The organism is Diaphorobacter sp. JS3051 (assembly GCF_015832135.1).
Taxonomy (GTDB): domain Bacteria; phylum Pseudomonadota; class Gammaproteobacteria; order Burkholderiales; family Burkholderiaceae_C; genus Diaphorobacter; species Diaphorobacter nitroreducens.
Window position 1 is genome coordinate 3,067,501 of sequence record NZ_CP065406.1, and the last position, 56,861, is coordinate 3,124,361.

Annotated in this window: 44 protein-coding genes, 5 tRNA genes, 2 rRNA genes, 3 pseudogenes, 1 riboswitch and 1 other annotated feature (1 of these 56 running past the window's edge); of the genes and pseudogenes, 35 read left to right on the top strand and 19 right to left on the bottom strand. The window is 67.0% G+C overall.

Annotated elements, in window-relative coordinates; all coding sequences use genetic code 11:
* The 23 genes and pseudogenes from I3K84_RS14630 to I3K84_RS14740 form a co-directional block, all read left to right on the top strand.
* Positions 1–917: ribosomal RNA gene (locus I3K84_RS14630) — 23S ribosomal RNA — on the top strand (it extends 1,959 nt beyond the left edge of the window).
* A gap of 120 nt (positions 918–1,037) precedes the next feature.
* Positions 1,038–1,150: ribosomal RNA gene (gene rrf, locus I3K84_RS14635) — 5S ribosomal RNA — on the top strand.
* Positions 1,151–1,396: 246 nt separating this feature from the next.
* Positions 1,397–2,196, top strand: a pseudogene (locus I3K84_RS14640) (IS3 family transposase); the annotation flags it as partial.
* Positions 1,675–1,791: a sequence feature (AL1L pseudoknot), on the top strand. Its footprint overlaps the pseudogene before it by 117 nt.
* Before the next feature lie 142 nt (positions 2,197–2,338).
* A tRNA-Tyr gene (locus I3K84_RS14645) sits at positions 2,339–2,424 on the top strand.
* A gap of 48 nt (positions 2,425–2,472) precedes the next feature.
* A tRNA-Gly gene (locus I3K84_RS14650) sits at positions 2,473–2,546 on the top strand.
* Positions 2,547–2,587: 41 nt separating this feature from the next.
* Positions 2,588–2,662 (top strand) — tRNA-Thr (locus I3K84_RS14655).
* A gap of 75 nt (positions 2,663–2,737) precedes the next feature.
* The gene (gene tuf / locus I3K84_RS14660) at positions 2,738–3,928 is read left to right on the top strand and encodes an elongation factor Tu (RefSeq protein ID WP_047349905.1); all 1,191 of its coding nucleotides are present in this window, start codon (positions 2,738–2,740) and stop codon (positions 3,926–3,928) included.
* Between the two features lie 15 nt (positions 3,929–3,943).
* Positions 3,944–4,019, top strand: a tRNA-Trp gene (locus I3K84_RS14665).
* An 85-nt stretch (positions 4,020–4,104) separates the two neighbouring features.
* Positions 4,105–4,488: a preprotein translocase subunit SecE gene (secE, locus tag I3K84_RS14670; protein WP_015914495.1), complete on the top strand. Its 384-nt coding sequence runs from the start codon at positions 4,105–4,107 to the stop codon at positions 4,486–4,488.
* Complete coding sequence (gene nusG / locus I3K84_RS14675) at positions 4,488–5,078, top strand: transcription termination/antitermination protein NusG (protein WP_011806989.1); 591 nt, start codon at positions 4,488–4,490, stop codon at positions 5,076–5,078. Before secE ends, nusG begins: the two co-directional genes overlap by 1 nt.
* A gap of 109 nt (positions 5,079–5,187) precedes the next feature.
* A complete protein-coding gene (gene rplK / locus I3K84_RS14680) occupies positions 5,188–5,619 on the top strand; it encodes a 50S ribosomal protein L11 (RefSeq protein ID WP_011806988.1) in 432 nt (143 codons plus the stop codon).
* On the top strand, positions 5,620–6,315 hold the full coding sequence (rplA, locus tag I3K84_RS14685; RefSeq protein ID WP_011806987.1) for a 50S ribosomal protein L1: 696 nt from the start codon (positions 5,620–5,622) through the stop codon (positions 6,313–6,315). It begins immediately after the preceding gene.
* A gap of 243 nt (positions 6,316–6,558) precedes the next feature.
* Positions 6,559–7,065 (top strand): 50S ribosomal protein L10, encoded by a 507-nt coding sequence (gene rplJ / locus I3K84_RS14690; RefSeq protein WP_011806986.1) that lies wholly within the window; start codon positions 6,559–6,561, stop codon positions 7,063–7,065.
* A 49-nt stretch (positions 7,066–7,114) separates the two neighbouring features.
* Positions 7,115–7,495, top strand: coding sequence for a 50S ribosomal protein L7/L12 (gene rplL / locus I3K84_RS14695; RefSeq protein WP_015914493.1), 381 nt, complete (start codon positions 7,115–7,117; stop codon positions 7,493–7,495).
* A gap of 273 nt (positions 7,496–7,768) precedes the next feature.
* On the top strand, positions 7,769–11,893 hold the full coding sequence (gene rpoB / locus I3K84_RS14700; protein WP_011806984.1) for a DNA-directed RNA polymerase subunit beta: 4,125 nt from the start codon (positions 7,769–7,771) through the stop codon (positions 11,891–11,893).
* 130 nt (positions 11,894–12,023) lie between these two features.
* Entirely contained in the window at positions 12,024–16,253 is a 4,230-nt protein-coding gene (gene rpoC / locus I3K84_RS14705) for a DNA-directed RNA polymerase subunit beta' (protein WP_196994860.1), read from the top strand.
* Positions 16,254–16,399: 146 nt separating this feature from the next.
* Positions 16,400–16,972 (top strand): LemA family protein, encoded by a 573-nt coding sequence (locus I3K84_RS14710; protein ID WP_041836115.1) that lies wholly within the window; start codon positions 16,400–16,402, stop codon positions 16,970–16,972.
* The gene (gene rsmB, locus I3K84_RS14715; protein WP_196994861.1) at positions 16,969–18,342 is read left to right on the top strand and encodes a 16S rRNA (cytosine(967)-C(5))-methyltransferase RsmB; all 1,374 of its coding nucleotides are present in this window, start codon (positions 16,969–16,971) and stop codon (positions 18,340–18,342) included. Before I3K84_RS14710 ends, rsmB begins: the two co-directional genes overlap by 4 nt.
* Positions 18,293–18,964: a DUF4390 domain-containing protein gene (locus tag I3K84_RS14720; protein WP_231403338.1), complete on the top strand. Its 672-nt coding sequence runs from the start codon at positions 18,293–18,295 to the stop codon at positions 18,962–18,964. Before rsmB ends, I3K84_RS14720 begins: the two co-directional genes overlap by 50 nt.
* A 92-nt stretch (positions 18,965–19,056) precedes the next feature.
* Positions 19,057–21,249 carry an ATP-binding protein gene (locus tag I3K84_RS14725; RefSeq protein WP_370567832.1) on the top strand — a complete coding sequence of 731 codons (2,193 nt, stop codon included), beginning with the start codon at positions 19,057–19,059 and terminating at the stop codon, positions 21,247–21,249.
* Positions 21,250–21,285: 36 nt separating this feature from the next.
* Positions 21,286–21,984: a response regulator gene (locus I3K84_RS14730; protein ID WP_011806978.1), complete on the top strand. Its 699-nt coding sequence runs from the start codon at positions 21,286–21,288 to the stop codon at positions 21,982–21,984.
* 63 nt (positions 21,985–22,047) lie between these two features.
* Positions 22,048–22,123: transfer RNA gene (locus I3K84_RS14735), tRNA-Phe, on the top strand.
* A gap of 322 nt (positions 22,124–22,445) precedes the next feature.
* Positions 22,446–23,198 (top strand): tyrosine-protein phosphatase, encoded by a 753-nt coding sequence (locus I3K84_RS14740; protein ID WP_196994863.1) that lies wholly within the window; start codon positions 22,446–22,448, stop codon positions 23,196–23,198.
* A gap of 16 nt (positions 23,199–23,214) precedes the next feature.
* Here the strand turns inward: I3K84_RS14740 and I3K84_RS14745 are convergent, their stop codons facing one another.
* Both I3K84_RS14745 and I3K84_RS14750 read right to left on the bottom strand, forming a co-directional pair.
* On the bottom strand, positions 23,215–24,177 hold the full coding sequence (locus I3K84_RS14745; protein WP_011804582.1) for an IS110 family transposase: 963 nt from the start codon (positions 24,175–24,177) through the stop codon (positions 23,215–23,217).
* Positions 24,178–24,467: 290 nt separating this feature from the next.
* Positions 24,468–24,887 (bottom strand): HU family DNA-binding protein, encoded by a 420-nt coding sequence (locus I3K84_RS14750; RefSeq protein WP_011806976.1) that lies wholly within the window; start codon positions 24,885–24,887, stop codon positions 24,468–24,470.
* A gap of 220 nt (positions 24,888–25,107) precedes the next feature.
* Here I3K84_RS14750 and I3K84_RS14755 point away from each other — a divergent pair, with 220 nt between their 5' ends.
* Positions 25,108–26,031 (top strand): PhaM family polyhydroxyalkanoate granule multifunctional regulatory protein, encoded by a 924-nt coding sequence (locus I3K84_RS14755; RefSeq protein WP_196994864.1) that lies wholly within the window; start codon positions 25,108–25,110, stop codon positions 26,029–26,031.
* A gap of 40 nt (positions 26,032–26,071) precedes the next feature.
* Positions 26,072–27,337 (top strand): FIST N-terminal domain-containing protein, encoded by a 1,266-nt coding sequence (locus I3K84_RS14760; RefSeq protein WP_196994865.1) that lies wholly within the window; start codon positions 26,072–26,074, stop codon positions 27,335–27,337.
* Between the two features lie 71 nt (positions 27,338–27,408).
* Here I3K84_RS14760 and I3K84_RS14765 read toward each other — a convergent pair whose 3' ends face one another.
* From I3K84_RS14765 to I3K84_RS14785, 5 genes are all read right to left on the bottom strand, one after another.
* A complete protein-coding gene (locus I3K84_RS14765) occupies positions 27,409–28,719 on the bottom strand; it encodes a D-amino acid dehydrogenase (protein WP_196994866.1) in 1,311 nt (436 codons plus the stop codon).
* 93 nt (positions 28,720–28,812) lie between these two features.
* Positions 28,813–28,924, bottom strand: a riboswitch (glycine riboswitch).
* A 171-nt stretch (positions 28,925–29,095) separates the two neighbouring features.
* Positions 29,096–30,205, bottom strand: coding sequence for a peroxidase-related enzyme (locus tag I3K84_RS14770; protein ID WP_196994867.1), 1,110 nt, complete (start codon positions 30,203–30,205; stop codon positions 29,096–29,098).
* Positions 30,202–31,680, bottom strand: a complete 1,479-nt coding sequence (locus I3K84_RS14775) for an NAD(P)-binding domain-containing protein (protein ID WP_196994868.1) — start codon at positions 31,678–31,680, stop codon at positions 30,202–30,204. Before I3K84_RS14775 ends, I3K84_RS14770 begins: the two co-directional genes overlap by 4 nt.
* A 32-nt stretch (positions 31,681–31,712) precedes the next feature.
* Entirely contained in the window at positions 31,713–32,699 is a 987-nt protein-coding gene (locus I3K84_RS14780) for a tripartite tricarboxylate transporter substrate binding protein (protein ID WP_011806970.1), read from the bottom strand.
* 166 nt (positions 32,700–32,865) lie between these two features.
* On the bottom strand, positions 32,866–33,282 hold the full coding sequence (locus I3K84_RS14785; protein ID WP_103738087.1) for a YXWGXW repeat-containing protein: 417 nt from the start codon (positions 33,280–33,282) through the stop codon (positions 32,866–32,868).
* A gap of 361 nt (positions 33,283–33,643) precedes the next feature.
* On the opposite strand from I3K84_RS14785, the gene I3K84_RS14790 reads away from it, so the two are divergent.
* Positions 33,644–34,081, top strand: a complete 438-nt coding sequence (locus I3K84_RS14790; RefSeq protein WP_196994869.1) for a host attachment protein — start codon at positions 33,644–33,646, stop codon at positions 34,079–34,081.
* A 25-nt stretch (positions 34,082–34,106) separates the two neighbouring features.
* Positions 34,107–34,460: pseudogene (locus I3K84_RS14795) on the top strand (alcohol dehydrogenase catalytic domain-containing protein); the annotation flags it as partial.
* 105 nt (positions 34,461–34,565) lie between these two features.
* Here the strand turns inward: I3K84_RS14795 and I3K84_RS14800 are convergent.
* Complete coding sequence (locus tag I3K84_RS14800) at positions 34,566–35,309, bottom strand: helix-turn-helix transcriptional regulator (RefSeq protein ID WP_196994870.1); 744 nt, start codon at positions 35,307–35,309, stop codon at positions 34,566–34,568.
* 134 nt (positions 35,310–35,443) lie between these two features.
* Between I3K84_RS14800 and I3K84_RS14805 the strand changes: the two genes are divergently transcribed.
* A complete protein-coding gene (locus tag I3K84_RS14805) occupies positions 35,444–37,399 on the top strand; it encodes an MFS transporter (protein ID WP_196994871.1) in 1,956 nt (651 codons plus the stop codon).
* Positions 37,400–37,438: 39 nt separating this feature from the next.
* Here the strand turns inward: I3K84_RS14805 and I3K84_RS14810 are convergent, their stop codons facing one another.
* Positions 37,439–38,455 carry a 1-aminocyclopropane-1-carboxylate deaminase gene (locus I3K84_RS14810; protein ID WP_196994872.1) on the bottom strand — a complete coding sequence of 339 codons (1,017 nt, stop codon included), beginning with the start codon at positions 38,453–38,455 and terminating at the stop codon, positions 37,439–37,441.
* Between the two features lie 140 nt (positions 38,456–38,595).
* Here I3K84_RS14810 and I3K84_RS14815 point away from each other — a divergent pair, with 140 nt between their 5' ends.
* The 5 genes and pseudogenes from I3K84_RS14815 to I3K84_RS14835 all read left to right on the top strand — a co-directional run bounded on the left by I3K84_RS14815 (position 38,596) and on the right by I3K84_RS14835 (position 42,238).
* Positions 38,596–39,105: an Lrp/AsnC family transcriptional regulator gene (locus I3K84_RS14815; protein ID WP_015914407.1), complete on the top strand. Its 510-nt coding sequence runs from the start codon at positions 38,596–38,598 to the stop codon at positions 39,103–39,105.
* 128 nt (positions 39,106–39,233) lie between these two features.
* Positions 39,234–39,716 carry a YiaA/YiaB family inner membrane protein gene (locus I3K84_RS14820; protein ID WP_015914406.1) on the top strand — a complete coding sequence of 161 codons (483 nt, stop codon included), beginning with the start codon at positions 39,234–39,236 and terminating at the stop codon, positions 39,714–39,716.
* A gap of 23 nt (positions 39,717–39,739) precedes the next feature.
* A complete protein-coding gene (locus I3K84_RS14825) occupies positions 39,740–40,198 on the top strand; it encodes a hypothetical protein (protein ID WP_172208781.1) in 459 nt (152 codons plus the stop codon).
* Between the two features lie 2 nt (positions 40,199–40,200).
* A pseudogene (locus I3K84_RS14830) lies at positions 40,201–40,999 on the top strand (DUF2145 domain-containing protein).
* Positions 41,000–41,077: 78 nt separating this feature from the next.
* Positions 41,078–42,238 (top strand): serine endopeptidase, encoded by a 1,161-nt coding sequence (locus I3K84_RS14835; RefSeq protein WP_196994873.1) that lies wholly within the window; start codon positions 41,078–41,080, stop codon positions 42,236–42,238.
* Here the strand turns inward: I3K84_RS14835 and I3K84_RS14840 are convergent.
* Positions 42,235–42,984: a DUF72 domain-containing protein gene (locus I3K84_RS14840; protein WP_196994874.1), complete on the bottom strand. Its 750-nt coding sequence runs from the start codon at positions 42,982–42,984 to the stop codon at positions 42,235–42,237. The genes I3K84_RS14835 and I3K84_RS14840 overlap by 4 nt on opposite strands.
* A 79-nt stretch (positions 42,985–43,063) precedes the next feature.
* Positions 43,064–44,236, bottom strand: coding sequence for a tRNA guanosine(34) transglycosylase Tgt (gene tgt, locus I3K84_RS14845; RefSeq protein ID WP_196994875.1), 1,173 nt, complete (start codon positions 44,234–44,236; stop codon positions 43,064–43,066).
* Between the two features lie 102 nt (positions 44,237–44,338).
* Here tgt and I3K84_RS14850 point away from each other — a divergent pair, with 102 nt between their 5' ends.
* Entirely contained in the window at positions 44,339–44,827 is a 489-nt protein-coding gene (locus tag I3K84_RS14850; protein WP_088888240.1) for a universal stress protein, read from the top strand.
* Positions 44,828–44,902: 75 nt separating this feature from the next.
* Here the strand turns inward: I3K84_RS14850 and I3K84_RS14855 are convergent, their stop codons facing one another.
* The 4 genes from I3K84_RS14855 to I3K84_RS14870 all read right to left on the bottom strand — a co-directional run bounded on the left by I3K84_RS14855 (position 44,903) and on the right by I3K84_RS14870 (position 49,265).
* On the bottom strand, positions 44,903–45,289 hold the full coding sequence (locus tag I3K84_RS14855; RefSeq protein ID WP_011806955.1) for a hypothetical protein: 387 nt from the start codon (positions 45,287–45,289) through the stop codon (positions 44,903–44,905).
* 241 nt (positions 45,290–45,530) lie between these two features.
* Positions 45,531–46,715: a phospholipase A gene (locus I3K84_RS14860; protein WP_196994876.1), complete on the bottom strand. Its 1,185-nt coding sequence runs from the start codon at positions 46,713–46,715 to the stop codon at positions 45,531–45,533.
* Positions 46,716–46,756: 41 nt separating this feature from the next.
* Positions 46,757–47,191, bottom strand: a complete 435-nt coding sequence (locus I3K84_RS14865) for a hypothetical protein (RefSeq protein ID WP_196994877.1) — start codon at positions 47,189–47,191, stop codon at positions 46,757–46,759.
* A gap of 4 nt (positions 47,192–47,195) precedes the next feature.
* Complete coding sequence (locus I3K84_RS14870; protein WP_011806952.1) at positions 47,196–49,265, bottom strand: ATP-dependent helicase; 2,070 nt, start codon at positions 49,263–49,265, stop codon at positions 47,196–47,198.
* Positions 49,266–49,441: 176 nt separating this feature from the next.
* Between I3K84_RS14870 and I3K84_RS14875 the strand changes: the two genes are divergently transcribed.
* Positions 49,442–50,398: an AEC family transporter gene (locus tag I3K84_RS14875; RefSeq protein ID WP_172208771.1), complete on the top strand. Its 957-nt coding sequence runs from the start codon at positions 49,442–49,444 to the stop codon at positions 50,396–50,398.
* 207 nt (positions 50,399–50,605) lie between these two features.
* On the opposite strand, the gene I3K84_RS14880 is transcribed toward I3K84_RS14875, so the two are convergent.
* The 4 genes from I3K84_RS14880 to I3K84_RS14895 all read right to left on the bottom strand — a co-directional run bounded on the left by I3K84_RS14880 (position 50,606) and on the right by I3K84_RS14895 (position 56,807).
* Positions 50,606–51,727 (bottom strand): asparaginase, encoded by a 1,122-nt coding sequence (locus I3K84_RS14880; protein ID WP_172208769.1) that lies wholly within the window; start codon positions 51,725–51,727, stop codon positions 50,606–50,608.
* 115 nt (positions 51,728–51,842) lie between these two features.
* Complete coding sequence (priA, locus tag I3K84_RS14885) at positions 51,843–54,017, bottom strand: primosomal protein N' (RefSeq protein WP_196994878.1); 2,175 nt, start codon at positions 54,015–54,017, stop codon at positions 51,843–51,845.
* Positions 54,018–54,666: 649 nt separating this feature from the next.
* The gene (gene hemE, locus I3K84_RS14890) at positions 54,667–55,779 is read right to left on the bottom strand and encodes a uroporphyrinogen decarboxylase (RefSeq protein WP_011806948.1); all 1,113 of its coding nucleotides are present in this window, start codon (positions 55,777–55,779) and stop codon (positions 54,667–54,669) included.
* A 101-nt stretch (positions 55,780–55,880) separates the two neighbouring features.
* Complete coding sequence (locus I3K84_RS14895; RefSeq protein ID WP_172208763.1) at positions 55,881–56,807, bottom strand: LysR family transcriptional regulator; 927 nt, start codon at positions 56,805–56,807, stop codon at positions 55,881–55,883.
* Positions 56,808–56,861 lie beyond the last annotated feature (54 nt).

The window sequence follows — 56,861 nt, forward strand, 5'->3', positions numbered from 1 at the left end:
ACACTGTCTCCTCCTGAGACTCAGCGAAGTTGAAATGTTTGTGATGATGCAATCTCCCCGCGGAAAGACGGAAAGACCCCATGAACCTTTACTGTAGCTTTGTATTGGACTTTGAACGGATCTGTGTAGGATAGGTGGGAGGCTTTGAAGTGAGGTCGCTAGATCTCATGGAGCCAACGTTGAAATACCACCCTGGTGCGTTTGAGGTTCTAACCTAGGTCCATTAGCTGGATCGGGGACAGTGCATGGTAGGCAGTTTGACTGGGGCGGTCTCCTCCCAAAGCGTAACGGAGGAGTTCGAAGGTACGCTAGTTACGGTCGGACATCGTGACGATAGTGCAATGGCATAAGCGTGCTTAACTGCGAGACTGACAAGTCGAGCAGATGCGAAAGCAGGACATAGTGATCCGGTGGTTCTGTATGGAAGGGCCATCGCTCAACGGATAAAAGGTACTCTGGGGATAACAGGCTGATACCGCCCAAGAGTTCATATCGACGGCGGTGTTTGGCACCTCGATGTCGGCTCATCTCATCCTGGGGCTGTAGTCGGTCCCAAGGGTATGGCTGTTCGCCATTTAAAGAGGTACGTGAGCTGGGTTTAAAACGTCGTGAGACAGTTTGGTCCCTATCTTCCGTGGGCGCTGCAGATTTGAGGAAGCCTGCTCCTAGTACGAGAGGACCGGAGTGGACACACCTCTGGTGTATCGGTTGTCACGCCAGTGGCATTGCCGAGTAGCTAAGTGTGGAAGAGATAACCGCTGAAAGCATCTAAGCGGGAAACTCGTTTCAAGATGAGATCTGCCGGGGCCTTGAGCCCCCTGAAGGGTCGTTGTAGACCACGACGTTGATAGGCTGGGTGTGGAAGTGCAGCAATGCATTAAGCTAACCAGTACTAATTGCCCGTGCGGCTTGACCCTATAACTTTGACTGCCAATCGCAGTTCAAGACTGTTATGCCAAGTACGCAATCAAATCCACGCTGATTCACAGACTCTATGAATTCGCTGTGCAGTCCTCACTGCTCAGCAACCCTTTATGCCTGATGACCATAGCAAGTTGGTACCACTCCTTCCCATCCCGAACAGGACAGTGAAACGACTTCGCGCCGATGATAGTGCGGGTTCCCGTGTGAAAGTAGGTCATCGTCAGGCTCTTACAGCCCAAACCGCCCTCCCACTAACACAGTGGGAGGGCGTTTTGCTTTTGGGCTTGAGCGGTCAACATCGGCTGGCGCACAGCATTCAACAACTCCCAGTTGCCCTGTAGATCTGCAGCCAATTCAACCTGCCCCCTTTAGACGTGCTAGTTGAAGAGTTGACGGTTTGGGCTGCTGCCGGTTTCAAAGACTGAATCGCCCCGGGTTTTGAGGAGGCTCAACACTCTGAGAGGATTGAGCCATGAGCAAGTCGAACAAGTTCTCACCCGAGGTGCGTGAGCGGGCGGTGAGGATGGTGCAGGAACACCGGGGGGAGTACCCGTCGCTGTGGGCGGCCATCGAGTCCATCGCGCCGAAGATTGGATGCGTGCCGCAGACGCTGTACGAATGGGTCAAACGCGTCGAGGTCGACACTGGCGTGCGTGAAGGCATCACGACCAGTGAGGCCCAGCGGATGAAGGAGCTGGAGCGCGAGGTCAAGGAGCTGCGCCGGGCCAACGAGATATTGAAGCTGGCCAGCGCGTTTTTCGCCCAGGCGGAGATCGACCGCCGGCTCAAGTCCTGAAGGATTTCATCGACAAGCATCGCGATGCCTTCGGGGTCGAGCCGCTCTGCAAGGTCTTGCAGGTCGCCCCGTCGGCATATCGAAGGCATGCGGCGCTGCTGCGTGAGCCTCACAAACGCTGCATCCGGGCTCAGCGCGATGATGTGCTGGTCCCGGAGATTCAGCGCGTCTGGCAGGCCAACATGCAGGTCTACGGCGCCGACAAGGTGTGGCGGCAACTGACTCGCGAAGGCGTGACCATGGCCCGCTGCACGGTCGAGCGATTGATGCGCCGGCTGGGCCTGCGCGGCGTGATGCGCGGCAAGGTCGTGCGCACCACGATTGGCGATGCCAGGGCGCCATGTCCGCTGGACCGAGTGAATCGGCAGTTCCGTGCCGAGCGGCCGAACCAGTTGTGGGTCAGCGATTTCACGTACGTCTCGACCTGGCAAGGCTGGCTGTACGTGGCCTTCGTCATCGATGTATTTGCCAGCCGCCCATGAACAACCTCTTGGAACTCAACGGCTAGCTCGCCAAACTGACGCCAGTACCGACTACATAAAGATCCGCCACGCCTAAAACAAAAAAATAGGGATACCGGCGCAATGGTCAAAAAGGCTGTATACTTCCGAATTCTTCGGAGGGGTGCCCGAGTGGCTAAAGGGGGCAGACTGTAAATCTGTTGGCTTACGCCTACACTGGTTCGAATCCAGTCCCCTCCACCAAATTGTGAGTTGAAGGCGTTGGACCGTACTTGCGCGAAATTCGGTCTTGCGGGAGTAGTTCAATGGTAGAACCCTAGCCTTCCAAGCTAATGACGCGGGTTCGATTCCCGTCTCCCGCTCCACGGTTTGGATAGGTTGGTTAAGAGGAGTTTGACTCCTTGTTGCCCATGTGGCTCAGTGGTAGAGCACTCCCTTGGTAAGGGAGAGGTCGCGGGTCCGATTCCCGCCATGGGCACCACAGTTTCAGGTGCGTCTCCGTTTGGGGTGCATCAATATTTGTCGTGTTGGTGTAGATTTTTTCGGAGTCGAAAAGATGGCAAAAGGTAAGTTTGAACGTACCAAGCCCCACGTGAACGTGGGCACGATCGGTCACGTGGACCATGGCAAGACGACGCTGACGGCGGCCATCGCCACCGTGCTGTCCAAGAAGTTCGGCGGCGAAGCCAAGGGCTACGACCAGATCGACAACGCCCCTGAAGAAAAGGCGCGCGGCATCACGATCAACACCTCGCACGTGGAATACGAAACGGCCACCCGCCACTACGCCCACGTCGACTGCCCCGGCCACGCCGACTACGTCAAGAACATGATCACCGGCGCCGCTCAGATGGACGGCGCCATCCTGGTGTGCTCGGCCGCTGACGGCCCGATGCCCCAGACGCGCGAGCACATCCTGCTGGCCCGCCAAGTGGGCGTGCCCTACATCATCGTGTTCCTGAACAAGTGCGACATGGTCGACGACGAGGAACTGCTCGAGCTGGTCGAGATGGAAGTGCGCGAACTGCTGGACAAGTACGACTTCCCCGGCGACGACACCCCCATCATCCGCGGTTCCGCCAAGCTGGCCCTGGAAGGTGACCAGTCCGACAAGGGTGAGCCCGCCATCATGCGCCTGGCCGAAGCCCTGGACACCTACATCCCCACGCCTGAGCGCGCCGTGGACGGCGCCTTCCTGATGCCCGTGGAAGACGTGTTCTCCATCTCCGGCCGCGGCACCGTGGTGACCGGCCGCATCGAGCGCGGCATCATCAAGGTCGGCGAAGAAATCGAAATCGTCGGTATCCGCGACACGCAAAAGACCACCGTCACCGGCGTGGAAATGTTCCGCAAGCTGCTGGACCAGGGCCAGGCTGGCGACAACGTGGGCCTGCTGCTGCGCGGCACCAAGCGCGAAGACGTCGAGCGCGGCCAAGTGCTGTGCAAGCCCGGCTCCATCAAGCCCCACACCCACTTCACGGCTGAGGTGTACGTGCTGAGCAAGGACGAAGGCGGCCGTCACACGCCCTTCTTCAACAACTACCGTCCCCAGTTCTACTTCCGCACCACCGACGTGACCGGCTCCATCGAGCTGCCGGCCGACAAGGAAATGGTGATGCCCGGCGACAACGTGTCGATCACTGTGAAGCTGATCAACCCCATCGCCATGGAAGAAGGCCTGCGCTTCGCTATCCGCGAAGGCGGTCGTACCGTGGGCGCTGGCGTCGTTGCCAAGATCATTGCGTAATCTAGTGGGGATCGAAGGGGTATAGCTCAATTGGCAGAGCGTCGGTCTCCAAAACCGAAGGTTGTAGGTTCGATTCCTACTGCCCCTGCCACTTCAGGGTGGTAACAAATCAAGCCCGCCAGCCCCTGGCGGGCTTCGGCGTCTTGTAAGGCGCGATCAAATAGGCGAATTTATCTATGGCCACATCCCAGGTTGAGACGGTCACGACTGGTGCGGACAAGGCAAAGTTGTTCGCGGCAGTGGCGATTGTTCTCGCGTCCATTGCCGGTTTCTATTTGCTGGGTAAGCAAGGGCCCCTGATTCAATGGGGTGTGTTGCTGTTGGGGTTAGTGCTGGCTGTGGCGGTTTTTCTCGTTTCCGAGCATGGACGCCAGTTCGTCGGGTTTGCAAGCGATGCGTGGCGTGAGGTCAAGAAGGTTGTCTGGCCCACGCGCAAGGAAACGCTGCAAATGACGGGCTATGTGTTCGCTTTTGTGGTGGTGATGGCGCTATTCCTTTGGTTCACGGACAAGACCTTGGAATGGGTTCTGTACGACTTGATCTTGGGCTGGAGGAAGTGATGGTGGATGCCGTGGACACGAATGGTGTGCAGCCTCCGGTGGATGTTCCGGTGAATCCAGATCTGCGCTGGTACATCGTTCATGCCTATTCTGGTATGGAGAAGGCGGTAGAACGCAACATCCAGGAACGCATTGCGCGCGCCGGTATGCAGCAAAAGTTCGGCCGCATTCTGGTGCCCACTGAAGAAGTGGTGGAAATGAAGAATGGCCAGCGCAAGACTACCGAGCGTCGCCTTTTCCCTGGTTATGTGTTCGTCGAAATGGTGATGGACGATGACACCTGGCATTTGGTGAAGCACACCAGCAAAGTGACAGGATTCGTGGGCGGGGTGAAGAACCGCCCTGCGCCTATTTCCGAAGAAGAGGTGCAGAAGATTGTCAGTCAGATGCAGCAGGGAACGGACAAGCCGCGCCACAAGATCGAATTCATGGTGGGCGAGTTGGTGCGGGTCAAGGAAGGTCCGTTCACCGATTTCAACGGCTCCGTAGAAGAAGTGAATTACGAGAAGAATCGCTTGCGCGTTTCTGTGATGATCTTCGGCCGCTCCACCCCGGTGGAACTGGAATTTGCCCAGGTCGAAAAGACCTGAGCGTCATTGAAGTATTCGCGCTTTTCGACTCGGTGCGATGAGAGAAGAGAGTCGGTAACCCCGGGGAGCCTGGTGAACGATCAGGCGTTAATACCCGCAAGGAGCAAACATGGCGAAAAAAATCGTCGGCTTCATCAAGCTGCAAGTGCCAGCTGGTAAGGCCAATCCCTCCCCTCCGATTGGTCCCGCGCTGGGCCAACGCGGTCTCAACATCATGGAGTTCTGCAAGGCGTTCAACGCGCAAACCCAAGGTGTCGAGCCTGGTCTGCCGCTGCCCGTGGTGATCACGGCTTTTGCAGACAAGAGCTTTACTTTCGTCATCAAGACGCCGCCCGCAACGGTGCTGATCAAGAAGGCGATCAAGCTGGACAAGGGCTCTTCCAATGCCTTGAGCACCAAGGTGGGCAAGATCACCCGTGCACAGCTCGAAGAGATCGCCAAGACCAAGCTCAAGGACATGAATGCTGCTAGCGTTGACGCGGCAGTGCGCACGTTGGCTGGTTCTGCTCGCTCGATGGGCGTGACGGTGGAGGGTCTGTAAATGGCAAAGCTGACCAAGAAGCAAAAGGCCCTGCAGGGCAAGGTGGACTCTACCAAGCTGTACGCTTTCGCTGAGGCGGTGGCTCTGGTGAAGGAAGCCGCTACTGCCAAGTTCGACGAATCCATCGACGTTGCTGTGCAACTCGGCGTGGATGCCAAGAAGTCGGACCAAGTGGTGCGTGGTGCCGTGGTGCTGCCGAATGGCACGGGCAAGACGACGCGCGTTGCCGTGTTCGCCCAAGGCGCCAAGGCAGAAGAAGCCAAGGCCGCAGGTGCCGACATCGTGGGCATGGACGACCTGGCCGCTCAGGTCAAGGCTGGAGATATGCCGTTCGACGTGGTGATCGCTGCTCCCGATGCCATGCGCGTCGTGGGTACGCTGGGCCAGATCCTGGGCCCCCGCGGTCTGATGCCGAACCCCAAGGTAGGCACGGTGACGCCGGATGTGGCGACGGCCGTGAAGAACGCCAAGGCGGGTCAGGTGCAGTTCCGTGTCGACAAGGCCGGTATCGTGCACAGCACCATTGGCCGTCGGTCGTTCGACAACGACAAGTTGCAGGGCAACCTGGCAGCTCTGATCGAAGCGCTGAACAAGGCCAAGCCTGCGACCAGCAAGGGCGTGTACCTGCGCAAGGTAGCCGTGTCGTCCACGATGGGCGTCGGCGTCCGCGTGGATACGCAGACCATCGCGGCGTAATTGCGAAATCTTCAGACCTGGTGCGCCCATGAGGGCGGCAGGTCTGATGTGGTGGGCTGACAGCTCCTTTGAGGGCTGGCAGGCCATCCAAGACCGTTGGTGTGCAAGGTGCACTTAAACCTTTGGAGGCCAACGCAGATGGCGATCCCGCTGCAGATGGAATGCATGTTCCAAAACAGTTGGTCGCTGCAACAAGAGCGCGCACGGAGGCTTGTCCGAAGTGCGCATATGAAGGAGTAGACCTTGAGTCTTAATCGCAGTGAGAAAGAAGCGGTCATCAATGAAGTGACCAGCCTCGCCGCTAAAGCTCAAACGCTCGTGATCGCGGAATACCGTGGCATCACGGTGGCCGACATGACCAAACTGCGCGTGGAAGCTCGCAGCAAGGGTGTGAGCCTGAGTGTTCTGAAGAACACCCTGGCCCGCCGTGCTGTGGCTGGCAGCCAGTTTGACGTGGTGGCCGACCAGATGACCGGTCCTCTGATCTATGGCTTCTCCGAAGACGCTGTGGCCGCCGCCAAGGTGGTGGCCGATTTCGCGAAAACCAACGACAAGCTGGTGATTCGCGGCGGCGCTTTCGCGGGCAAGGCCCTGGACGTGAACGGCGTGAAGCAACTGGCCAACATTCCTACCAAGGAAGTACTGCTGGCCCAGCTGTGTGGCTTGTTGATGTCGCCGATCTCCCGCACCGCCGTGGTGCTGGGTGCCCTGGCGGCCAAAAAAGGCGAAGGCGAGCCTGCTGCTGCCTGAGGCAGCGTGGCAATCGTCCCCCCTCTCAACCAATTGTTAGGAAATCAAAATGGCATTCGATAAAGACGCATTCTTGACCGCGCTGGACAGCATGACGGTCCTGGAACTCAATGACCTGGTGAAGGCCATTGAAGAGAAGTTCGGCGTGAGCGCTGCCGCTATGGCTGCTCCCGCTGCTGGCGGCGCAGCCGGCGGCGGTGCTGCAGCTGCTGAAGAGAAGACCGAATTCAACGTGGTGCTGGCTGACGCCGGCGCCAACAAGGTGGCGGTCATCAAGGCAGTGCGCGAAATCACCGGTCTGGGCCTCAAGGAAGCCAAGGACCTGGTGGACGGCGCTCCCAAGAACGTCAAGGAAGGCATTGCCAAGGCTGACGCCGAAGCTGCCGTCAAGAAGCTGGTGGAAGCCGGCGCCAAGGCCGAACTCAAGTAATCGACCTTGTCTCCTGGGCTGGGGGTCTTGCAAAAGGCCTCCAGCCTTTGGTGCTTATGGGACGCACTTTAGAGCGCACCAGAAAGCGGCCCCCGTGGACTGTTTTCTAGTGTCTTCTGAACCATCCGACAGCAGAAGACGCCTTGGTTCGGGCGATGTGCAACGCATCGCCGTCCGCCATGGTTGGTAGTGGCCAACCGCCAAGCCTGCAAGGTGGCCGCCTTGCAGGGCAGTCGTCGAAGATCCCATTCCATGTCCTTGCCCGGAGATCTCATGGCCCAAACATCCACGTACAGTTATACCGAACGCAAGCGCATTCGCAAGAGCTTCGGTAGCCGCGACAGTGTGCTCAAGGTCCCGTACCTGCTGCAGATGCAGCGGGATGCCTATACCGCGTTCCTGCAGGCCGACACGGCCCCGCAAAAACGCAGCAACGAAGGCCTGCAGGCCGCATTCAACTCCGCGTTTCCCATCGTTTCCCACAACGGCTTCGTGGAGATGAAGTTCGTTGAATACAACCTGGCCAAGCCGGCGTTCGACGTGCGCGAATGCCAGACCCGCGGCTTGACTTTTGCATCGGCCGTGCGTGCCAAGGTGCAGTTGATCATCTACGACCGCGAGTCCTCGACCTCGCAGTCCAAGGTGGTCAAGGAAGTGAAGGAGCAGGAGGTCTACATGGGCGAAGTGCCCCTGATGACTGACAAGGGCTCCTTCATCATCAACGGCACGGAGCGCGTGATCGTCTCCCAGCTGCACCGCTCGCCCGGCGTGTTCTTCGAGCACGACAAGGGCAAGACCCACAGCTCGGGCAAGTTGCTGTTCTCTGCGCGCATCATCCCCTACCGCGGCTCCTGGCTGGACTTCGAATTCGATCCGAAGGACATCCTGTACTTCCGCGTGGACCGTCGCCGCAAGATGCCGGTCACGATCCTGCTCAAGGCCATCGGCCTGAACCCCGAATCCATCCTGGCGAACTTCTTCGTCAACGACAACTTCCGCCTGATGGACAGCGGCGCTCAGCTGGAGTTCGTGCCCGAGCGTCTGCGTGGCGAGGTGGCGCGCTTCGACATCACCGACAAGGCCGGCAAGGTGATTGTGGCCAAAGACAAGCGCGTGACGGCGCGCCACACGCGTGAGCTGGAGCAGTCCGGCACCACGCACATCAGCGTGCCTGAGGACTTCCTCATCGGCCGCGTGGTGGCCCGCAACATCGTAGACGGCGACACCGGCGAGATCCTGGCCAAGGCCAACGAAGAGCTGACCGAGGCGTTGCTCAAGAAGCTGCGCGCTGCTGGCGTGCAGGACCTGCAGGTCATCTACACCAACGAACTTGACCAAGGCGCCTACATTTCGCAGACGCTGCGCATCGACGAAACCGTGGATGAATTCGCCGCGCGCGTGGCGATCTACCGCATGATGCGCCCCGGCGAGCCGCCGACCGAGGATGCCGTGCAGGCCCTGTTCCAGCGCCTGTTCTACAACCCCGACACGTACGACCTGTCGCGCGTGGGCCGCATGAAGTTCAACGCCAAGATCGGCCGCGACGAAGCCACCGGCCCGATGGTGCTGTCCAACGACGACATCCTGGCCGTGGTCAAGATCCTGGTGGACCTGCGCAACGGCAAGGGCGAGGTGGACGACATTGACCACCTGGGCAACCGCCGCGTGCGCTGCGTGGGTGAACTGGCCGAAAACCAGTACCGCACGGGCCTGGCACGTATCGAAAAGGCCGTGAAGGAGCGCCTTGGGCAGGCCGAGCAAGAGCCGCTGATGCCCCACGACCTGATCAACTCCAAGCCGATTTCCGCGGCGCTCAAGGAGTTCTTCGGTGCGTCCCAGCTGTCGCAGTTCATGGACCAGACCAACCCGCTGGCCGAGATCACGCACAAGCGCCGTGTTTCGGCCCTGGGCCCGGGCGGTCTGACCCGCGAGCGTGCCGGCTTCGAGGTGCGTGACGTGCACGTGACCCACTACGGCCGCGTGTGCCCGATCGAGACGCCTGAAGGTCCGAACATCGGGCTGATCAACTCGCTGGCCCTGTATGCCCGCCTGAACGAGTACGGCTTCATCGAGACTCCGTACCGTCGCGTGGTGGACGGCAAGGTCACGATGGAAATCGATTACCTGTCGGCCATCGAAGAAGGCAAGTACATCATCGCCCAGGCCAACGCCACGCTGGATGCCGAAGGGCGTCTGACGGGCGACCTGGTGTCGGCACGCGAAAAGGGTGAATCGACCCTGGTGTCCGCCGACCGTGTGCAGTACATGGACGTGTCGCCTGCACAGATCGTGTCGGTGGCGGCTTCGCTCGTTCCGTTCCTGGAGCACGACGACGCGAACCGCGCGCTGATGGGCGCCAACATGTCGCGCCAGGCCGTGCCCGTGCTGCGTCCCGAGAAGCCCATGGTGGGCACGGGTATCGAGCGCGTGGCGGCCGTGGACTCCGGCACCGTGGTGACGGCCAACCGTGGCGGTGTGGTGGACTATGTGGACGCCACCCGTATCGTGGTGCGTGTGAACGACGACGAAGCCGTGGCTGGTGAAGTCGGCGTGGACATCTACAACCTCATCAAGTACCAGCGCTCCAACCAGAACACGAACATCCACCAGCGCCCCATCGTCAAGAAGGGCGACAAGCTGGCCAAGGGTGATGTGATTGCCGACGGCGCTTCGACCGACCTGGGCGAGATCGCCATCGGCCAGAACATGCTGATCGCGTTCATGCCCTGGAACGGCTACAACTTCGAGGACTCGATCCTGATCAGCGAGCGCGTGGTGGCCGAAGACCGCTACACCTCGATCCACATCGAGGAGTTGGTGGTGATGGCCCGCGACACGAAGCTGGGCGCGGAAGAAATCACCCGCGACATCCCGAACCTGTCCGAGCAGCAGCTGAACCGTCTGGACGAGTCCGGCATCATCTACGTGGGCGCCGAAGTGCAGCCCGGCGACACGCTGGTCGGCAAGGTCACGCCCAAGGGCGAAACCACCCTCACGCCTGAAGAGAAACTGCTGCGCGCCATCTTCGGCGAGAAGGCGTCCGATGTGAAGGACACCTCGCTGCGCGTGGACCAGGGCTCGCAGGGCACGGTGATCGACGTGCAGGTGTTCACCCGTGAAGGCATCCAGCGCGACAAGCGCGCCCAGCAGATCATCGACGATGAACTCAAGCGCTTCCGCCTGGACCTGAACGACCAGTTGCGCATCGTGGAGGCCGACGCCTTCGACCGTATCGAGAAGCTGCTGACCGGCCGCGTGGCCAACGGCGGCCCGCAAAAGCTGGCCAAGGGTACGAAGATCGACAAGGCCTACCTGGCCTCGGTGGAGAAGTTCCACTGGTTCGACATCCGCCCCGCCGAGGAAGAGGTCGCCACGCAGCTGGAGTCCATCAAGAACGCGCTGGAGCAGACCCGCCACAGCTTCGACCTGGCTTTCGAAGAAAAGCGCAAGAAGCTCACCCAGGGCGACGAGCTGCCGGCCGGCGTGCTGAAGATGGTCAAGGTGTACCTGGCCGTCAAGCGCCGCCTGCAGCCTGGCGACAAGATGGCCGGCCGCCACGGCAACAAGGGCGTGGTGTCCAAGATCGTTCCGGTCGAAGACATGCCCTACATGGCCGACGGCACGCCCGCCGACATCGTGCTCAACCCGCTGGGCGTGCCTTCGCGGATGAACATCGGCCAGGTGCTGGAAGTCCATCTTGGCTGGGCCGGCAAGGGCATGGGCCAGCGCATCGGCGACATGCTGCAGCGCGAGGCCAAGACGGCTGAGCTGCGCAAGTTTCTGGAAGAGATCTACAACTCGCGCGGCCGCAAGGAAGACCTGTCGCAGCTGAGCGATGACGAAATCCTGGCCATGGCGCGCGAGCTGACCTCGGGCGTTCCCTTCGCATCGCCCGTGTTCGACGGCGCGTCCGAAGAGGAAATCAAGGACATGCTCAAGTTGGCCTACCCGGACGACCTCGCCCAGGCCAAGGGCCTGACCGAGACGCGTACGCAGGCGTACCTGTACGACGGCCGCACGGGCGAGCGTTTCGAGCGCCCGACGACCGTGGGCTACATGCACTACCTGAAGCTGCACCACTTGGTGGACGACAAGATGCACGCCCGCTCGACCGGTCCGTACTCGCTCGTCACGCAGCAGCCGCTGGGCGGCAAGGCGCAGTTCGGTGGCCAGCGCTTCGGTGAGATGGAAGTGTGGGCGCTGGAAGCCTACGGCGCCGCCTACGTGCTGCAGGAAATGCTGACGGTGAAGTCCGACGACGTGCAGGGCCGTACCAAGGTGTACGAGAACATCGTCAAGGGCGAACACGCGATCGAAGCCGGCATGCCGGAGTCGTTCAACGTGCTGGTCAAGGAAATCCGTTCGCTGGGCCTGGACATCGAGTTGGAACGTTCCTGAGCAGGATCGAGTTTTTAAAAAAGTGAGCGGCTGGCGCTCACTCCCTCTGGGTTTGCAGGTGTTTTGTCTTGCAAATCCTTATGTGGCAAGCGCCAGCAGCTATGTTTTTAGGTGAAAAGGAAAGAGTCACATGAAATCGCTACTCGACCTGTTCAAGCAATTCACGCCCGATGAGCATTTCGATGCCATCAAGATCGGCATGGCTTCGCCCGAGAAGATCCGTTCGTGGTCTTTCGGCGAAGTGAAGAAGCCCGAGACCATCAACTACCGCACGTTCAAGCCCGAGCGCGACGGCCTGTTCTGCGCCAAAATCTTCGGGCCCATCAAGGACTACGAATGCCTGTGCGGCAAGTACAAGCGCCTGAAGCACCGCGGCGTGATCTGCGAAAAGTGCGGCGTTGAAGTCACGCAGACCAAGGTGCGCCGCGAGCGCATGGGCCACATCGACCTGGCCGCGCCCTGCGCCCACATCTGGTTCCTGAAGTCGCTGCCCTCGCGCCTGGGCCTGGTGCTGGACATGACGCTGCGCGACATCGAGCGCGTGCTGTACTTCGAAGCCTACGTGGTGACCGACCCCGGCATGACCCCGCTGAAGAAGTTCGGCATCATGTCCGAGGACGACTACGACGCCAAGCGCAAGGAATACGGCGACGAGTTCGTCGCCAAGATGGGCGCCGAGGGCATCAAGGAGCTGCTGGAAGGCATCGACATCGAGATCGAGATCGAGAAGCTGCGCGGCGACCTGACGGGCTCCGAAGTCAAGGTCAAGAAGAACGCCAAGCGCCTGAAGGTGCTGGAGGCCTTCAAGAAGTCCGGCATCAAGCCCGAGTGGATGATCCTGGAAGTGCTGCCCGTGCTGCCGCCGGACCTGCGTCCGCTGGTGCCGCTGGACGGCGGCCGCTTCGCCACGTCGGACCTGAACGACCTGTACCGCCGCGTCATCAACCGCAACTCGCGCCTGCGCCGCCTGCTGGAGCTGAAGGCTCCCGAGATCATCGCGCGCAACGAAAAGCGCATGCTGCAGGAAGCCGTGGACAGCCTGCTGGACAACGGCCGCCGCGGCAAGGCGATGACGGGCGCCAACAAGCGCGCGCTGAAGTCGCTGGCCGACATGATCAAGGGCAAGTCGGGCCGCTTCCGCCAGAACCTGCTGGGCAAGCGCGTGGACTACTCGGGCCGTTCCGTGATCACCGTGGGTCCGACGCTCAAGCTGCACCAGTGCGGCCTGCCCAAGCTGATGGCCCTGGAGCTGTTCAAGCCCTTCATCTTCTCGCGCCTGGAGGCCATGGGCATTGCCACGACCATCAAGGCCGCCAAGAAGGAAGTGGAAGCCGGCACGCCCGTGGTGTGGGACATCCTGGAAGAGGTCATCAAGGAACACCCGGTGATGCTCAACCGTGCGCCCACGCTGCACCGTCTGGGCATCCAGGCTTTCGAGCCCATCCTGATCGAAGGCAAGGCCATCCAGCTGCACCCGCTGGTCTGCGCCGCGTTCAACGCCGACTTCGATGGTGACCAGATGGCCGTGCACGTGCCGCTGTCGGTGGAAGCGCAGCTGGAAGCGCGCACGCTGATGCTGGCATCGAACAACGTGCTGTTCCCCGCGTCGGGAGAGCCCTCCATCGTTCCCTCGCAGGACGTGGTGCTGGGCCTGTACCACGCCACCCGCGAGAAGATCAACGGCAAGGGCGAAGGCATGGTCTTTGCCGACACCGGCGAAGTCCAGCGCGCGCTGGATGCGGGCGAGGCCGAGCTGCACGCCAAGATCAGCGTGCGCCTGACCGAGTGGACCAAGGACAAGGCGACGGGTGAGTTCGTGCCCGAGACCAAGCTCGTGGACACCACCGTGGGCCGTGCGCTGCTGTCGGAAATCCTGCCCAAGGGCCTGCCCTTCAGCAACCTGAACAAGGCGCTGAAGAAGAAGGAAATCTCCAAGCTCATCAACGCGTCGTTCCGCAAGTGCGGCCTGAAGGACACCGTGGTGTTCGCCGACAAGCTGCTGCAAAACGGCTTCCGCCTGGCCACGCACGCGGGCTTCTCCGTGGCGATCGACGACATGCTGGTGCCGCCGCAGAAGGCCGAGATCCTGGCCCGCGCCGAAGCCGAGGTGAAGGAGATCGAGCAGCAGTACGTCTCCGGTCTGGTGACGGCCGGCGAGCGCTACAACAAGGTGGTGGACATCTGGGGCAAGGCCGGCGACGACGTGTCCAAGGTGATGATGGACCAGCTCAAGGTCCAGAAGACCATCGACCGCAACGGCAAGGAAGTGAACGAGGAATCGTTCAACGCCATCTACATGATGGCCGACTCCGGCGCCCGCGGCTCGGCGGCCCAGATCCGTCAGCTGGCCGGTATGCGCGGCCTGATGGCCAAGCCCGATGGCTCGATCATCGAGACGCCTATCACCGCGAACTTCCGCGAAGGCCTGAACGTGTTGCAGTACTTCATCTCCACCCACGGTGCCCGTAAGGGCCTGGCGGATACGGCGTTGAAGACCGCGAACTCGGGTTACCTGACCCGTCGCCTGGTGGACGTGACGCAGGACCTGGTGGTGACCGAGGACGACTGCGGCACCTCGAATGGTTCGCTGATGCGCGCCATCGTCGAGGGCGGTGAAGTCATCGAGTCCCTGCGCGACCGTATCCTGGGCCGTACCGCGGCCGAGGAAGTGCTGCACCCCGAAACGCGTGCCGTGCTGGCGCAGCCGGGCCGGATGCTCGATGAAGACCTGATCGAAGAGCTCGAAGCAGCAGGCGTGGACGAAGTGAAGGTGCGTACCGCGCTGACCTGCGAAACCCGCTACGGCCTGTGCGCCAAGTGCTACGGCCGCGACCTGGGCCGCGGCGGCCTGATCAACCTCGGCGAAGCCGTGGGCGTGATCGCCGCGCAGTCCATCGGCGAGCCCGGCACGCAGCTGACCATGCGTACGTTCCACATCGGTGGTGCGGCATCGCGTGCGGCGGTGGCGTCCAGTGTGGAAGCCAAGTCCAACGGCATCATCGGCTTCAACGCCACGATGCGCTACGTGACCAACACCAAGGGCGAGCTGGTGGTGATTGCGCGCTCGGGTGAAATCATCATCCAGGACGAGCACGGCCGCGAGCGCGAGCGCCACAAGGTGCCGTACGGCGCGACGCTGACGGTGAAGGCCGACCAGAACATCAAGGCCGGCACCATCCTCGCCAACTGGGATCCGCTGACGCGCCCGATCATCACCGAGTACGCAGGTACGGTGAAGTTCGAGAACGTCGAGGAAGGCCTCACGGTGGCCAAGCAGGTGGACGAGGTCACGGGCCTGTCCACGCTGGTGGTGATCGACCCCAAGCGCCGCGGCTCTGCCAAGGTGGTGCGTCCGCAGGTGAAGCTGGTGGACGCCGATGGCAAGGAAGTGAAGATCCCCGGTACCGACCACTCGGTGACGATCGGCTTCCAGGTCGGCGCGCTGATCCAGGTGCGCGACGGCCAGGAAGTGGGCCCCGGCGAAGTGCTGGCCCGCATCCCGATGGAAGGCCAGAAGACCCGCGACATTACCGGCGGTCTGCCGCGCGTGGCCGAGCTCTTTGAAGCCCGCAGCCCCAAGGACAAGGGCATGCTGGCCGAGATGACCGGCACGATCTCCTTCGGCAAGGAAACCAAGGGCAAGGTGCGCCTGCAGATCACCGATCCGGACGGCAAGGTCTGGGACGAGCTGGTGCCCAAGGAAAAGAACGTGCTGGTCCACGAAGGCCAGGTGGTCAACAAGGGCGAGCTGATCGTCGACGGCCCGGCCGATCCGCAGGACATCCTGCGCCTGCTGGGCATCGAGGAGCTGTCGCGCTACATCGTTGACGAAGTGCAGGACGTGTACCGCTTGCAGGGTGTGAAGATCAACGACAAGCACATCGAGGTGATCGTGCGCCAGATGCTGCGCCGCGTCGTGGTCGAGAACCCGGGCGAGTCCACCTACATCGCCGGCGAGCAGGTGGAGCGTTCCGAGATCCTCAACACCAACGAGGCGCTGCAGGCCGAAGGCAAGCTCCCTGCCACGTACTCCAACGTGCTGCTGGGCATCACCAAGGCGTCGCTGTCCACCGACTCGTTCATTTCCGCCGCGTCGTTCCAGGAAACGACCCGCGTGCTCACCGAGGCTGCCATCATGGGCAAGCGCGACGAGCTGCGCGGCTTGAAGGAGAACGTGATCGTGGGCCGTCTGATCCCCGCTGGCACGGGCTTGGCTTACCACCAGGCGCGCAAGGCCAAGGACGCCATGGACGAGGCCGAGCGCCGCGCCATCGCAGATGCCGAAGCCGCCGAGCTGGCCTCTGCCGGCACCCACGACGCAGCCGCCGAGATCGACGGCAGCGCCGACACGGCTGATTAAGCCGTTGCCAGTCCCGCCTCTCGCATGCGGGTACTGAACGCTCCCGGCTTGCCCATCCGGCAGGCCGGGAGTTTCTTTTTTGTCGTGTTACCAATCCCTCGGTTGGCAGGGGCCGTGCCCGCTGGCGCGAAGCCCCGGCTGTGAACATGTTGACCACCTGGATACTTCTCGCCCTGTTCCTGTTCTGGGCCGTGGGCGCCTACAACCGGCTCATCCGCCTGCGATCCGCGGCGCTGCAGGCCTTTGGCGGGCTGGACACCCACATGGTGCGCTGGATTGCCCTGCTGGGTGAGTACGAGGCTGCGCACGGTGCGCCTGGCGCGGTCCAGGCCATCGTGGGCGACGAACCGGCGCCGGCGGCGGGTGCGCACGACGCCCATGCCGCCCTTTGGGCCGCGGCCACGCAACTCGGCGCCTCGCTGGCAGTAGCGCGCGCGCGCCCGCTGGACAGCGCCGCCGCCGCCGCCCTGGCGGCCGCATCGCAGGTGCTGGAGAACGCCTGGCAGACCGTTGTGCGCGAAGCCGCGCAGGTGAGCGAAGGTGTGGCACCCCCTGCACTCGCCCCATGGGTGGTGCGGCGCGAACAGGTGGCGCTGCACAGCGACGAGGCGCGCCGCCTGTTCAACGATGCCGTGGCTCAGTACAACCATGCCATCGCCCAGTTTCCCGCCAGCCTGCTGGCGTGGCTGTTCGGCTTCAAGAAGGCGCAGACGCTGTGAACAAGCCTACTTCCATCCCGACGCAGGGGGCTCCCGCGGTTGCGTTGAGCCAGTTGCTGGACGCCACCGCCTTGGCGCTGCAGGCGGTGCGCGCAGGGCAGTCGGGCACCGTGGCGCTGGAGACCACGGCTGCCGCGCTGCGCCCCGGCGTGCAAGCGCTGCTGTTCCAGGTGCTGCGCCACCTGGGGCGCGCGCAGGCCTTGCGCCGCCAGCTGGCACCCCGCAACCCACCGCCGCGGGTGGATGCGCTGCTGTGCACCGCCCTGGCGCTGGCCTGGGACCCGCAGGCCGCTCCCTACGCGCCGTTCACCCTGGTCAACCAGGCGGTCGAGGCCGCCAAGCGCCACCCCGCGACGCGGGCGCAGGCGTCTTTCGTCAACGCCTGCCTGCGGCGCTTCCTGCGTGAGCGCGACACGCTGGTGGCCGCCACGCTGGGCGACGAGGTCGCCGTGTGGAACCATCCCGCATGGTGGATCCAGCGCCTGCGCCGCGACCACCCCGATCAGTGGCAGCAGATCCTGCAGGCGAACAATGCGCCCGCGCCCATGGTGCTGCGGATTTCTAAGTCAAAAAGCACTCCAGCGCTTTACCAGCAAGCGTTAGAAGCTATCAGTATTGAAGCGATGGCGGTAGGCCCCGACGGGCTGGCGCTGGCACGCCCCGTGCCGGTGCAGCAACTGCCTGGCTTTGCAGAGGGTGTGGTCTCGGTGCAGGATGCCGCCGCGCAGATGGCGGCGCCGCTGCTGCTCAACGGGCTGGACGCCGCGCAGCCGCTGCGCTTATTGGATGCCTGCGCCGCCCCCGGCGGCAAGACCGCCCATTTGCTGGAATGGGCCGCCGCACTGCGGGCCCCTTGGCGGGTCACCGCGTTGGAGGTGGATGCGGCACGCGCCGAGCGCATCCATGACAACCTGCATCGCCTGGGGCTGAGCGCCCAGGTGCTGGTGGCCGATGCCGCCGTGCCCGCCGACTGGTGGCAGCAGGCCAGCGGTGGTGAGCCGTTCGACGCGATCTTGCTCGACGCGCCCTGTACCGCCTCGGGCATCGTGCGCCGCCATCCCGACGTGCGCTGGCTGCGGCGCGAGAGCGACGTGGCCCAGCTGGCCGCGCAGCAGTCGCGTCTGCTGGCGGCGCTGTGGCCGCTGCTGCGCCCCGGCGGGCGGCTGCTGTATTGCACCTGTTCGGTGTTCCGGGCCGAGGGCGACGGGCAGATCGCAGCGTTTCTTGCGCACAACACTGACGCACGCCTGCTGCCGTCGCCGGGCCATTTATTCCCCGGCAGACCAGACAAGCGCGACGGGCTCCGTGACAATGGGCCGGGTGAACACGACGGTTTCTTTTACGCCCTGTTGCACAAGGCCTCCGCCTGAACGTGCCGGTCTGCGCAGGCCGGGCTGGCTGTGGGCCGCGCTGGTTTGTCTGCTGGCGCTGTGGATCGCGGCCATTCCCGCCGCCCACGCCCAACAGCACGGCGAGATTGTTGAACTGCAACTCGACCCGCTGCCCGAGGGACTGTATCTGTCGGCCACGCTGCAGCTGGAACTCCCCGAACTCGTCAAGGATGCGCTCTACAAGGGCATTTCCGTGTTCTTCATCACCGAGGCCGAGGTGGTGCGCCAGCGCTGGTACTGGTCCGACAAAGTGGTGGCGCAGGCCAGCCGTTTTCTGCGGTTGAGCTACCAGCCCCTTACGCGGCGCTGGCGTGTGGTGCAGTCGTCCACGTCCTTTGCACCGTCGGGCCTGGGCGTGTCGCTGGGCCAGAATTTCGACACGCTGCAGGATGCGCTGGCATCGATGCAGCGCATCGCGCGCTGGAAGATCGCCGACGAGGGGCAGGTCGATGAAGGCGTGACCTACGTCATGAACTTCCAGTTCCGGCTGGATACCTCGCAGTTGCCCCGGCCCTTGCAGATCGGTGCGGTGGGCCGCTCGGGCTGGAACATGGTGCTTGCGCGCAGCGTGCCGCTGAGCGTGGTGGAGGCTGCGCGGTGAAAGCGGGCGATCCGCGTCCCGCGGGTTCGGCCCGCCGCGCAGAGACACGCGCACGCGCCGTGCGATGGGCGCTGGGCCTCGGCACGGGGCTGATGTGCGCCATCGCATTGGTGCTGCTGTTCCTGCTGACGCTGGCCACCAACAACCGTGACCTGTACGAACGCAACTTCGCCTGGCTGCTGGGCGTGAACGTACTGGTGGCGCTGGTGCTGCTGGCCGTGTTGGTCTGGGGCGCCCTGCGCCTGGTGGTGCGCCTGAGGCGGGGGCGCTTCGGCAGCCGGCTGCTGCTCAAGCTCGCGGGCATCTTCGGGCTGGTGGGCGTGATCCCCGGGCTGCTGATCTACGTGGTGTCCTACCAGTTCGTCTCGCGCTCCATCGAGAGCTGGTTCGACGTCAAGGTCGAGGGCGCGTTGACCGCCGGTGTGAGCCTGGCGCGCGTCACGCTCGACACCATTGCCAGCGACCTGGCCTCCAAGACGCGCACCGCCAGCAGCCAGTTGGCCCAGGTGCCCGATGCGGCCGCGGGCCTGGTGCTGGAGCGCATGCGGGACCAGTTGGGGGCCACCGACCTCGTGCTGTGGAACGCCGCGGGCCAGCCCGTCGCCGGCACCGGGCAATCGCGCTACATGCTCAACCCCGAGCGCCCGAGCGCGCAGCAGTTCCGCATGGCGCGGCAAGACCGCGTCACCTTCCAGATCGAGGGCCTGGACGACATCACCGACCCGCTGGCCGCGGAGAACGCGCGCGTGCGCGCGCTGGTGCTGGTGGCCAACCCCGGCGTGGGTCTGCTGGCCGAGCCGCGCTTCGTGCAGGCCACCGTGCCCTTGCCCCAGGCGCTGGTCGCTAACGCCATTGCGGTGCAGGAAGCGAACCGCGAATACCAGGAACGCGCGCTGGCGCGCGGCGGGCTGCGGCGCATGTACATCGGCACGCTGACGCTGAGCCTGTTCCTTGCCGTCTTTGGCGCGGTGCTGCTCGCCGTGGTGCTGGGCAACCAGCTTGCGCGGCCCCTGCTGGTGCTGGCCGACGGCGTGCGCGAGGTGGCGGCAGGCAACCTGTCCCCCAAGGCCGCGCTGCAGACCAAGGACGAGCTGGGCGGGCTGACGCGCTCTTTTGCCCTGATGACGCAGCAGCTTGCGGACGCCCGCGGCACGGTCGAGCAAAGCCTGAGCGCGCTGGACGCGGCGCGCGGGCACCTGCAGACCATCCTGGATAACCTCACGTCGGGAGTCATCGTGCTGGATGAAAAAGGCATTGTCCAGTCGTCCAACCCTGGTGCGACCCGTGTCCTGCGCGCGCCACTGGCGGCCTACGAAGGACGGCCGCTGGCTGAGGTGCCGGGGCTGGCGGATTTCGCGGCGGCCGTGCAGCGGCACTTCGATACCTTTTTGCTGGAACGCGACCACCACGGTCTGGACCACTGGCAGCAGACCTTTGAGCTGCACGCGGCGGGCGGTGGCGTCACCACGCAAGGCACCAGCCTGGTGGCGCGTGGCGCGCAACTGCCCAACGAGGCGCGGCTGCTGGTGTTCGACGACATCTCCGAAATCGTCTCCGCGCAGCGCGCCCAGGCGTGGGGCGAGGTCGCTCGGCGTCTGGCGCACGAGATCAAGAACCCGCTGACGCCGATCCAGCTCTCGGCCGAGCGTCTGGAGATCAAGCTCTCAGGCAAGCTGCCTGCGGCAGAGCAGGCCGTGCTGACCAAGTCGGTGAAGACCATCGTGGACCAGGTGGATGCGATGAAACGGCTGGTCAATGAATTCCGCGACTACGCGCGCCTGCCGTCTGCGGAACTGCACACGCTGGACCTGAACGCACTGGTTGCCGATGTGCTGCATTTGTATGGCGCCGAGACCGCGCAGGTGCCGGTCGAGGCCGAGTTGGACCCGCGCTGCCCCGCGATCTCGGGCGATGCCCAGCAATTGCGCCAAGTGGTGCACAACCTGCTGCAGAACGCCCAGGACGCGACGCAGCAGGCGGCCGAGCAGGGGGGCGTTCCACCGCCGCCCGTGCGCATCAGCACACGCTGGAGTGAATCCGCGCAACGTGTGCGGCTGACGGTGTCGGACTGCGGGCCGGGCTTTCCTCCACACATCCTGCAGCGCGCCTTCGAGCCCTACGTCACGACCAAGCCTCGGGGCACCGGGCTGGGACTGGCCGTCGTCAAAAAAATCGCGGATGAACATCGCGCGCGGATCGATCTGGTCAACCGCGTGGAAGACGGCGTGGTGAAGGGCGCACAAGTGTCGCTATCATTCGCCCCTGAATCGGCGGTGGCGCTCTAACAACACCGCACGTGCAGCAAGGGTGCATTTACACACATGGCAAATATTCTGGTGGTCGACGACGAACTGGGGATCCGGGACCTGTTGTCAGAAATTCTGAACGACGAGGGGCATAGCGTCGACCTTGCCGAGAACGCCACGCAGGCCCGCAACGCGCGTTTGAATGGCAGCTATGACCTGGTGCTGCTGGATATCTGGATGCCCGATACCGACGGGGTATCGCTGCTCAAGGAATGGGCCATGGCCGGCACGCTGACCATGCCAGTAATCATGATGAGCGGCCACGCCACCATCGACACGGCCGTGGAAGCCACGCGCATCGGTGCCTTCTCCTTTCTCGAGAAGCCCATCACCATGCAGAAGCTGCTCAAGGCAGTGGAGCAGGGCCTGGCACGCAGCACGGCGCAGCCACCAGCAAGCGCTGCCGCGCCGGCCCAGACCAACACCGCACCTGCACCCGCAACAACCGGTGCCATTGCCAATGGCGCGCCGGCTCCTGCGCCTGTTGTTGCGGTGATGGAGCAGGCGCCCATGTCCCACCAGGGCTTCAATCTCGACCGACCCTTGCGTGAGGCGCGCGACGGTTTTGAAAAAGCCTACTTTGAATTCCATCTCGCCCGCGAAGGCGGCTCAATGACACGCGTCGCCGAAAAAACAGGATTGGAGCGCACACATCTTTACCGCAAGCTGCGCCAATTGGGGGTGGACCTCGGGCGCAACAAACGCAACGCGTGAATTGGCAAAAATTTTGCAGCTTGGCGTCATGCCCCGATTTCTCGGGCTATAATTCAAGGCTCAGGCCCGGTAGCTCAGTTGGTAGAGCAGAGGATTGAAAATCCTTGTGTCGGCGGTTCGATTCCGTCCCAGGCCACCACATACAACGCCCAACCACTCGGTTGGGCGTTTTTGTTTCTGCACTGCCACGCTGCATGGAACGACGCAGTGGTTGCGTGTCCTCATCCTCCAGCGCTGCACAGGACCTCTCCGTGATTCGGGGCCTTGTTTCTTTCGCGGGACGGTAGTCCTTTCTTTGGGAGCCAGTACCTGCAGGCACGGGCGCGGGGGTACAGAAGCCAGGCACTCTCCCATGCCCCAAAGATCACGCGCTGCGGGCAGCTCTACGCAGGGCGACACTTCGGACTACATGTACGTCCATGTGTCATGAGCGTGTGACGGCTTTGAACTACAGTGACCGGATGCAAGACTTTTCACGCACGCTTTCGCTGACGGGGGCGTCCAACTTCCGTGATCTGGGAGGCTATGCGGGGCTGGATGGACGCACGGTACGCTGGCGCCGGTTGTTCCGCTCCGATCATCTGGCGGCCCTGACGCCGCAGGACGCGCAGGTGCTGGCCGGTTTGGGGCTGACCCGCTCGGTGGACTTTCGCGGGCCGGTGGAGAGTGCGGCCCAGTCGTATGCGCTGCCGCAGGTGCGCTATCACGCGCTGCCGATCGAGCCGACCGTCGTGCAGCGCGCCAAGGAACTGGCGGTAGCGGGTCAACAGATCACGGCACCCGTTGCGGTAGGGCTGATGCAGGACACCTACCGCGCCTTTGTTTCCGACAACGCGCAGCAGTTTGCGGGCTTGTTCGAGCAGTTGCTGGCAGAGGATTCCCCCCTGGTCTTTCACTGCACTGCGGGCAAGGACCGCACCGGTTTCGCCGCGGCCCTGATTCTGCTGGCGCTCGGCGTGTCGCGCGAGGTGGTCATGCAGGACTACCTGTTGACTAACGCGCTGTACCGTCGGCCCGCGGGGCTGGTCAGCTCTGCGCCGCAGGAGGTGCTGAACGTGATCTGGCGCGTGCAGGAGGACTTCCTGGAGGCCGCATTGCAAGCCGTTGACCAGGACCACGGCGGCGTGCAGCGTTACCTGGAGCGTCGACTGGGCGTGGACGATGCTGCACGCAGCCGCCTGGCGCAGCTGTACCTGCAGCCGTTGCCGGACTGAGTAACCGTCTTCGAAGTCAAGCGCAATGAAGCGACTTGTCCCAAGGTTTTCCAGTGCGCACCATGGCGTTGAGCGTGGTGAGCAACTTGCGCATGCAAGCGACCAGGGCGACCTTGGGCAACTTGCCAGCGGCCTTCAGACGCTCGTAGAAGGCCTTGATGGCCGGGTTGTAGCGGGTGGCCGTGAGCGTTGCCATGTACAGCACGCGGCGGATCTCGAAGCGCCCGCCTTGTACGCGCCGCCTGCCCTTGCTGCCGCCGGAGTCATTGGCCATGGGCGCCACGCCCACCAATGCAGCGATCTCGCGCCGGTTCAGCCGGCCCAGCTCTGGCAGCTCGGCAATCATCGTGGCACTGGCCACCGGGCCGACTCCCGCAGCCGACTGCAGCAGCGTGTCGAGCTCCCCAAAGTGCTCGCGCACATGCGTGACCATCTGCTCTTCGATCTCATCGAGCTGCGCCTTGATCGCCGCCTCGATGGCCTCGATGCTGGCGTGCAGCTTCTTGGGCGTGATCTGCAGCCGTTGGCGCTCCGAATGGAGCATGGTCAGCAACTGGCGCCTGCGCGTGACCAGGGCCGCGAGCCACTGCTGGCGCTCATCGGCCAGGGGGCGCAAGAAGCGCTGCAGATCGTCGCGGCGCAGCAGCACCGCTGCCAGCTCGGCCAGCGTGCGCGCATCCACCGCGTCGGTCTTGGCCAGGCGTCCCATGGATTTGGCGAAGTCGCGCGCCTGGCGCGGGTTGATGACCGCCACGGGCAGGCCTGTGGCCTGCAGGGCACACGCTAACGCGGCCTCGTAGCCGCCGGTGGCCTCCATCACCACCAGACCCACGTCCAGGGGCTGCAGGGCAGCCGCCAGCGCCGAGTGGCCTTCGGCATCGTTGTCAAACCGCTGGGCGCTGCTCTTGGCACCCAGCACACAGACATCCACGTGCGCCTTGGCCACGTCGATGCCCACCGTCACTGAGGTAACAGACATGATCTTCAGATCCCTTGCTTGTGCATGCGCGCTCAATCAAGGCGCGCGTAACCGTTCGGGCTTCACGAAGACCAGCGCGGCGGCCATGCGTTCTGTACTCAGTCACGGGCTCTATCACCCCAGCGCCTACCAAACTGCACGGGCCGGTCTGGCCGCCTCAACGGCGTTCAGACTCTACCGCGCTGGTCTGGTTTAAAGATACAAGGCGCCGCGGCCGTGCGCCCTGGGCCGCTCGGGCATAAAAAAAGCAGCCCGGAGGCTGCTTTTTTTGCGAAACCCGCGCCACGGTGTCAGAGCGTGGCGTCCTTGAGTTTCTTCAGTGCGCGGGTCTTGATCTTGACCGATGCGGGCTTGGCGGGGAACCAGCGCTCTTCGCCGGTGAACGGGTCCTTGCCGAAGCGCTTCTTCTTGGCGGGCACTTGCTGCAGGCCGATCTTGAGCAGGCCGGGCAGCGTGAACTCGCCGGAGCCCTTCTTGTGCACGGAAGCCAGGATGGCCGTCTCCAGCGCGGCGAGCACGGCCTTGGCGGCCTTGGGCTCGACACCCGCCTGCGTGGCGAGGTGGGCGATCAGCGCGGTCTTGGTGAAGGCTTCCTTCACGGGCTTGATGGCAGCAGGAGCTGCGGGGGCGGCTGCCTTCTTGGCAGGTGCCGCAGCCTTTTTGGCGGCGGTCTTTTTCACCGGAGCGGTGGTCTTCTTTGCAGTTGCCATGATGTCGGATCGTTGTAAGGTGTATAGAAGCAGGCCAGCCAGGCTGGTGATCGGATTCTAGGCGCTGTCTGTGCGCGTGGGGTGCCCTATTCATGCGGGTTTGCGCGAGAAAACCACGCTATCGCGGGCCTGTGGACGGCACAGGGCACGCACATGCCGCACGGGTGGCGCGCATGCGGGTAAGCTGTGCAACCATTCCCTGATGCACCAGGAGCAGGCCATGAGCGATAGCACCCCTTTCGGCTTCGGGCGTTTCGTCCCGGGATTTGATTTCCTGCAGAACCTGGCCAAGGGCGCTGCGGCGGGTATGCCCACCATGCCGGGGCTGTCGGGCTGGGTGGCGCCCACGGTGAGTGTGGACGAGCTGGACAAGCGCATCCAGGACCTCAAGGCCGTGCAGTTCTGGCTGGAGCAGAACGCGCGCGCCCTGGCCGCCACCGTGCAGGCGCTGGAGGTGCAGAAGATGACGCTGGCCACGCTGCAGGACATGAACGTGGCGATGGGCGACCTGGCCGCGAGCTTCGGCGCCGCCGCAGGCCAGGACAAGGAGCGGCCCGCCGCACGAGCCGCCGAGCCACCGTCCGCGTTTCCGTTCACCTCTCCGCCCGCGCCCGCACCGGAGGCGCAATCCCCTGCAAACGACGCCTCGGCGGCGCGTAGCGCGCGAACACCACCGGACGATGAAGCAGCGCCCGAGCAGACCAAGGGCGTGGCCGACCCGATGCAATGGTGGGGTGCGCTGACCAGCCAGTTCCAGCAGATCGCGGCGCATGCCCTGCGGGATGCGGGCACGCACCAGGCGGCCTTCGACGCCACGCGCGAGATGGCCAGCGGCGCACTCAAGACCGCTTCCAGCATGGCGACGCAGATGGCCGCGCAGGGCATGCATGGCATGCGCGCGGCGGCGCAGGCCGCCGGTGCGGCGCCTGCGGCAACGCCCGCCCCTGCCGTCGGGAAGCCTTCCGCAAAGGCGGCCGCCCGGCCGGCGACCCAACCGGGCGGCAAGGCCAACGACAAGGCCAACGACAAGGCACGTCCGGCCGCCAAGCGGACTGCCGCGGCCAGCGCGGGTGCCAAGCGTGCCCCCGCACCATCGCCCACCCCAAAGGCTGCCGCGTCCCGCACGCGGCGGCCGGCAGGCTGAGCTGCGCGGCGGCGCCTGTACCCCACCGCAGGGCTGACACATGAGACTCTTTCCCAATGCACACGCCACCCATCCGCAGTGGCACATGGCCGCGGTGCTGGTGCTGGCGCAACTGCGGGCGCAGATGGCGCTGCCCCAGTACGCCAGTGCACCCACGCTGGGGCTGCTCTACATCACCGACCACTATGCGGACGATGCCGCGGCCCTGCTGGACCTGCTGCGGCGCGAACTGCCGACGGTCACCGACTGGGCAGGCGCGGTCGGCGTGGGCGTGGCGGGCAACAACGTCGAATATTTCGATGAACCCGCGCTCTCGCTGATGCTGTGCGACCTGCCGCGCGCGCACTACCGCGTGTTCTCGGGCGTGGCGCCGCTGGCGCACGGCGATGCGGCCGGGGCGGGCTTTGCGGCCCACACGGCGCTGGTGCATGCGGACGGCCAGACACCCGAACTGGCGGACCTGGTGGCCGAGATGGCGGGCCGCACCAGCAGCGGCTACCTGTTTGGCGGCGTGGTGGCCAGCCGCGGGGCGCAGGTGCAACTGGCGCTGCCCGCCGGCGGCGAGGGCGACGGCGTGCTGCACGGCGGCCTGTCGGGCGTGGCCTTTGATGCGCAGGTGGAACTGGTCTCGCGCGTCACGCAGGGCTGCCAGCCCATCGGCGCGCAGGCGGTCATCACCGCCGCGCAGGACAACGTGGTGCTGGAGCTGGACGGCGAGCCCGCGCTGGACGTGCTGCTGGACACGCTGGGCGTGACGCTGCAGGGCGACGCCCAGGCCGCCCTGCGCGCCGTGCGCGCCACGCTGGCAGGGCTGGAGGACGCAGACGCACCGCAGCGCCAGCGCACGGGCCACTTTGGCGCCGACACGCGCGTGCGCCACATCGTCGGGCTGGACGCGACGCGCAGCGGCGTGGCGCTGGGTGACCATGTCGAGGTGGGCATGCGCCTGGCCTTCTGCCAGCGCAACGTCGGCGCGGCCCGTGCCGACCTGATGCGCATCTGCGCCGAGATCCGTGAGGAGCTATCGCCCCAACTCGAAGAGGCGCAGGCGCTGCCCGCCGCAGGCAGCGCGCCGCATGCCGAGCCGACGGGCGGCCGGCGCATTTGCGGTGCGCTGTATGTGAGTTGCTCGGGCCGCGGCGGGCCGCACTTCGGTGGGCCCAGCGCCGAGCTGCAGATCGTGCGCCATGCGCTGGGCGACGTGCCCCTGGCGGGCTTCTTCGCCGGCGGCGAAATCGCCGCGCACCGGCTCTATGGCTACACGGGCGTGCTGACGGTGTTCGTCGCGCCGGACGGGGCTTTATAAGCCTTTTTGGCCTCTAGCGCCCGTCCATCAAGCGCAAGCAGCTATGCAATGCATAGCGCCGTGGCGCTTGCTCAAACGCCGATGACGGCGGGGCGGGGCGCCGCAGCAGGGCGCGGCAGGCCGCAGAACGCGAAGTCCAGCTCCGGCTCCAGCCCGCTCACGATGCGCGCGATGGACTTGCCCGAGCCGCAGGCGTGGGTCCAGCCCAGCGTGCCGTGGCCGGTGTTCAGGAACAGGTTGCCGTAGCGCGTCTTGCCGATCAGCGGCACGTTGCTCGGCGTGGCGGGGCGCAGGCCGCTCCAGAACTGCGCCTGGCTCGCATCGCCCGCGCCGGGAAAGAGCTGCTCCACGCGCCGCACGATGGCTTCGCAGCGCACGGCGTTCAGTGCGCGCTCGTAGCCGTTGAGCTCGGCCGTCCCCGCGATGCGCAGCCGGTCGCCCTGCGCGCTGGTGTAGCGCGAGAAGACCAGCTTGTACTCGTCGTCCGTCAGGCTCACCTGGTAGGCGGCGGCCGTGTCGCGCACCGGCAGCGTCACCGAATAGCCCTTGGCCGGGTAGATCGGCAGGCGCAGGCCCAGGGGCTGGGCCAGCAGCGGGCTGAATGCGCCCAACGCCAGCACGTAGGCGTCGCCGCGCACGCGCTCGTAGCCGCCGGCCTCGTTGGTGACCTCCACATGGTCGATGGCGCCGCCCGCCGGGTGCAGCGCGGTGATGTGGCACCCCAGGCGGAACTGCACGCCCGCGGCCTGGGCCACGCCGGCCAGCGCGCGCGTGAACAGGTGGGCGTCGCCGGACTCGTCCTCCGCCGTGTAGGTGGCGCCCGCCAGCTGCGGCCGGACGTGGGCCAGGGCCGGCTCGATGCGCACGGCCTCGTCGGCATCCACCACGCGGCGGTGGCAGCCCAGCGCACGCATCTGCTCGGCGGGCGCCAGCGCGGCGTCGAACTCCTGGGCGCTGGTGTAGAAGTGCAGGATGCCCTGCGTGCGCTGGTCGTACTGCAGGCCCGTGTCGGTGCGCAGTTGCTGCAGCGTGCTGCGGCTGTAGCTGCCCAGGCTCACGATCTGCTCGATGTTGTGGCGCGTGCGCACGGGCGTGCATTCGCGCAGGAATTGCAGGCCCCAAAGCCACTGGCGCATGTCCGCGCGCAGACGAAACAAGAGCGGCGCATCCTCTTTGCCCAGCCACTGCAGCACCTTGAGCGGCGCGCCGGGGTTGGCCCAGGGCTCGGCGTGGCTGACCGAGATCTGGCCGCCGTTGGCGAAGCTGGTTTCCGCACCGGGCACAGCCTGCCGGTCGATGACGGTGACCTCGTGGCCGAGTTGCTGGAGGAAGTACGCAGAGGTGGTGCCGACGACGCCGGCGCCCAGAACGATCACGCGCATGGTTTACAAGCCTTTTTCAAGGTTTGCGCAGGCAGGGCGCGCGCGAGCAGCTATTGAATGAATAGCGAACAGCGGGCGCGACATGGCCTGGCTGCCGCTCCCCCTGTCCTTGGTACCTGAGAGATTCATGCCGCGCGGGACCGTGCGCGGCACTTGCTCCTTCGGTGCGCCACGGCGGGCGTGGCGGCTCTCCAGACGGCTGTGTGGGTGTGCAGTACGGAACCTGAGCGTGTATGGGAGTTTGCGCCTTCGGTGAAACGGCACATGGCCGTTTGCTCTCCTGCGCCGGCCATCGTAGCGGCGCGGGCGCGGCGTCCCCAGCGGGCTAACCCTCAGACCATGAACACGCTCTCAGGGCGGGGCGCTGCGTGCATGCTCAGGGGTAGACCGCTTCGCCCAGGTTGAGCATGAGGCGGTTGGCCCAGGCGAACAGCGCGGCGGCGTGCACCGTGTCCAGGATTTCCAGGTTGCTCAGGCCCGCGGCGCGCAGCGGCGCGATGTGCTGCGGCCTGAACGCACCGGGCGCGCGCGTGAGCGCGGCGCTGGCCTGCGCCAGGGCGCGCTCGCGGGCGTTGGTGCCGGCGCTGTCGGGGTCGGTGAAGATCTGCGCGATCACGTCGTTGCGCTTGGCCAGCTGCTCGAAGCGCTGCGCATGCACCGACGCGCAGTACACGCAGCCGTTGATGCGCGAGACCACGGTGGTGGCCACCTCGCGCTCGGCGCGCGGCAGGCCGCCAGGCGCGTACATGATGGCGTTGAACGCCTCCGAGCGCTCGGCCAGCACGCGGGGCTGGTGCGCCAGCACGAGGTAAAAGTCCGACGTGCGTGCCTTGGGGTGGCTTGCGTCCAGCACGGCGTTCTGCTCGGCGCTGGCGGTGGCGGGGTCCACCACGGGCAGCCAGGCCTTCCAGTCCAGCGTCTCGCTGGTGTAGCCGGCCAGGCGCAGCGGCTCGCCGGGCGGGGGCAGGTTGGCAGGGTGCACGAAGGGCGCTTCTGGCGTGGCGGGTGCGACCGGCGCGGCCGCAGCGCCCGCGGGGCCGAGGGCGGCCAGCGCCGCCACGCCTGCCACCAACCGCGCCTGGTAGGCCACGAAGCCGATGAGCTGCGCGAGCAGCACCACGTCCGGCGTGGCGAGGCCCGCCTGGGGCAGGGCGAGCAGGACCGCGCGGTCGGCCGCGGCGGGCTGCGTGGCCAGCAGCTGCGTGAAATGCGTGATGGCTTGCCAGCGGGCATCCGCCGCGGGGGCGGGCAGGCCGGCCAGGCGCGCGCCGTAATGGTCGGCCAGCGTTGCCACGCCGCTGGCGGCCGCCACGGCCTGGGCCACGGACAGGCGCTCGGCCAGCGCCAGGCCCCCGGGCAGTGCGGGCGCGAGCAGCAGGTCTTCGCAGGCCTGGGTGGCGGTGATGGCCTTGGCGCGCTGTTGGCGCGCGGCCTGGGCATGGGGGGCATGGCCCAGGCGGGCGAGTTGGTCGATGGTGTCGGTCATGGCGAAGGCAGGATGCGTTGGGAGGTGTCGGCGGGCGTCCATTCGTCGCCCAGCAGTTCCGGCTCGGCATAGGCCTGCAGCGCGGCGAAGTGGTGCTCCACGTCCTCGCGGTACAGCAGGCCGGCGATGCCGCTGGCCAGGCGCCGTGCGCCGTCGCTGATGGCGGGAATGTCGCCCGACACCGTGCCGTGTGACAGCGCCGCGGGGTAGCAGAAGCAGTGGATGCGGTCCAGGCCAGGGCAGGCGCCGGCGGCTTTCTCGCGGAATTCGAACACCGGGCCGAGGTCGGGCGAGTCGGACAGTTCGCGGTCTTCATCGCCGGCGGGCGGCTGGTAGCGCTCGCCCCAGGTGCGCACATGGCGCGCAAACGGCGCGAACTCGGGCTTTTGTGCCCAGTCGATCACGAAGCCCGTGGCGAGGACCAGGAAGTCGAACGCAAACGTGCCCTTGGCCGTCGCTACGTGCAGCGCGTCGCCCACCTGCGTGACGCCCTGCACCGCGCAACCGAAGTGGAAGAACGCATGGGCGTGCCGCGACACGCGCAGCGTGCTGCCGTGCGGCGGCGGCACCTGCTGCACGTTGATGTAATGGCGGATGCGCCACTTCCATGCGTCGGGCAGGTCGTGGTGCCCCTGCGTGAGGCCGGGCACGCCCGAGCCCTTGGACTTGTTCACCGTGGGCATCACCGCGCGACGCGCGATCAGGTCCACGCTGGCGGCGCCGCATTCCAGCGCCGTGCCGGCGCTGTCCATGGCGGACGAGCCCATGCCGATCACGCCCACGCGCTTGCCCTTGAGCGTGGCGTAGTCCAGCACGTCGGACGAATGCGCCCACAGGCCACCCTGTGCGGCGTGGGCCACGCCCCGCATGAAGGCAGGGACCTGCGGGCCGCCCAGGCCGTCGCGGCCCGTGGCCAGCACCACGCGGCGCGCCAGCCAGGTGGCGTGGCCGGCGGGGGCCTGCACGTCCACCGCCACCAGGCCGTCGGCGCGTGGGTGCACGGCGGTGACGGTGTGTTCATTGCGCACGTCGGCCTGCGTCACGCGGCGGTACCAGCGCAGGTAGTCCATCCACTGCAGGCGCGGGATCTTGTCGAGCGCGGCCCAGGCCTCACGGCCCCACTGGGCCTCGAACCAGGCGCGGAAGGTGAGCGAGGGCACGCCGAGCGCGGGGCCGGTGAGCTCCTTGGGCGAGCGCAGCGTGTCCATGCGCGCCGTGGTGGCCCAGGGGCCCTCGTAGTCGGCGCGCGCGCGGTCCAGCAGCACGGCGGCAATGCCCTGCTGCGCCAGCGCCATGCTGGCCGCCAGGCCCGCCTGGCCGGCGCCGATGATGAGCACGTCGGTGACGGGCTGCCCTTCATGGGTGCGTGGCGGCAGCCATGCGCGGGCGCGCCAGTTGAGGGTGAGCAGGTCGTGCCGCAGGCGGTCTTCGAGGGCGGCCAGGCCGGCCGCCCCCAGGGGAAGCGAAAAAGACATGGAGGACGTCGAAGAAAGCGTGGAGGGCGAAATCAGTCGATGCTGATTTTGGCGTCCTTCACCACCTGCGCCCACTTCGCGCGGTCCTTGTGGACCGTTTGGCGGAACTGCTCGGGCGTTTCGATGCGCACCGTGTTGCCCTGCGACTCGAAGCGCTGGCGCACGTCGGGCTGCTCCAGCACCTCGCGCAAGGCGGTGTTCAGCTTCTGGACCACGGCCGGGTCGGTGCCCTTGGGCGCGAAGATGCCGAACCAGATCGAGCTATCAAAGCCCTTGGTGCCGGGCAGGCCGCTGGCGCCGATGGGCGGCACCTCCTTCACGGCCGCCACAGGCTTGGCCGTGGTCACTCCCAGCAGGCGCACCTTGCCGGTCTTGTAGTGCGGCAGCACGGTCTGCACCTGGTTCATGATGCAGCAGGTCTCTCCGCGCAGCACGGAGGTGATGGCCTCGGGCCCGCCCTTGTAGGGCACGTGCACCATGTTCAGGCCCAGGCGCGCATTCAGCTCGGCAAAGGCCATGTGCGTGCCCGTGCCGTTGCCGGTGGATGCGAAGTTGTACTTGCCCGGGTTGGCGCGCACGGTCTCGACGAACTCCTTGAGGTTCTTGGCGTCGATCACCGCGGGGTTGATGGTGAGCACGTTGGACACGTCGATCAGCGGGGCGACGGGCACGAAGTCGGCCTCCACGTCGAACGGCAGGTTCTTGTAGAGCGCGGCATTGCTGCCGTGCGTGGCGGCCGTGCCGAAGGCCAGGGTGTAGCCGTCGGCCTTGGCGCGGGCCACGTACTCACTGGCGATGTTGCCGGCCGCGCCGGACTTGTAGTCGATGACCACGGGCTGGCCGAGTTTCTGGCCCAGCGGCTCCTGCACCGCGCGCGCCACCACGTCCACGCCCGATCCGGCCGGAAAGCCCATGATCAGCGTGACGGGCTGCTTGGGCCAGTCCGTGGCCTGGGCGAGAGCGGATGTGACGGTCAGCAGCGTGGCCAGGGCGGCGGTGGCGTGGCGCAGGAGGGGCATGGCGAATTTCCTTGTGATGGGTCAGTGCAAGGCGGCGCCCTATCGTGTAGGCACAGCCGAAACACGCCCATTGTGGAGAAATTCACATGCGCACGCGCTATATGCATATGGACGGCCCGTCGCCGTCCCGGGCCATGCTGGGCGCGGACGACCGGCGCTCGGCCGTTCATCTCCGGTAGGGGTTGTCGGGCCGGCGGTCGTGGCGGTTGGGCACGCCGTCGCCATCGCGGTCCCAGCCGCCGCGCACGAAGCGCCATTGGTCACCGCGCTGCACCCAACGCGGCTGGCGGTAATGGTGGCCGTGGCGCACCTGCATCCACTGGCCGGGCACCCACACATGGCGGTGGCCGCGCCATTCCCAGTGGCCCTGCGACCAGACCATGCCGCGGCGCGGCGGGGGCACGCGCTCGTAGCGTGGAGGCGGTGGCGCGTGGTATTGCACCGCGTAGGCGGGCGGTGCCGAGTAGTGGGGCGTGCCGGCCTGGATCACGACGGTGGCGTTGGTGGCCGCATGCGCGGCGCCTGCCAATGACAGCAGGGCGACGAGGCTGCCGGCTGCGGCAAGGGTGGTGGTGCGGACCATGGCGTTCTCCTGTGTTGTGGGATGCAGCGTGGGGCGCTGCGGGAGACTCCATGCTGCGGGCCGCATGTCAACGTTTCGGCCGCGTTGTTGCATCCCCGGCAAAGGTTTGTGAGCAGGTGTGACGGCGGCCTTTCGGCGGGCAGGATTCAGGTGTTGGAAAGGCTGCAGCCCTTGTCAGAGAAGCGCCACAAGCTCCTTTTTCAATAGTGAGAGAGGCGCGACCAGTGCGCGGCGAGGCGCCGCGGTGCTTGGCGCACCGCCCGCCACGCCACGATTGCTTGCATGTACCGTGGGATTGACCCCTCTGGGGCCGCCCCCAAGATCAAACACCGCACACGGCTTGGAGAACTGGGGGGCTTGCATGGACACACCCAACTGGGCCCTGGTGGCCAATGGCTCGATGGCGCGCCTGCTGGAGCTTGACCCTGCGGCAGCCATGCACTGGACGGAAAGGCAATGCCTGACGCATCCGGCCGCCCGCCTGCATGGCAGTGCGGCGGGGCATGAGCCGCCCGGACATTCGATTGCAGGACGCAGCGGTCTGGCGCCGCGCAGCGAGGCCGCCGCGCAGGAGCGGCGCACCTTCGCGCGCGAGGTGGCCCACGCGCTGCGCGAGGCCGTGGGCGCGGCCGAGCGCAGCCGCGTGGCCGTGTTCGCGTCCAACCCCTTCCTGGGCGAGCTGATGGAACAGCTGGATGGTGCCACCCACCAGCGGCTGGTGGCCAGCCATGCAGAGGATCTGACGCACCTGAGCTTGCAGGAGTTGGCGCGGCACTTGCAGGCAGAACGCGGCGGCTGACACGGCCCCGGTGTGAGGACCGACCATGCGCGCCATGGTGCTGGACGGACCCGGCCAGCCGCTGCGGCTGGCGGAGTTGCCGTGCCCCGTTCCGCAGGCAGGCCAGTTGCTGCTGGCGGTGCAAGCCTGCGGCGTGTGCCGCACGGACCTCCATCTGCGTGACGGCGAGCTGCCGGATGCGGTGTGGCCCCTCGTGCCGGGGCATGAGATCGTGGCCCGTGTCGCCGGCCTGGGGCCGGGCGTGCGGGGCTGGCGGCAGGGACCGCGGGTAGGCGTTCCTTGGCTGGGGTGGACCTGTGGGCACTGCCGGTTCTGCTCCAGTGGGCGCGAGAACCTGTGCGTGCAGGCGTGTGGGGGCGACGGATGGTCCAGTGTGGGCACCGCGAAGGGGGAAGTCAATGGCAGGCCGACTGCGTCGGGTTTTGGGTGTTTTAAGGCGCTGGCACCCGTCCATCAAGCGCCATAAGCTATTAATAAAGGAGCATCACGGCCTTGCGGTGCGGCGCATCTGGGCAAAGGCCTCGAACTCCCAGCTGCGCATGGCCAGCAGCAGGGTGTAGCCCTCGCGCTCACGCTCGGGCAGGCGCTGGTCGGCCAGGTGCTGCTGCGCGAAATCCTGCGCCACGCGCTGCAGCCGCTCGGTGAACGCGGGCGCCAGGCTGCGTGCGATGGAGCCGTGCACCAGCAGCACGCCCTCGCCCGGCGCGTCGAAGCCGCCGTTGAAGTAGTCCAGCAGTGCATGGTCGCGGAAGTAGTGCATCACCGGCCCGTGCGGGCGCCAGCGGAAGGTCTTGGCAAGCTTCAGGCGGTAGCGGTTGAGCGGGCGCAACTCGATGATGCCGATGCGGTCGAGCTGCGCCAGGTACTGGATGCCCTCGGCCTCGCTCAGCCGGTAGGTGGTGGTGATCTGCTCCAGGGTCCACTGGCTCAGCACGCAGATCGCCATCAGCAGCAGCTTCTTGTCGGCCACCACGGCCTTTTCCTGCTCCTGCGTCAGCTCGCTCAGCAGCGGCTGGCTGTCGGCCACGCGCCGCGCCAGGTCGGCAAAGTCCAGCCGCAGCAAGCGGCAGATGGCGTCGATGCGCGACAGCGGCATGTCGCCCTTGGCCAGCATGCGCTTGACGCTGGACTCGGCCATGCCCAGCGCCTGTGCCAGGCTGGCATAGGTCATCTGGGCGGACTTGAGTTCCTTCTTCAGGGCGATGACGAGGTCGGCGGTGGTGCTCATGGGGTGCTGGAGGTGAAAAGTATCGAATGGCGATACCCTAAGTGTGATCCAAGCCACCAAGGCCCACAAGCGGCTGGCCTGTGCGGGCTTTGTGCGCACAATGCGCGGCACCTTCACACCCCAGCACACCGCATATGAGCGCGCAGCACCCCGTGACCTTGTCGCCCACCGCCCAGCCTGCCGAGGCGGCGGCGCACCCCAACCAGTTCGCGCTGCTGCGCCAGCGCCGCTTCGCGCCGTTCTTCTGGACGCAGTTCGCCGGCGCGGCCAACGACAACCTGTTCAAGTTCGCCTTCACGGTGATGGTGACCTACCAGCTCAGCGTGTCGTGGATGCCGCCGGCGCTGGCGGGACTGGTGATCGGCGCGCTGTTCATCCTGCCGTTCCTGCTGTTTTCCGCCACGGCGGGGCAGCTCACGGACAAGTACGAGAAGACGCGCATCATCCGCTTCGTGAAGAACCTGGAGATCGCCATCATGCTGGTGGCGGGCGGGGGCTTCGTGGCCGGCAGCGCGGCCATCCTGCTGGGCTGCGTGTTCCTGATGGGGCTGCATTCCACGCTGTTCGGCCCCGTGAAGTTCGCCTACCTGCCGCAGGCCTTGAACGAGCGCGAGCTGACGGGCGGCAACGGCATGGTGGAGATGGGCACCTTCGTCGCCATCCTGCTGGGCAACGTCGCGGGCGGTCTGCTGGTGGCGCTGCCGGGCATCGGCCACACCACGGTGGCGTTGGCCTGTCTGGCGCTGGCTTTGCTGGGCCGCCTGGTGGCGCAGTTCATTCCGCCGGCCCCGGCCACCGACCCGGGCCTGACGGTGAACTGGAACCCGGTCAGCGAGACGTGGCGCAACCTGAAGCTGGCGCACGGCAACACCGTGGTGTTCCGCTCGCTGCTGGGCATCTCGTGGATGTGGTTCTTCGGCGCGGTGTTCCTGTCGCAGTTCCCCAGCTTCGCCAAGGACGTGCTGCATGGCAACGAACAGGTGGCGTCGCTGCTGCTGGTGGTGTTCTCGGTGGGCATCGGCATCGGCTCGCTGCTGTGCGAGGTGCTCTCGCGCCGGCATGTGGAGATCGGCCTGGTGCCGCTGGGCGCCATCGGCATGAGCGTGTTCGCCATCGACCTGTACTTCGCCTCGCGGGCCCTGCCGCCGTCGGAGGTGCTCACCCTGGCGGCCTTCGCGGCGCAGCCCGCGCACTGGCGCGTGATGACCGACCTGCTGCTGCTGTCGCTGTTCGCGGGCCTGTACAGCGTGCCCATGTACGCGTTGATCCAGATGCGCAGCCAGCCCACGCACCGCGCGCGCATCATCGCCGCCAACAACATCCTCAACGCGCTGTTCATGATCGCCAGTGCCGTGCTCGCGGGGGCGCTGCTGTCGGCGGGCTTCACGGTGCCGCAGATCTTCCTGTTCACCGGCATCGCCAATGCGGTGGTGGCGTTCTACATCTTCCTGCTGGTGCCCGAGTACCTGCTGCGCTTCGTGGCCTGGGTGCTGTCGCGCTGCATCTACCGTTTCAAGGTGCGCGGCGACGAGCACATTCCCACGGAGGGCGCGGCCATCCTGGCCTGCAACCATGTGAGCTTCGTCGATGCCGTGCTGCTGATGGCGGCCAGCCCCCGCCCCATCTACTTCATCATGGACCACCGCATCTTCCGCATCCCGGTGCTGGGTGCGCTGTTCCGCCTGGCCAAGGCCATTCCCGTCGCGCCGCAAAAGGACGATGCCGCCACCTACGAAGCCGCGTTCGAGCGCGCGGCCCAGGTGCTGAAGGGCGGCGACCTGCTCGCCATCTTCCCCGAGGGCGGCATCACGCGCGACGGGCAACTGCAGGCGTTCAAGGGCGGCATCATGAAGATCATCGAACGCGCGCAGGCCGACGGCGTGCAGGCGCCGGTGGTGCCCATGGCGCTGACCAACCTGTGGGGCTCGTTCTTCAGCCGCATCGAGCAGGGCGGCGCCATGGTGCGGCCGTTCCGCCGCGGCATGTTCAACCGCGTGGGGCTGAACGTCGGCGCACCGCTGCCGGCTGCCGAGGTGCAGCCCGCCCTGCTGCGTGAGCGGGTGGCGGGGCTGCTTCAGATCAGCGCCTGAGCCAGCAGGCGCCCCAGGGCCTGCGCATCCGCTGCGGCTTCAGCCGTTGCGAAAAAGAAAGCTGTACGCGTTCAGGGCCGGCACGCCGCCCAGATGCGCGTACAGCACCTTCGATCCGGCCGGGAATTCGCCGTTGCGCACCCGCTCGATCATGCCGTGCATGGACTTGCCCTCGTACACCGGGTCCGTGAGCATGCCCTCCTGGCGAGCGCACAGGCGGATGGCCTCCAGCGTGCCTTCATTGGGCAGGCCGTATTCCGGGCCGCCGTAGCGCGTGTCCAGCACCACATCCTCGGCGGTGATGTCCTGGCCCAGCTCCACCAGATCGGCGGTGCTCTGCGCGATGCGCAGGATCTGCGCGTGGGTCTTCTCGGGCGTGGCCGATGCGTCGATGCCGATCACCCGGCTCGCGCGCCCGTCGGCGGCAAAGCCCACCACCATGCCCGCCTGCGTGCTGCCCGTGACCGAGCACACGACGATGTAGTCAAACCGAAAGCCCAGCTCTTTTTCCTGCTGGCGCACTTCCTCGGCAAAGCCGACGAAGCCCAGGCCGCCATAAGGGTGCTCGGAGCAGCCAGCAGGAATGGGAAAGGGCTTGCCGCCGGCCTGCTTCACGTCCGCCATGGCCTGCTCCCAGCTCGGGCGGATGCCGATGTCGAAGCCCGCCGCGTCCAGGCGCACGTCGGCGCCCAGGATGCGGCTCATCTCGATGTTGCCGACGCGGTCGTACACCGCATCGGAGTAGTTGACCCAGTTCTCCTGCACCAGCACGCACTTGAGCCCCAAATGCGCGGCCACGGCGGCCACCTGGCGCGTCTGGTTGGACTGGATGCCGCCGATGGACACCAGCGTGTCGTAGCCGCCGGCAATTGCCTCGGGGATCAGGTACTCCAACTTGCGCGTCTTGTTGCCGCCGAAGGCCAGGCCCGAGTTGCAGTCCTCGCGCTTGGCGTACAGCTCTACCTTGCCGCCCAGGTGCTGCGACAGGCGCTTGAGCGGCTGGATGGGCGTGGGGCCGAAGGTCAGGGGATGGCGGGGGAATTTCTGCAGGTTCATGGCGGTGTTCCGGTCGATGGGGAAGGTGCCTTGCATCGTAGGAAAACCGCGCATTAACAGGGTTGTGAAATAAGATGATTTCAAGAATCAAAAAAAGTACTCACCGCTAAATAGCAGTATTTCATTTCTCAAATCAAGCCATGGCCGCAATAAAAAAACGCAACGTGAATGCCGCGGCAGAGGGTGCCGAGGTGGACCGCACCGACCGCGCCATCCTGCGCCTGCTGCAGCGCGACGCGTCGCTGTCCAACGTGGCCCTGGCGGCCAAGGTGCACCTGAGCCCGCCGGCCTGCCTGCGCCGCGTGGAGCGGCTCAAGCGGCTGGGCTTCATCGATGGCGTGGTGGCGCGGCTGAACCCGCAGGCGGTGGGTGCGGGCATGCTGGTGATGATCGGCGTGGTGCTGGACCGCTCCACGCCCGAGTCGTTCTCGGCCTTCGAGAAGGCGGCGGCCAAGATCTCGGGCTGCATGGAATGCCACGTGGTCACGGGCGAATTCGACTACTTCATGCTGATCCGCACGCGCGACAGCGAGAGCTTCAACCGCCTGCATGCCGAGCAGCTGCTGTACCTGCCGGGCGTGCGGCAGGTGCGCTCGTTCATGGTGCTGCGCAACGTGCTGTCCACCACCGAGCTGCCGCTGGCGATCTGAATGCGGTATCGCATGGCGATACTTTTCGATGCTGGATAGGTTACTGCGTCGGAATATCGGCTGCTTTGGCGCCGTGCGGCCGCAGCATCCGCCCCGTGTTCAACCAACGCCTGCGGGCACCGACCACCATGCATTCCTCTACCCCCACCCTCCAGCGCGACACGCGGGCCTGGCAGTTCCAGGTGTGGGCCTCGTTCGGCATCGCCGTGTTCCTGTGCGCCACCGGCCTGGCCTGGCTGCCGGGCGAGCGGCTGGAGGTGGCCTTCATGTTCATGGGCTACGTGTTCTGCCTGTCGGCGGCCTTCATGCTGGCCAAGTTCGTGCGCGACAACCAGGGCGCGCGCCGCGGCGCCGGCCAGGGCGGTGGCGACACCCCGCTGTGGAAGCTCGTCGTCTGGGGCGGCTTTGCGGTGGCCATGGGGCTCACCGGCTGGGGGCTGTGGGGCATGGCGATCAGCGCCACCTACAAGGCCTTTTTGGGCGTGAGCTGGCTATACCTCATCACCTGCGCGTTCACGCTGGCCAAGATGCTGCGCGACCGCCACGAGGCGGATCTGGCCGACGCCCGCCTGCGCAGCCGCCTGCAGGCCCGCACCGAGGCCGCTGAATGATGCCCGCCGCGCAGGAGACCCACATGCCAACCCTTTTTCGCAAGACCTTCGCCCCCGCGCTGCTGGCGCTGGGCCTGCTGTGCGGCGCGGCGCTGCCGGCGCGGGCGCACAGCGAGGCCTCTGCCGCGCTGTCGCTGATGCCGGTGGCCTCCGTGGTCGTGGCCGCGGGCGGGGCGTCCGCGGCGGCGGGCGCCGTGGTGGCCCTGCCGGCGGCGCTGTCGGTGGGCGGCGCGGTGCTCACGGTGAAGGCCGTGCAGGCCTCGGCCACGGGCACGGTGTACCTGCTGGAGCGTGCATCGGACGGCGCCCAGGCCAGCGTGGAGGTCTCGGGCCGCGCCGCCGGTGCCGCCAGTGGTGCCGTGGGCACGGTGCTCACCTGCAGCGTGATCGGCACGGGCGTGATCCTGTCGGCCGCGGGCGAGGTGCTGGCCTTCGTGCCCAACGCGCTGGGCCGCGCGCTGCTGCACAACGAAAGGCTCTGACCATGCGCACCCTGCACTGGATCGCGGCCGCCGCCCTGGCACTGGCGGCCATGGCGGCACATGCGGGCCGCTCCTGCGAGCCGCACCAGCCCACGGCGCAGACCATCGCCCAGGGCATGCAGCTGGCGCAGCAGACGGCCCAGGCGCTGGACGCCAGCGGCGCCCGCGTGGTGGTGCTGGCGCGCGCGGGGCAGGACTTGTCCCGCTACGGCCTGCGCTACTCGCACCTGGGCTGGGCCTACAAGACGCCCGAGGGCCCGTGGCGCGTGGTGCACAAGCTCAACGACTGCGGCACCGCCGTGGCCGCCGTGTACCGCCAGGGGCTGGGCGAGTTCTTCCTGGACGACCTGTGGCGCCACGAGGCCGTGTGGGCCGTACCCACGCCCGCCGTGCAGCAGGCGCTGCTGCCCGTGCTGGCCGACGGCGCGCGCCACGCGGCTGCACCAGCGTGCCTACAGCATGGTGAGCTATGCGTGGGGCACGACCTACCAGCAGTCCAACCAGTGGGCGCTGGAGACCCTGGCCCTGGCCATGGAGCCCGAGCGCGCCCAGACCCGCGCGCAGGCCCAGGCCTGGCTGCGGCTGCAGGGCTACCAGCCCACGGTGCTGCGCATCGGGCCGCTCACGCGGCTGGGCGGGCGCATGACGGCGGCCAACGTCGCCTTCGACGACCATCCGTCCGCGCAGCGCTACGCCGACCGCATCGAGACCGTGACGGTGGACTCCGCCCTCGCATGGCTGCAGCATGCGCGGCTGGCGGGCGCCCCGCAGGTGCAGGTGCTGGGCCCGGAGAAGTTTTAAGCAAAAATGGGCTCCTGCGCTTATCCATCAAGCGCGAGCAGCTACTATTCCAATAGCAAACATCGTGAGGGATCACACATGAGCAAGGCATTGCGACTGTCGGAGAAATGGTTTCGCCGCGGCCTGTGGCTGGTGGCGCTGGTGTTCGCCAGCTTTCTGATCGGGCTGGGCGGCACCATCGTGGGCGACCTGCCCAAGGTGGAGGCGCCCTTGCAGCTGGACGACTTCCTGGACCGCAACGCCGCCCAGGCGCTGCGCGCCCAGGTCAAGGAAGCGCGCCAGGCCGAGCAGGAGGCCCAGACCGCGCTGGAGCAGGCCCGGCTGCAGCACGCCAAGGCGCGCAGCGAGACGCAGGCCGAGCGCGAGACCTTCAGCAACTGGCTGGCCGCACGCCGCGCCACCCAGCGCGCCGAGCACGACCCCGAGGTGATCGCGCGCACCCAGGCGCTGGACGCCCTCAAGGCCCAGGAGCGCCGGGCCCAGCAGGCCGTGCAGGCGCAGGACCAAGCCCTGCTGGACGCGCGCCAGGCCGCGCAGGCCGCGCAGCAGCGCCTGGGGCGCCTGGAGCAGGGCGGCTACGAGAAGATGGCCGCCGAGCGGCGCAAGGTGGAGTTGCGCGTGTTCCTCTACCGCCTGGCGCTCACGCTGCCGCTGCTGGTGGCGGCAGGCTGGCTGTTCGCCAAAAAGCGCAAGAGCACCTGGTGGCCGTTCGTGTGGGGCTTCATCTTCTTCGCGGTGTTCGCGTTCTTCGTGGAGCTGGTGCCCTACCTGCCCAGCTATGGCGGCTACGTGCGCTACGTGGTGGGCATCGTGGTCACGGCGCTGGTGGGGCGCTACGCCATCCTTGCGCTCAACCGCTACCTGGAGCGCCAGAAACAGGCCGAGGCCCTGCCCGAGCAGGAGCGCCGCAAGGAGCTGGGCTACGACGTGGCCCTGGCGCGCCTGGCCAAGGGCGTGTGCCCGGGGTGCGAACGGCTGGTGGACCTGAAGGACGGGGTGACCGACTTCTGCCCGCACTGCGGCATCGGCCTGTTCGACCGCTGCGGTGCCTGCGGCACGCGCAAGAGCGCCTTCGCCCGTTTCTGCCATGCCTGCGGGGCCGGTGCGGCGCCGTCCGGGATGGCCTCGCCCGGTGCGGCCCCTGCCGGTGCGGTCCCCTCGGGCATGCCGCCCGCCGGCGCGGCCCCCACCGGTACGCCGCCCCACGGTGCGATGCCCGGCGCGGCAGGGAATCGCTAGGCGCAGGCCTGGTGCAGGTCCAGCGCGTTGGCAGCCGCCGCGCCGCTGGCCGTGTTGTCGAAGATGCACCACACGCTGCGCGCTGCCAGGGTGGCGACCCGCAGCCGTACCGCTAGCGCGTCGACCAGCGCCGCGTCATAGGCCGAGTAGTACACGCGCGGTGCGCCATGCAGACGGCAGTAGACCAGGCCGGGCCAGCCGCCGGGCACCTCGCCGCCCGCGTGCAGCACCGGGTCGGCCAGCACGCGGCCGGCCTGCCAGGCGCGCAGCAGCGTGTCGCCCTCCGGCGTGAACCAGCTGGCGTGGCGCGGCTCCACGGCAACGCTGCCGTGCGGATGCCGTTCGCGCAGGCCGCGCAGGAACGCCTCGGCGACGGGCCGGTCGAGCCGCAGGCTGGGCGGCAATTGCACCAGCAGACAGCCCAGGCGCTCCCCCAGCCCCTGCACCTGTTCCAGGAAAGCCTCCAGCAGCGCGTCCGTGCCCTTCAGGCGCGCCGTGTGCGTGATGCTGCGCGGCAGCTTGACGCTGAAGCGGAACGCTGGCGGCGTGGACGCGGCCCAGCGCTCGTACGTGCTGCGCTGGTGGGGGCGGTAGAACGATGAATTGATCTCCACGGCGGGCAGCCGGGCGGCGTAGCGCTCCAGGTGCGAGCCTTCGGCCGGGAACCGGTGCCGGCTGCCCTGCGGCACGTTCCACCCCGCGGTGCCGATGTGCAGCGGTGCGGCTGTCGACGGTCGGGTGTCCATCGCGCCAGCATAGGAAGGATGGCGCGGCGCCGCGCGCGGAATGCGCCGGCCCTCGCCGTCAGCCGCCGCCTACGCGGCGCTATACGCCGCGTGCGCGCTCGGCCTTGAAGCGCGCGCGGAAGGCGCCGAACTGCCCGGCCTCCAGCGCTTCGCGCACCTCGCGCATCAGGTTCAGGTAGTAGTGCAGGTTGTGGATGGTGGTGAGCATGGGCCCCAGCATCTCGCCGCAGCGGTCCAGGTGGTGCAGGTAGGCGCGCGAGAAGCCGCCGCGGCCCCCGTCGTTCCAGCTTACGCCCTCGGTGCCCGCGCAGGCGTGGCAGGTACAGCTCGGGTCCAGCGGCTGGTGGTCGGTCTTGTGGCGGGCGTTGCGGATCTTCAGGTCGCCATAGCGCGTGAACAGTGTGCCGTTGCGCGCATTGCGCGTGGGCATCACGCAGTCGAACATGTCCACGCCCTGGGCCACGCCCTCCACCAGGTCCTCCGGCGTGCCCACACCCATCAGGTAGCGCGGCTTGTGCGCGGGCAGGCGGTGGGGGGTGTGCGCCATGATGTCCAGCATCTCGTCCTTGGGCTCGCCCACGCTCACGCCGCCCACGGCGTAGCCGGGGAAGTCCATCTCCACCAGGGCTTCGAGCGATTCCTGGCGCAGGTTCTTGTACATGCCGCCCTGCACGATGCCGAACAGCGCGTTGGGGTTGCCCAGGCGCTCGAATTCATTCTTGGAACGCACCGCCCAGCGGCGGCTCATCTCCATGCTCTTGCGCGCCTCGGCCTCGGTGGTCTTGTGGCCGTTGGTCTCGTAGGGCGTGCACTCGTCCAGCTGCATCACGATGTCGCTGTTGAGCGTGGTCTGGATCTGCATGCTCACCTCGGGCGACATGAACAGCTTGTCGCCGTTCACGGGCGAGGCGAAATGCACGCCTTCTTCGGTGATCTTGCGCATGCTGCCCAGGCTCCAGACCTGGAACCCGCCCGAGTCCGTGAGGATGGGCTTGTCCCACTGCTCGAAGCCGTGCAGGCCGCCAAAGCTCTGCATCACGTCCAGGCCGGGCCGCATCCACAGGTGGAAGGTGTTGCCCAGGATGATCTGCGCGCCCATCTCGCGCAGGCTGCGCGGCATCACGCCCTTGACGGTGCCGTAGGTGCCCACGGGCATGAAGATGGGGGTCTGCACCACGCCGTGGTTGAGCGTGAGCGTGCCGCGGCGCGCGTGGCTGGAGGTGTCGGTGGCCAGGATTTCAAACTTGAGCATGGGCGCGATTGTCCCAGACTGCACCGGCGGGGATTGGTGCCCGCAGCGCCCCGCGCGGCCTACACTGACCCTATCGACACAGCATTGCAAGGAGGTGCCCCCATGTTCCGAATCCTGATCGCCGTTGATGGCTCCGAACTCGCGCTCGACGCGGTGCGCCATGGCGTGGCCCTGGTGCGCCGCGGCGGCCTGCAGGCCACGCTGGTACTGGGCCACGTGCAGGAAGAGGCCTCGCTGATCGAGTTGGCCACGCAGGGCGCGGACGCCGTGGCCGCCGCGAGCGTGGAGGCGGGCCAGCACCTGATGGCGTCGGCCGTGGCGATGGTGGAGGCCGCGGGCGTGCCGTATGAGACCGAGATCGGTCTGGGCCCCGTGGCGGCCACGCTGGTGGACATGGTGGAGCGCTGCGGCTGCGACGCGCTCATCATCGGCGCGCGCGGCCTGGGCGGGCTGCGCGGCACGCTGCTGGGCTCGGTATCGCAGGCGCTGGTGCAGCAAAGTCCCGTGCCCGTCACCGTGGTCAAGCATGCGGAGCCGGAGGAGCTGCCCGAGGATGACGACCAGGACGACGACCTAGGCGCGCAGGACTGACACCAGAAACAACGGGTCCCGCGGGACCCGTTGTGCTATTGAATCAAGAGCTGCTGGCGCAGATGAGAAGGGCGTTCAGGCTGCTTTTTTCCATTGCTGCGCCGCGCGCTGCAGCTTGCCGTGCGGCAGGCTGGCCAGGCGCGTGAACATGCGCCGGCAGTAGCCGCTGATCCACAGGCATTTGTTGAGCTCGTCCACGGGCAGCGGACCGGAGACGACGACGATGTCGTTGGCCACGTCCGCCGCGCCTGCGGCGCGCAGGCGCCGGCGCGTGTGCGTGGCCCAGGACTGGATGCGTGCCGGGCTGCCGTGCTGGTGCACCTCGCCGGTATGCAGGTCGAAGGCAATGGCCACGGTGTCGGTCTTGAGCTTGAAGCGACGCTCGCCCGTGACTGCGCTGGGCGTTTCGCGCATGTCGTACAGGTAGTAGCTGCCGGCCTTCAGCTGGTATTGCAGGTCCATGGTCGTCGTCCTCCGGGCTGCATTGTGCGGACGGCGCTGGCCGGTGATGGGGCGAATACCGCGCGAAAGCAGGCGCTTATTGCGCAGGGCGCGGGCCCGCCCCCGGCGGCGCCGGGGTGCGCCCGATTGTGTCGGCGCACTGCGGCGCCTTCAACCCGCCGGCCCGGTCAAAGGGTAACCGGTTGTGATCGGGCCGGCAGGCGCGCGTGGCGCGCCCGCCCATCCATTCGCGCTGTGGGGTTCAGAAATCCACCAGGCTCAGGCCCACGCTGAACACGGTGCGCTTGCGGTTGTAGTCGATCAGGCTGTCGCCGTAGCCCGTGAACAGCTGGGTGTGCAGGCGCAGGTTGGTGCGGTTGCCCACCAGGCTGGTTCCGAGGGTTTGCAGCCATTCCAGCCGTGCCGAGCCGCGCCCGGTCGCCCCCAGCGAATGCCGTGCGGTCAGCGCCAGGGTGTTGTCCTTGTCCACGTTCCAGGTCAGGCCCAGCTCGGCCCGGCCCACGTAGTTGCTGATGCCGGGGTTGTCGTCGCTGTCCGCGCTCTCGTGCAGGCGCTTCCACAGACGGCCGGTGACGGTCCAGCGGTTGTCCAGCTCCATGCCGGTCATCAGGTACACGCGGTTCCAGCTGCGCGACAGCGGCAGGCTCTGGCCGTTGGACTGGTGCACCAGGCCGATGCCGCTGTAGCGCCAGCGCCAGCCGAAGGGCAGCTTGGCGTCGGTGGGGTACACGTACATGATCTCGGGCTCGTGGTCCGTGTTGCGGAACGGCCGCGAGATGCCCGGCGAGAACAGCTGCCAGTACGACTGCTGCGTGTAGCCCGCCCACAGCGAGTCGCGCAGCGTGGGGTGGCCGCGCGTGAGCAGGCCCTGCGCGAGCTTGGTACGCACCGACAGCTGCACGCGCATCTCGGTCTTGCGGTAGTCCACCTCGCTGGTGGCGTTGTTGTCCGGGCTGCCCGAGGTGGGCAGGCGGTTGACGCTGGTGGCGCCCACGACGGACACGCTCATGGGCCGGTACCCGCGAAAGCGGAACGCCCCGCAGTCGCTGCCCGTCTCCAGCTCCCAGAAGCGCGACAGGGTGCTGTACTGGCCGTCGCGGCAGCCGTCCACCTGCGCCACGTCGATGATGCGCGTGGCCGGCAGCGTGGCGTCCACCGGCGGGGGCGGCGCCTGCGTGGCGGCGGCGGCGGGCTGGGCGCTGGCCGAAGCGGGCGGCGCCTGCCAGCTCTGCTCGCCGGCCCACTGGTCAAAGCAGGCCAGGCGTGCCTGGCTGTCACCGGTGAGTGCGGCGCACTGGCGCCAGCCGGCCGCCCGGTTGACGGCGGGGACTGCGGCGGTTTGGGCCCAGCTGACCAGCGGCAGGGCCGTGCCCAGCAGCGCGGTGGCCAGGCCCAGGCGGGACAGGGGGTGTGAAGGCTGTGTCATGGTCGGATGATGCGCGTGGTCGGTGACGGCTGGCATGCAGGTCAGGGCCGGGAAGGGGCCTGCTTGCGCAGGGTGAAGGTGTAGGGCCGGTCGGCCTCGTCGGTCCATTCGCCGCGGATCTCGCGCGCGCAGCTGCCTTCGACGACGTCGCCGCTCCAGTTGCCGCTGACCCGCGTGCCGTCGCGCGACTCTTCCAGGGTGAGCCGGCCCTGGTGCACGTCGCCCACCACCACCGAGGTGAAGCCCGGCCACTGGATGCGTCCCTTCACCGTGCCGTCCCATTCGGGGTGGGGGCCCAGTTCCAGCAGCACGGGCTCGGCGATGCCGTCCAGCCGCGCCTGCCAGCGGCCCACGAGTTCGGGCTGCTCCATCTGCGCGGCCGTGGGGCAGGCCGGGCGCGGAGGTTGAGAGGGTTTTTGGGCGCAAGCGCTTGCCAGTAAAGCGCTGGCAGCTATCAAAAATATAGTTTTCAACATGGGTTCAGGGCGTGGCGGGGCTGGGGGCGGCCTGGGCCTTGCGCGCGAATTCCTCGCGCAACTGGCGCAACTTGTCGCGTGGGTTCTCTCGCGCCGTGGCGGCGTCCAGTTTCATCTCGGCAATGAAGCGGCTGGGCTGGCAGGCCACCATCTCGCGCCCCTTCTTGCGCTTCTTGGTCCAGCTCACGGCCAGCGTGCGCTGGGCGCGGGTGATGCCCACGTACATCAGGCGGCGCTCCTCCTGCAGGCGCTGCAGGGTGTCGTCACTCACCTTCTGCTGGCGGCCGTCGTCATCGTCCAGCTTGAAGGGCAGCATGCCCTCGGTCACGCCGGCCAGGATCACGTGCGGCCACTCCAGCCCCTTGCTGGCATGCAGCGTGGACAGCACCACCATGTCCTGCTCCTGTTCGCGCTCGGAGATGGTGGACAGCAGGGCGATGGTCTGCGCCACCTCCAGCAGGCTCTTGGTCGCGGCCTGCACCGTCGCGCCCGCGGTGTCGTCGATCTGGCCGCCCGCGCGCTGCGCCATCCAGTCGCAGAACTCCAGCACGTTGCTCCAGCGCGCTGCGGCCACCTTTTCGCTGTCCTCGCTGTCGTACAGGTGCTGCTCGTAGCCCATGTCCTTGAGCCAGTCGGCCAGGAAGGCACGCGCGGCTTCGTGGCCGTGCGTGTGGCGTGCGCGGTGCTCCAGGTCGTTGACGGTGCGGCCGAACTCCAGCAGGCCTTCCAGGCCCCGCTTGGGGATCACGGCGGGCAGCATGGCGTTGAACAGCGCGCCGAACATGCTTTGCTTGTGCTGCGTGGCGAACTCGCCCAGCGCCGCCAGCGTGGTGTGGCCCACGCCACGCCGCGGGCTGGTGACGGCACGCAGGAAGGCCGGGTCGTCGTCGTTGTTGATCCACAGGCGGAACCACGCGCACAGGTCCTTGATCTCGGCGCGGTCGAAGAAGCTGGTGCCGCCCGAGACCTTGTAGGGGATGTTGGCCTTGCGCAGGGCCTTCTCGAACGGCTTGGCCTGGTGGTTGGCGCGGTAGAGGATGGCGAAGTTCTTCCACGCCGGCGGTGGATTGCTGGCTGCCCGCAGGCCCTGGATGCGCGCCACGGCGCGCTCGGCCTCATGCTCCTCGTTGTCGCAATCGACCACGCGCACGGGCTCGCCCTCGCCCAGCTCGCTGAACAGCGTCTTGGGAAACAGCTTGGGATTGGGCTGGATGACGTGGTTGGCCGCGCGCAGGATGGCGCTGGTCGAGCGGTAGTTCTGCTCCAGCTTGATGACGTTGAGCTGCGGGAAGTCCTGCGGCAGCTTCTTCAGGTTGTCCAGCGTGGCGCCGCGCCAGCCGTAGATGCTCTGGTCGTCGTCGCCCACGGCGGTGAAGCGCGCGCGCTCGCCCACCAGGTATTTCAGCAGCTCGTACTGCGTGGCGTTGGTGTCCTGGTATTCGTCCACCAGCACGTGGCCCAAGAGGCGCTGCCACTTCTCGCGCACCTCGGGGTGGTGGCGCAAGAGGCGCATGGGCATGCCGATCAGGTCGTCGAAATCCACGCTCTGGTAGGCCGTCAGGCGCTCCTCGTAGCGCTGCATGATCAGGGCGATGCTGCGCTCATGGTCGTCCTGGGCCATGGCCAGCGCCTTGCGCGCATCCCAGCCCTGGTTCTTCCAGTTGCTGATGGTCCATTGCCACTGGCGCGCGGTGGCCAGGTCGGTGGTGCCGCCCGCGCAGTCCTTGAGGATGCCCGTCACGTCGTCCTGGTCCAGGATGCTGAACGAGGGCTTGAGGCCCAGCACATGGCCGTCCTCGCGCACCATGCGCACGCCCAGGGCGTGGAAGGTGCACACCAGCACGTCCTTGGCCTGGCGGCCGATCAGGCCGGCGGCGCGCTCGCGCATCTCGGCCGCGGCCTTGTTGGTGAAGGTGATGGCGGCAATGCGCCGGGGCGCCAGGCCCGTCTCGATCAGCCGCGCGATCTTGTGCGTGATCACCCGCGTCTTGCCCGAGCCCGCGCCTGCCAGCACCAGGCACGGGCCCTCGGTGTAGTGCACTGCCTGCAACTGAGCAAGATTGAGACCGGACATGGATGCAGCGGGAGGAACGGGGCGCGCCTGCGCCGCGGGTTGCGGCGGGCGGCGGGTGAGAGGGAGAACAGCGGGTGTGCATGATAGCGGCGTGCGCGCACCAGGGTGATTGCCCGGGGTGGCACGCCCGGTGACAAGGCGTTTCAGCGCGCGGCGGCGCTGCGACAATCGCGCCCGTGCTGTCCGTCCTGCTGATCACCTTCCCCTTCTTCGCCCTCGTGCTGTGCGGCTACCTGGCCACGCGGGCCGGGGCGCTGCCGGTGTCCGCCATCGGGGGGCTGAACAGCTTCGTGCTGTATTTCGCGCTGCCATGCATGCTGTACCGCTTCGGCGCCAGCACGCCCATCGCACAGCTGCTGGACCCGGCCGTCGCCGGGCTGTACCTGCTGTGTGCGCTGCTCATGGTGGGCGGCACGGTGGCCCTCACGCTGCGGCGCCGGGGGTGGAACGATGCGGCCTTCGGCGCGCTGGTGGCTGCCTTTCCCAACACCGGCTTCATGGGTGTTCCGCTGCTGGTGGCGTTGCTGGGCGAGGCCAGTGCCGGCACCGTGATCGTGGTGCTGGCGGTGGACCTGGTGATCACCAGCTCGGCGTGCATCGCGCTGTCGCGCCTGGATGGCGCGGGTGCGCACGGCGTGGCCGTGGCGCTGCGCAACGCGCTGCGCGGCATGGCCACCAACCCCATGCCCTGGTCCATCGTGCTGGGCGGCGTGGCGTCGGTCCTGCAGTGGCAGCTGCCGGGCCCCGTGGACCAGACCCTGGCCATGCTGGCGGGCGCGGCATCGCCGGTGGCGCTGTTCACCATTGGCGCGGTGCTGGCGCGCTCGCAGATGAACCAGCAGGAATACGTGCCGCCGGGCCAGTACGTGCCGATCGCGCTGGCCAAGCTCGTCGTGCACCCGCTGCTGGTGTGGTGCGTGGGGCGTGCGGCGATGGCGCTGGGGGTGGACCTGTCGCCGTTCACGCTCACGGTGATGGTGCTGCTGGCCGCGCTGCCCAGCGCGAGCAACGTGGCGCTGCTGGTGGAGCGCTTCGGGGCCCACGGCGGGCGCGTGGCGCGCATCATCCTGGTGAGTACGGCGCTGGCTTTCCTCAGCTTTTCGGCCGCCGTTGCGCTTTTGGTTCAAAAATGAGAGCGCTTGGCGCAGGGTGGGACTGCGCTAGGTGTCGATTTGGCTAAAAAATATCCACCTGAAGCGCAGCCGTTGTACCGCGTGCGCCAGACCGACGGCCATTGGGCAAGGACCTGGACCGGCCGCGCCGCGAGGGTGCCGTCCCCCTGCCCGTATTGCGACGCGAGGGGAGAGCAGGGGAAGGCGCGGGCGCCTGAGGGGCAGACTTCAATACTCCCAGAACATGCGCTGCAGTTCCTGCGTGCTGGCGCCCTTGGCCAGGGCGAGCATGGTCAGGATGCGCGCCTTTTCGGGGCGCAGATCGTGGGCCACCACCCAGTCGTGCTTGTCGTCGGGCTGCTCGGCGTTGCGCAGCACGAAGCCGTAGGGCACGCGCGCCGAACGCACGATGACCACGCCCTTGGCGCGCGCGTCCTGCAGCGGCTTGACCATGCGGTCGGCCACTGAGCCGTTGCCCGTGCCGGCATGGATGATGGCCTTGGCGCCGCCGGCCACCAGCGCGTTCACGGCCGTGGGCTGCACGTTGCCGTAGGCATAGACGATGTCCACCTGGGGCAGCGAGGTGATGCTGTCGATGTCGAATTCCGATTGCGTGGTGTGGCGCTTCACCGGCGCGCGGAACCAGTAATTCTTCCCCTCCACCACCATGCCCAGCGGGCCCCACTGGCTCTTGAAGGCGCTGGTCTGGATGTTGATGTCCTTGTTCACGTCGCGCGCGGTGTTGATCTCGTCGTTCATGGTGACCAGCACGCCCTTGCCGCGCGCATCCTTGGAGGCCGCCACGCTCACGGCGTTGACCAGGTTCAGCGCGCCGTCGGCCGACAGGGCAGTACCCGGGCGCATGGAGCCGACCAGCGCGATCGGCTTGTCGGTGCGCACTGTCAGGCTCAGGAAGTAGGCGGTCTCGGCCAGCGTGTCGGTGCCATGGGTGATGACGATGCCGTCCACGTCGCCCTGCTTGGCCAGTTGCGACACGCGCTGGGCCAACTTCAGCAGGTGTTCGTTGGTGAAGCTCTCGGAAGCGATCTGGAACACCTGTTCGCCCGACACCTGGGCGACGTTGGACAGCTCGGGCAGGCCGGCCAGCAGCTTGTCCACGGGCACCTTGGCGGCCGTGTAGGTGGCGCTGTTCATGGCCGAGGCGCCGGCGCCGGCGATCGTGCCGCCCGTTGCCAGCACCACCACGCGGGGCTTGGCGGCGGCCGGCTGGGCCTGCGTGGCCGCCGTGGCGCGCGTGTCCTGCGCGTGGGCGAGGGTGGGGGCGCCGGCAAAACCGGCAACGGTGATGGCAGCGGCCACCAGCGACATGCGAAACGCTTGGAAGGTCATTGTGGGTTCCAAAAAAGAAAAGCGGTCTCGTGGACCGGGGGCGGAACTTTGCCCCGATGGCGCAGCGCATGCCATGCGAGAAAACCCGCGGGCACCGCCCGCAGCGGTGGCGGCCTCAGATCGCCTGCGGGTCCACGTCCACCAGCCAGCGCACCAGGCCGCGGTGGCGCGGGCGCTCGGCATGCAGCAGCGGCTGCCATGCGGCCAGAAAGCGCTGCAGCGCACCGCGCTGGGGGCTTTCCAGCAGCATCTGCGCGCGCTCCACATTGGCCACGCGCTGGATGGCGAGCGGCACCGGCGGGAACAGAAAGACCTGGTCCAGCCCCGGCAGCCCGGCGGCGCGCGCGGCGTCGCTGGCGGCCTGCAGGAAGGCCTGGGCCGCCTCCTGCGTGCGGGCGTCCGCGCGCACCAGCGCCTGATAGGCGAAGGGCGGCATGCCGGCTTCCTGGCGTTCGGCCAGCTGGCGCGCGGCAAAGGCCGGGTAGTCGTGGCGGCGCAGCGCGGCATAGACGGCGTGGTCGGGGTGCCAGGTCTGGATCCACATCTCGGGCGGGCTGCCCTGCGCGGCCACATAGCGCGCATCGCGCCCCGCGCGGCCCGCGGCCTGCATCAGCAGGGCGAACATGCGCTCGGGCGCGCGAAAGTCGCTGCTGAAGAGCGCTCCGTCGGGCTGCACGGCCGCCACCAGGGTGATGCGCCGAAAGTCATGTCCCTTGGCCACCATCTGCGTGCCGACCAGCACGTCCACCTCGCCGCTGTGCACCTGGGCCAGTTGCTCCTCCAGCGCCCCCTTGGCGCGGGTGGTGTCGGCGTCGATGCGTGCCACGCGCGCGGCGCGGCGGTCCGGGGTGATCACGTTGCGCAGCAGGGCGGCCAGTTGCTCTTCCAGCTGCTCGGTGCCCCGGCCCAGGGGCAGGATGTCCGGGTTGCCGCAGCTGGGGCAGGCGCGCGGCACGCGTTGCGTAAAGCCACAGTGGTGGCAGCGCAGCGTGCGGTCGCTCTTGTGGAACACCTGGTGGGCGCTGCAGTGCGGGCAGTCGCTCTTCCAGCTGCAGTCATGGCAGTGCAGCACGGGTGCAAAGCCCCGGCGGTTGAGCAGCACCAGACATTGCTCCCCGCGCTGCACCCGTTCGGTGATGGCGGCCAGCAGCGGGGGCGAGAACACGCCACCCGCCCCCGAACTGCGCGGCTGTTGTCCCATGTCCACCAGGCGCACGCGCGGCAGCTCGCCTGTGCCGGCGCCGTCCCCTGAGCCGATACGGCTGGGCATGTGCAGGCGCAGATAACGGCCCGGGCCCCCCTCGCTGGCCGGGGTGCTGGCATGCCAGCTCTCCAGCGACGGGGTGGCGCTGCCCAGGATCACCTTGGCGCCCTGCTCGCGTCCGCGCCACAGCGCCAGGTCGCGCGCGGAGTAGCGCGCGCCCTCCTGCTGCTTGTAGCTGGCGTCATGCTCCTCGTCCACCACGACCAGTGCCAGCCCCGGCAGGCTGGCGAACACCGCCATGCGCGTGCCGAGCACGATGCGCGCAGCGCCCGTATGCGCGGCGAGCCAGCTCTTCAGGCGCTGTGCCGGCGTCATCCCGCTGTGCATGCTGACCACGGCCGCCTCGCCGTACAGGGGCGCGAAGCGCTCGCGAAAGCGCGCCTCCAGCTGCGGGGTGAGGTTGATCTCGGGCACCATCACCAGTGCCTGTGCGGCGGGATGGCCGGCCAGGGCGCGCTGCACGCAGTGCAGGTACACCTCGGTCTTGCCGCTGCCCGTGCTGCCGAACAACAGAAAGGGCCCGCGCTCTGCATCGATTTGGGCCGTAGCGCTTGCCTGTTCTGCGGTAAGTGCTATTGTTTTTGTAACTGCTTCGGACGGGTGCGCCGGCGGTGCGGGGCGGCGCAGGCGCCGCGCCAACTGCTCGGGCGTGAGGTCGCGCAGCTGTGGGGGCAGGGCGGCCAGCGCCACCTCGCCCACCGCGCGTTGGTAGTAGCGCGCGGCGAAGGTCACCAGACGGCGCCAGGCGGCGTCCAGCGGCGCCACGCCTTCGAGCACGCCCGCCACCGTGCGCGGCACCATGCCCGGCGGTAGCGCCGCTGGCTCGGCGGGCGCGTCCCAGACCACGCCCAGCACCTCGCGCGCGCCCAGCGGCACGCGCACCAGTGTCCCGGCAGGCAGCGGGCGCGGGCTGGCGTAGCTCAGCGGTTCGCCCACGCCACTGTGCGCCGGCGTGCTCACGGCCACGCAGAGCAGGCAGGCTGCGCTGTCATGCGGCGTGGTCGGGGGCGGGGAACGGTCAGGCATGGGCGGTGGGTGAAAACGCGGGCGGCACCGGGGGCGCGGCCCCGCATGATTCCACAAGCGTGCCCACTGCTATGAGAGGTGCTGTGGATAACTTTGTTGAAAAGCAGCGTGCAACAGGCTGCGGGGCGCGCCCCGGCTGGACTGGGCGCTAGCGGATTTGTAGACGGCGCGGTACAAAAAAAGCTTATGAATCAACGTTCTTTGCTGCGCCGCAAACAGTGCCGCAGCGGTTGTCGGGCGACGCTCTGCGCAGGGGGCGCAGTTGCCAGCATGTGAACAACTGGCGCTGTCAATAGGGAAGAGCATCCCCGGATGTGGTAGGCGTTGCAGCCACTGTGGGACTTTTCCTTCACTTCGTGCGGCAAGTGCTTGATTTTGCGAGGGAAACACAGGAAGTTCAGATTTTCTGTGGATAACTTTGTTGATATCCCGGCTGGGCCGCCCGAAAGCCCTTGTCTGGCCGTGGTTTGCTTAGGGTGCCCACAAAATCGGCAGGCGCAGGACTTTCATATGAATCAACCACTTACGAGGTTCGGAGTGATTTGTTGCCGTTTGTTGCGCTGCTCACTGCGGGCCGCGCGGCAAGCCGGATGCGGCTGCCGCAGTGTGAATAAGTCATGCCGGCGCCGCAGCCCTGGTAAGTAGGCATTCACCGCTGCCGCAGGCTGCGTGAATAGCCATGCACGGCTTCCACCAGCGCGGCCACGTGCTCGGGCGGGGTGAACTGGCTGATGCCGTGGCCCAGGTTGAAGATGTGCGTGGGGCCGGTGGTGGTCTTGTCAGTGTGCGGCGTGCCGAAGCTGTCGAGCACGGCGCGCACCTGGGCTGCCACGGCTTCGGGCGGGGCGAACAGGACGTTCGGGTCGATGTTGCCCTGCAGCGCCTTGCCGGGGCCGCCCACCTGCCCGCCGACGATGGCGCGGGCCTTGCCCAGGTGGGCCGTCCAGTCCAGGCCGAGCACCTCGCAGTCGATGTCCTTCATGTCGTCGAGCCAGATGCCGCCGCCCTTGGTGAAGACGATGCGCGGCACATCCTGCCCGTCCACGCCGGTGCGCTTGAGCTGCGCCAGCACGCGCCGGGTGTATTCCAGGCTGAACTGCTGAAAGCACCCGTCGGCCAGCACGCCGCCCCAGCTGTCGAAGACCATCACGGCCTGGGCGCCGGCGTCGATCTGGGCGTTCAGGTAGGCGGCCACGGCGTCCGCATTCACCGCCAGGATGCGGTGCATCAGGTCCGGGCGGCTGTACATCAGCGTCTTGACGAGGCGGTAGTCGTCGCTGCCCTTGCCCTCGACCATGTAGCAGGCCAGCGTCCAGGGGCTGCCCGAGAAGCCGATCAGCGGCACGCGGCCGTTCAGCGCGCGGCGGATGCTGGTGACGGCGTCGAACACGTAGCGCAGCTTGTCCAGGTCGGGCACGGCCAGCGCGGCCACATCGGCCTCGTCGCGCACCGCCTTGGCAAAGCGCGGGCCTTCGCCCTCGGCGAACGACAGGCCCAGGCCCATGGCGTCGGGCACGGTGAGGATGTCGCTGAACAGGATGGCGGCGTCCAGCGGGAAGCGCTCCAGCGGCTGCAGCGTCACCTCGGTGGCGTACTCCACGTTCGTGGCCAGGCCCATGAAGCTGCCGGCCTTGGCGCGCGTGGCCTTGTATTCGGGCAGGTAGCGGCCCGCCTGGCGCATCAGCCACAGGGGCGTGTAGTCGGTGGCCTGACGACGGCAGGCCCGCAGGAAGGTGTCGTTCTGGAGGGGGGCGAAGCTCATGCGCGCGATTGTCGCAGGCCGGCTCCCGCAGGCCTTGGGCAAGCCCCGCGGGCTTGCCTCAGATCAAGGAAAGGGGCGCTGCAGGACGATGCGCCGTCTCCTCAGACGGGGGAACGGGTGGGGGCCGGGTTCCACAGCGTCCCATCGGCTCCGGCCTCCAGCAGCCGGGTCAGCAGCGGGTGCATCACCTTGCGGGCGCTGTAGATCAGGTGGAACTGCTCATGCACCTCGGGGGTGGTGCCCACGGGCACGAGGCCATGGGTCTGCTCCAGGTGCGCGCCCAGGGTCTCGGGCGCGGGCATCACGCCCATGCCGGTGGCTGCGAAGGTGCTGAGCAGGGCGCTGTCCTCGAATTCCCCTGCAATGCGCGGGCGGATGCGCTCGCGTTCCAGCCAGTGGTCGATGCGCGCGCGCAGCGCGGCGTGCTCGGTGGGCAGCAGCACCGGCACGACCGCCAGGCTGCGCGGGAATGCGTGGCGCGCGGCCTGCGCCCACAGCGGCGGGGCATACCAGCCAATGGCGCTGGTGCCCAGCAACTGGCTGGTGGTGCGCAGCGCCGGGTTCGGCGGGGCGGGGCGGTCGGCCAGCACCGCGTGCAGCTTGTGCAGCGCCAGCTCGCCCAGCAGGGGCTGGAATTCCCCCTCGTGGCACAGCAGGCGCAGGTGGGGCTCGTCCAGCACGGGAGTGAGCAGCCGGTGCACCGCCAGTTTGGCAATGCCGTCGGAGATGCCCAGGTTCAGGCGCAATGTGGGGCCCGAGGCGGCCTCGCGCACGCGCTGGGGCAGCTGCTCGCCCAGCGCGAAGATGTGGTCGGCCTCGTGCAGCGCGGCCACGCCAGCCTCGGTCAGCATGAGGTTGCGGCCCTCGGCGCGCAGCAGGCTCACCCCCAGGGACTTCTCCAGCTCGCGCACCTGTGCGCTGATGGTCTGCACGGCCATGTCCAGCCGCTCGGCGGCCCGTGCCATGCCGCCCTCCTTGGCGACGACCCAGAAGTAGTACAGGTGGCGGTAGTTGAAGCTCTGGCTCATGGAGTTACTTCGTAAAAACCGAAGTAATAGTATCGATAAGGCAGATTTTTTGGA

What these genes read in the sequence shown, in the direction of transcription:
- tuf (WP_047349905.1), top strand. Translation starts at nt 2,738, where the DNA reads ATGGCAAAAGGTAAGTTTGAACGTACCAAGCCCCACGTGAACGTGGGC.
- secE (WP_015914495.1), top strand. Translation starts at nt 4,105, where the DNA reads ATGGCCACATCCCAGGTTGAGACGGTCACGACTGGTGCGGACAAGGCA.
- nusG (WP_011806989.1), top strand. Translation starts at nt 4,488, where the DNA reads ATGGTGGATGCCGTGGACACGAATGGTGTGCAGCCTCCGGTGGATGTT.
- rplK (WP_011806988.1), top strand. Translation starts at nt 5,188, where the DNA reads ATGGCGAAAAAAATCGTCGGCTTCATCAAGCTGCAAGTGCCAGCTGGT.
- rplA (WP_011806987.1), top strand. Translation starts at nt 5,620, where the DNA reads ATGGCAAAGCTGACCAAGAAGCAAAAGGCCCTGCAGGGCAAGGTGGAC.
- rplL (WP_015914493.1), top strand. Translation starts at nt 7,115, where the DNA reads ATGGCATTCGATAAAGACGCATTCTTGACCGCGCTGGACAGCATGACG.
- rpoB (WP_011806984.1), top strand. Translation starts at nt 7,769, where the DNA reads ATGGCCCAAACATCCACGTACAGTTATACCGAACGCAAGCGCATTCGC.
- rpoC (WP_196994860.1), top strand. Translation starts at nt 12,024, where the DNA reads ATGAAATCGCTACTCGACCTGTTCAAGCAATTCACGCCCGATGAGCAT.
- I3K84_RS14710 (WP_041836115.1), top strand. Translation starts at nt 16,400, where the DNA reads ATGTTGACCACCTGGATACTTCTCGCCCTGTTCCTGTTCTGGGCCGTG.
- I3K84_RS14725 (WP_370567832.1), top strand. Translation starts at nt 19,057, where the DNA reads ATGTGCGCCATCGCATTGGTGCTGCTGTTCCTGCTGACGCTGGCCACC.
- I3K84_RS14730 (WP_011806978.1), top strand. Translation starts at nt 21,286, where the DNA reads ATGGCAAATATTCTGGTGGTCGACGACGAACTGGGGATCCGGGACCTG.
- I3K84_RS14740 (WP_196994863.1), top strand. Translation starts at nt 22,446, where the DNA reads ATGCAAGACTTTTCACGCACGCTTTCGCTGACGGGGGCGTCCAACTTC.
- I3K84_RS14745 (WP_011804582.1), bottom strand. Translation starts at nt 24,177, where the DNA reads ATGTCTGTTACCTCAGTGACGGTGGGCATCGACGTGGCCAAGGCGCAC.
- I3K84_RS14750 (WP_011806976.1), bottom strand. Translation starts at nt 24,887, where the DNA reads ATGGCAACTGCAAAGAAGACCACCGCTCCGGTGAAAAAGACCGCCGCC.
- I3K84_RS14755 (WP_196994864.1), top strand. Translation starts at nt 25,108, where the DNA reads ATGAGCGATAGCACCCCTTTCGGCTTCGGGCGTTTCGTCCCGGGATTT.
- I3K84_RS14760 (WP_196994865.1), top strand. Translation starts at nt 26,072, where the DNA reads ATGAGACTCTTTCCCAATGCACACGCCACCCATCCGCAGTGGCACATG.
- I3K84_RS14765 (WP_196994866.1), bottom strand. Translation starts at nt 28,719, where the DNA reads ATGCGCGTGATCGTTCTGGGCGCCGGCGTCGTCGGCACCACCTCTGCG.
- I3K84_RS14770 (WP_196994867.1), bottom strand. Translation starts at nt 30,205, where the DNA reads ATGACCGACACCATCGACCAACTCGCCCGCCTGGGCCATGCCCCCCAT.
- I3K84_RS14775 (WP_196994868.1), bottom strand. Translation starts at nt 31,680, where the DNA reads ATGTCTTTTTCGCTTCCCCTGGGGGCGGCCGGCCTGGCCGCCCTCGAA.
- I3K84_RS14780 (WP_011806970.1), bottom strand. Translation starts at nt 32,699, where the DNA reads ATGCCCCTCCTGCGCCACGCCACCGCCGCCCTGGCCACGCTGCTGACC.
- I3K84_RS14785 (WP_103738087.1), bottom strand. Translation starts at nt 33,282, where the DNA reads ATGGTCCGCACCACCACCCTTGCCGCAGCCGGCAGCCTCGTCGCCCTG.
- I3K84_RS14790 (WP_196994869.1), top strand. Translation starts at nt 33,644, where the DNA reads ATGGACACACCCAACTGGGCCCTGGTGGCCAATGGCTCGATGGCGCGC.
- I3K84_RS14800 (WP_196994870.1), bottom strand. Translation starts at nt 35,309, where the DNA reads ATGAGCACCACCGCCGACCTCGTCATCGCCCTGAAGAAGGAACTCAAG.
- I3K84_RS14805 (WP_196994871.1), top strand. Translation starts at nt 35,444, where the DNA reads ATGAGCGCGCAGCACCCCGTGACCTTGTCGCCCACCGCCCAGCCTGCC.
- I3K84_RS14810 (WP_196994872.1), bottom strand. Translation starts at nt 38,455, where the DNA reads ATGAACCTGCAGAAATTCCCCCGCCATCCCCTGACCTTCGGCCCCACG.
- I3K84_RS14815 (WP_015914407.1), top strand. Translation starts at nt 38,596, where the DNA reads ATGGCCGCAATAAAAAAACGCAACGTGAATGCCGCGGCAGAGGGTGCC.
- I3K84_RS14820 (WP_015914406.1), top strand. Translation starts at nt 39,234, where the DNA reads ATGCATTCCTCTACCCCCACCCTCCAGCGCGACACGCGGGCCTGGCAG.
- I3K84_RS14825 (WP_172208781.1), top strand. Translation starts at nt 39,740, where the DNA reads ATGCCAACCCTTTTTCGCAAGACCTTCGCCCCCGCGCTGCTGGCGCTG.
- I3K84_RS14835 (WP_196994873.1), top strand. Translation starts at nt 41,078, where the DNA reads ATGAGCAAGGCATTGCGACTGTCGGAGAAATGGTTTCGCCGCGGCCTG.
- I3K84_RS14840 (WP_196994874.1), bottom strand. Translation starts at nt 42,984, where the DNA reads ATGGACACCCGACCGTCGACAGCCGCACCGCTGCACATCGGCACCGCG.
- tgt (WP_196994875.1), bottom strand. Translation starts at nt 44,236, where the DNA reads ATGCTCAAGTTTGAAATCCTGGCCACCGACACCTCCAGCCACGCGCGC.
- I3K84_RS14850 (WP_088888240.1), top strand. Translation starts at nt 44,339, where the DNA reads ATGTTCCGAATCCTGATCGCCGTTGATGGCTCCGAACTCGCGCTCGAC.
- I3K84_RS14855 (WP_011806955.1), bottom strand. Translation starts at nt 45,289, where the DNA reads ATGGACCTGCAATACCAGCTGAAGGCCGGCAGCTACTACCTGTACGAC.
- I3K84_RS14860 (WP_196994876.1), bottom strand. Translation starts at nt 46,715, where the DNA reads ATGACACAGCCTTCACACCCCCTGTCCCGCCTGGGCCTGGCCACCGCG.
- I3K84_RS14865 (WP_196994877.1), bottom strand. Translation starts at nt 47,191, where the DNA reads ATGTTGAAAACTATATTTTTGATAGCTGCCAGCGCTTTACTGGCAAGC.
- I3K84_RS14870 (WP_011806952.1), bottom strand. Translation starts at nt 49,265, where the DNA reads ATGTCCGGTCTCAATCTTGCTCAGTTGCAGGCAGTGCACTACACCGAG.
- I3K84_RS14880 (WP_172208769.1), bottom strand. Translation starts at nt 51,727, where the DNA reads ATGACCTTCCAAGCGTTTCGCATGTCGCTGGTGGCCGCTGCCATCACC.
- priA (WP_196994878.1), bottom strand. Translation starts at nt 54,017, where the DNA reads ATGCCTGACCGTTCCCCGCCCCCGACCACGCCGCATGACAGCGCAGCC.
- hemE (WP_011806948.1), bottom strand. Translation starts at nt 55,779, where the DNA reads ATGAGCTTCGCCCCCCTCCAGAACGACACCTTCCTGCGGGCCTGCCGT.
- I3K84_RS14895 (WP_172208763.1), bottom strand. Translation starts at nt 56,807, where the DNA reads ATGAGCCAGAGCTTCAACTACCGCCACCTGTACTACTTCTGGGTCGTC.